Here is a 54767-nt window from a genome sequence, read left to right as displayed (position 1 = left end):
CAGACCGAGGAGCAGGAGTACAGCCTGGCGTCCGGGACCGGGGAGGCGCTGCTGAAGTACTTCACCGAACTTCCCAAGGGGCCCGCCTTCGGTAACGGCCGCACGGCCCGCCAGACGTTCGAGTCGATGGTCGAACGGCACGCGGGCCGGGTCGCCCAACTCGCCGAGACGAGCACGGACGACCTCACTCTGCTGTTTCCGGAAGACCTTCCGGAACTCCCCTGACCGCTCTGCCGGACTGGCCCGCCTGGTGGGGCAGGACGGGGACGAGCCGTTCCAGGAGTGCGGCCCGCTCCTCGGCGAACACGGGGTCCGCCTGGTAGTCGGAGTGCCCCAGCACCGGCTCGGGGAGCGGGTGTTCGGGGGTGCGCCCGTAGACCAGCGGGTCCTTCAAGGGGCCCCGGTCCACTTCGGGCCCGGACTCCTCGCCGAGCCGGACCTCGCCGCCGATGGGGTCGGTGGCCCGCCACAGATTGCGCCAGCAGTGCACCGACCGGTGCAGCCCGTGCAGTTGGACGGGACCGAAGTAGGCCGGGAACCAGCGCCCGTAGAGGCGTTCGATCGGTGAGCCGTAGGTGAGCAGCGCGACCCGGCCGCGGGTCTCGGCCGGCAGCTGCCAGACGGCCGAGGCGGCGAGGACGCTGCCCTGGGAGTGGCCTGAGATGACGAGCCGACCGCGGGTGCGCGCGGTCCAGCCGGACATGCGTGAGGCCAGGTCGGGGACGGCCCGCTCGGCGTAGCACGGCGGGGCGAAGGGGTGTGCGGCGCGCGGCCAGAAGGTCCCCACGTCCCAGAGGATGCCGATGGTGCGGCGGGCCGAGGCGTCCCGGTAGGCGCGGCGCCCGCAGGCGACGAACACCAGGAAGCCGAAGCCGATCAGCCAGGAGCCGGTGGACTGTGCCGCCTCGGCCACCGATTCGACGAAGGGACTGCTGCCGTCCATCGCGAGGCCGGGTACCTGGCCGCTCGCCCAGGCGCCGCCGACCGCACCCGCACCGAGCAGCAACGTGGCCCCGGAGAGCAGGCCCAGCATGCCGGACGCCGAGTCGGTGAGCGCGGCCGTGGCCCGGATCCGGGCGATCTGCCTGGTCCGCGCGGGGTCGGTCCGCTCCTGTCCGTACTCCGCGTCGACCAGCGGCTCCAGCCGGCGGGCCGCACGGTACGTCCGCAGGCCGAGCACGAGGCCCGGGATCACCAGGAGCACCAGCAGCACCGGGATGACGGAGGCCTGCCAGCTGAGGAGCACCGGCGGTCCCTCTATGAGGGCGCTGCGGCCCATCCCGGGGCTGCCGGGGCCGTCGAGCCAGTCCGCGACACGCTGGGCCACACCACCGGTCATCACACCGCCGAGCGCACAGGCCAGCATCGCGACGGCGGGGCCGCCGAGCCCGCCCATCACGGTGCGCGGCTCGGGGCTGCGCCGGTACAGGTCCAGCGCCACGACGGCGAGAAGCACGACGAGCGCTCCCTGGGCGAGGGTGACGACGCGGAACATGACGTCGCCGGGAAGCGCTCCGGCGGAGACCCAGCCGGGGCGCGACCATGCGGCGTGCAGCGCGGCCAGCACGAGCAGAACGAGGGCGGTCGCGGGCAGGTACCTGACGATGGCGCGGTCGATCCGGTTGTCGAGGCGCCGTTCGCTCCGGCCGCGGCGGCAGACCACCCCGACCACCACGAGCGCGCCCGCCACGAGGGCCGCCTCGATCAGCAGGCCGAACACCTCGGGCACCGGCCCGGCTGCCGACCGGTCCCGGCGGATCGCCGCGCCCGTGACGAACGCGGTGACGGTGAGGAAGCCCGCGGCGGTGTGAGCGGCACGCAGGCGCGCGACGAGCCGGCGTCCGTACCAGAACCCGGGCCGTCCGAGCGCGGGCCGCACCACGGGGGCCGAGTCCGCTCCGGGAGCCGGCGGCGGTGCGTCGTCGTCCGGGTCGGTGCCGGTGAGCGGGCGCTGGGACTCGTACGCGCTCCAGGTCCGGTTGGACAGGTACCAGAGCAGCACCACCAGCGCCGTCGGCGCCAGGGCGGCGAGGGCGAGGCGGCGGCCCGGCTGGGACCACCAGCCGCCCTGCGCGGCGGAGAGGAACCCCAGCCACGACCGCTGGTCGGAGCATTCCGCTACGCCCGCGCACTGCCAGGCGGTCAGATCGAGCGCGACCTCGCAGACGGCGGCGGTCAGCAGGACGGTGAGGCTCAGCGCGACCAGCCGGACGAGCACGCCGTACAGCCGGATCGCCCGGGGGCGGCGCGTGGCGGCCGGGCGCATCCAGTGGGCGAGGTTGATCACCATGAACGGCAGGAGCAGGAGCCACAGCGCGCGGGAGCCGTTGCCGGACGTCAGGTTGGACCAGCAGTAGGCCTCGGGGATGGGCCGGTCCGCATAGCGCTCGGGGTGCGCCTCCGCGTCGACGTCGCCGGGGCGCCGGTAGATGGCGGCGGTGGCGTCACCGGTGACGCGGACCGTGCGCGGATCGACGAGCATCTCCTGGGGAGTGGCTCCGCCCACGCCGTGGACCAGCAGCTCCAGTGCGGGTCCTTCGCTCTGTGGGGCCTGGGGGGCAGGTGGCACGGGGGTGACTCGCTCTCGCAGGGGGACGCGGCTGACGGCCGGTCACCAGAGTGCTGGATGGGTCCGGGTGTCCGCACCGCTCTTACGGAATCTCCCCAGTGCGGCGGCCCGCGACACCGCGTGGCAGGATGAGCCGTCGACATGGACTGCCGCACGGCCAGAGGAAAGGACCGGGCACAGCGTTGAGCGAGAATCAGAATCTGCTCGCGGAGCAGCGGCGTGCGCTGATCCTCGACGAGGTGCGCAGACGCGGCGGGGTCAGGGTCAATGAGCTGACCCGGAAGCTGAATGTCTCCGACATGACCGTCCGCCGGGACCTGGACGCGCTGGCCCGCCAGGGAGTCATCGAGAAGGTGCACGGCGGCGCGGTGCCCGTGGTCGAGGCGAGTACGCACGAGCCCGGCTTCGAGGCGAAGTCGGCGCTGGAGCTGTCCGCCAAGGAGGACATCGCGCGGGCCGCCGCGGCGATGGCCGTGCCCGGCAGCGCCATCGCGCTCTCCGGCGGTACCACCACGTACGCCCTCGCCCAGCATCTGCTGGACGTACCGGACTTGACGGTGGTGACCAACTCGGTGCGGGTCGCCGACGTGTTCCATGCGGCGCAGCGTCCGGGCTCGCCCGGCTCGCGGCCGGGTGCCGCGACGGTGGTGCTCACCGGCGGGGTCCGGACCCCGTCCGACTCACTGGTCGGCCCCGTCGCCGACCGGGCTATCGCCTCGCTCCACTTCGATGTGCTCTTCCTCGGTGTGCACGGGATCTCGGTGGAGGGCGGACTGTCCACACCGAATCTGGCGGAGGCAGAGACCAACCGCCGCTTCGTCCAGTCGGCCCGGCGGGTGGTGGTGGTCGCGGACCACACCAAGTGGGGCACGGTGGGCCTGAGTTCCTTCGCCACACTGGAGCAGGTGCACACGTTCGTCACCGACGCGGGTCTGTCCGACGGCGCCCGTGAGGAGATCGAGGAGCATCTGCCGGGCCTCGTGGTGGCGGGCCGGGCGGCGGGCGGCGAACCGGCAGCGGACTGAGCACCGGATTCCGCTCCGCTCGCGCCGGGTCCGTGACGTCCTAGGATCGACGTGTGGCCGTCTTCCGGATCGAGCGTTTCACCCCTCTGCCCGCAGCCGAGTCCTGGCGCCGGGTGACGGACTGGGAGCGGCACGCCGCGCAGGTCCCACTGACGGCGATCACGGTTCCGACCGGGCTGCCGACCCGTATCGGGACGGTCTTCGTGGCCCGGACGGGGATCGGTCCGCTGGCCTTCGACGACCCGATGGAAGTGGTGCGGTGGTCGCCGCCGGCCGGCAGCCGGGCGGGAATGTGCCGACTGGAGAAGCGCGGCCGGGTGGTGCGGGGCCGGGCCTCGATCGATGTATATCCCACCCATGCCGGCTCCCATGTGGTGTGGGTGGAGGAACTCTGCCTCCGGCTGCTGCCGAGCTGGGGCGACCCCCTGATCGCCGGCGCGGGCCGGCGGATCTTCGGACGGGTCCTGGACTCCATGCTCGACCGGCCGGCACAGCCGAACGGCTGACCCCATGCGCCGCGCCCGCCCGGTCCGGGCACAGGCGTCATGGGCAGGTGATGTGACCGTCACACGATCGAGTCGTTTGTCGGTGTGACGGTTTCCGCCTACGGCTCAGAAGGCACCGAATCATGCCGATCCACCCACCGCGGCAGCGGTCCACCGGCAACAGCGAGCGCCCCGGCGTGCAGCAGGCCGAGTCCGCGCTCATGGAGCACTACCCCCGTCTCGTCCGGCTCGCCTATCTGGTGCTGCCGCCGTCCCTCGGCCGGCACCGCCGGGTGCTCGCCGCGCACGCGGCGGTGCAGCGCGCGCTGCCCGGCGTGCGTACGGTGCCCGAGGCCCCGGCCCTGTCGCGGGTCCCGGCCCAGACCCGTGGTGCCGGCCGCAGCCCGGCCCCGGACGGCACGGGCTCGGCGTACGCCTGGATGCGGCTGCGGGTGCTGCGCGCCGCGCTGGCGCACGAGCGGCGGCCGCGCTGGTGGCCGGGACGGCTCCCGGCACCCGCGGCCCTGCGCCCCTCGCTCCCGGCCGTCTGGGGTCTGCGGCTCTTCCCACAGGCCGGCGGTGCGGCCGAACTGGCTCTGGACCAGGCACTGTCGGCGGTTCCCGGAGCCGTACGGGCCGCGTTCGCGCTGCGGCTGCTGGAGGCGCTGGACGGCCCCGAGGCGCAGGCCCTGCTCACCCGGGCGGGCTCGCCGGACCCGGCGGGGGCGGTGCGGGCCGCGAGGCTGCTGGAGGACGCCGACCGGGCGGGGGCCGAGGAACTGCTGCGCTCCGGGGAGTTCGACCCGTGTGTGCTGCAGACGCGTCCCAGCGATCTGCTGCGGCGCAGGCACCGTATGCGGGCGGTGGCGGCGGTCGCGGCGCTCTGTGTGGTGGCCGGCGGTCTGGTCGCGCTGACGGAGCGGGGGGCGTCGGCCCCGGCGCCCGGCGGCGGCGCGCGGAGCACGTTCGCTCCCGCACTCGACCCGGCGGCGCTGCTGACTACCGCGGCCGAGGAGTGGGCGGACACCTCCCGCATCGACTTCACCGCCTGGCCGGCCCGCGGTGACCGGACCGAGGACCGGCCCCTGCTGAGCCGGGCACTGCGGGCCTGGGGGCACACCCCGGACAGCGTCGCCGTCTCGGCCACCCCCGGCACACTCGCGGTGCCGCCCGCACAGCCGCCGCAGCTGCTGTACGCGGGTGAGGTGGACGGCGCCGCCGTGGTGCTGTTGCACGACCGCGGTGTACGGGTGGTGCGTTACGCGGAACCACTGACCGGGTCCGCGCCGCCCGCACTGGACTTCGCGCGGACGGACGGCGCGGATGTGACGACGGGAGCCGCCCTGGTCGTCAGCCGCGGCGGGGACCGGGCCCGGTTCCTGATGGCTCCCTGGATCTCGCGGACCACGACGCGCGACCTGCTGGCGCCGGACAGCCCGGCGCGCACGCTGGAGGTGAACGGGGACGGGGTCACCGCGGCCGTGCCGCGACCGTCGCCCGGCGGACGCTGCGATTCCTGGCCGGTGCTCCAGTTGCGCTCCTCCGGACGCATCGTGGAGAACCACGCGTTCCTCCTCACCGACCTGGGCGACCTCGCCCCGGTCCACCTGACGTTCACGCCGGGTCCGGCCGCCGGTGCCGGGGCGCGGCAGCCGAGGGAGGCCACGAGCACCCCCGCACTGCTGGCCTGGGCCCGCACCGCATGTTCGCTGACGGCGCTGCGGGGCACCGGTGTCCGCGCGGTCAACAACTGGAACTTCGCCGAGCAGCGGCTTCCGGAGTCCGGAACCCCGGCCCAGTGGCTCTGCACCCGCGCCGACACCTGGCAGGGTCCCGGGCGGGTGCTGGTGCAGTTCCTGCCGCCCAGCTCCTCGCTCACCGGGCCGGGGACGGTGGTGGCGGACGAGCGCGACACGGCACGGTGCAGCCGGTTCGGACAGCACATTCTGGCGGGTACGCACTGGAAGGCGCCGTCCGGGCGTTGGTACGTGCTGGCGGCAGGAAGCCGTGCGGTGAGCCGGATCGAGGCCACTGGTGCCGTGCGGGACGCGGCGGCCGGGACGACGCTCGCGGTCCGGGCGCCGCGGGACGCGTCGGTGGAGCTGACGGCCCGGCTGAGGGAGGGCGGTTCGCTCGCCGCGGTGCGCTGACCTCGTCCTCGTGCCACGGCCCGATCCGGTTCCGTTGCACCTGGCGACTTCTGGCGGTCTGCCGGTTAGGGTGTGCGCGGCTCCATCCGCCGCCGATCGCACGGGAGGTGCGTTCCATGGCACGCCGACTCCGCTCCGTGGACCTCGACTTCGTGGAGTCCGCTCCGGTCAGACTGGTCTTCGCAGCCGAGGTGTCCGCACCGCCCGATGCCGTGTACCGGGCACTGGCCGACGACGTCGAGGGCTGGCCCTGCTGGTTCACCCAGGTCACCGCGGCGCTGCCGCTCGACGGCGGGGCGGGCCGCGAGGTGCGGTTGCGGGGCGGGATCGCGTTCCGGGAGACGGTCGTGGCGACCGACCCGGGTGAGCGGTACGCCTACCGGATCGACCAGTCCAACGCCCCAGGCCTGCAAGCCCTGTTGGAGGAGTGGCGGCTGACCCCGGCCGGGACCGGCACCCGAGTTCAGTGGACCTTCGCCGCCGACGGTTCGGCGCTGTTCCGGTTCACGTTGCGGCGGGCGCGGGGTGCGGTCGGCAGGTCGTTCCGGGACGCGGTGCGCAACCTGGACCGGCGGCTCTCGGCGGCTGCCGCCTAAGGGCTGTCCCGCAATTCCTGGTGGATCAGCGCGCGGCGTCAGATGCGGTGCATCGCAAGGCGGAGAGGCGCCCGCATACTGGATGTATTCGGGCGTTTCGACAACGGAGGGGGTCCCCCCGTGCCGTTGAGGCTACGGGGGAGAGGTGCCGTAGCTGTCGTCGTGCGCCCGCCAGGAATTGCGGGACAGCCCTTAGGGTTGCCGACCGGGTGCGGTGCGGGCCGGATCCTCCTCCTGTCGCGGCCAGTCGCCGGTGGCCAGGAAGTGGTCGATCGTCCGCGTGTACGGGGCGATGTCCAGGCCCTGGGCGGCCAGCCAGGTGTCGGAGTAGTACTTGTCTAGGTAGCGGTCGCCGGGGTCGCAGATCAGGGTGACGATGCTGCCGGTCCTGCCCTGCGCGACCATCTCGGCGACCAGCTTGAAGGCGCTCCACAGACCGGTACCGGTGGAGCCGCCCGCCTTGCGACCGATGGACCGCTCCAGGGCGCGCACGGCCGCGACGGTGGCCGCGTCCGGGACCTTCATCATGCGGTCGATGGCGCCCGGGACGAAGCTCGGCTCCATCCGCGGTCTGCCGATCCCCTCGATGCGGGAGCCGCAGTCGCTGGTGGCGTGCGGGTCGTGGTGCGTCCAGCCGTCGAAGAAGCAGGAGTTCTCCGGATCGGGGACGCAGATCCGGGTGTCGTGCTGCATGTAGTGCACGTACCGCGCGATGGTCGCGGAGGTGCCGCCCGTGCCCGCCGTGGCGACGATCCAGGCGGGCTCGGGGTACCGCTCCATCCTCAGCTGCTGGTAGATGGACTCCGCGATGTTGTTGTTGCCCCGCCAGTCCGTGGCCCGCTCGGCGTAGGTGAACTGGTCCATGTAGTGACCGCCGGTCTCCTCGGCGAGCCCGGCAGACTCCTCGTAGAGCTTGCGCGAGTCGTCCACGAAGTGGCAGCGGCCGCCGTGGAATTCGATGAGCCGGCACTTCTCGGGGCTGGTGGTGCGGGGCATCACGGCGATGAACGGGACGCCGATCAGCTTGGCGAAGTACGCCTCCGAGACGGCGGTCGAACCGCTCGACGCCTCGATCACGGGCTTGCCGGGGCGGATCCAGCCGTTGCAGAGCCCGTAGAGGAACAGCGACCGGGCCAGCCGGTGCTTGAGGCTGCCGGTGGGGTGGGTCGACTCGTCCTTGAGGTAGAGGTCGATGCCCCAGCTCTCGGGAAGCGGAAAGCGCAGCAGATGGGTGTCGGCGGAGCGGTTGGCGTCGGCCTGGACCTTGCGGACGGCCTCCTTGAGCCAGGCGCGGTACGCCAGGTCGGTGCGGTCGATGTCCACGGTCGCCACAGCGTCCGCGTCGTCTCTGTGCTCACTCGTGCCCATCAGTGCGCTTCTCCTCGTACGACCGGTCCCGGCGATCCCCACGATATGCCCCCCACCTGGGCAAACGTTGACTTTGATACTCCATAGCACTGCCTTGGCGACGCGGGCGGTCCCCGGCGGGCCAACGCGTCGGGAATGGGCCTTTGCGTCCCGTTCCGCCCTGGTGCACACGCCCCCGGATGTGCACACTCCTTGCAGGGGTGCGATGAAGGGGGCGAAGGGGCCGTGCGCGAAACGGAGTTCAGTGAGACGGGCGTGCGTATCGACCGGTGGGCGCGCTCGCTCACCCGGGCGGGACAGGTCACCGTCAAGGACGGCCGGGTGGCGCTGCTCACCAGCTACGGCCGGGAGATCGACAGTGCGCCGGTGGGCACGGTGAGCGCGGGCAGACCGTGGTTCGCCGGGGCGGACGCCACGGTGGCGCGGGTGAACGGGACGCGGTACCGGCTGACCATGCGGCGGCGCCCCGACAAGCCCGACGACGCCGCGCCCGCCCGCCGTTTCCTGGAGGCCGTACACCGGGCGGGCGGACGGCGGGGCTGACGGAACGGGGCCGCGAGGACACCGCGAGTTGCGGAGCCGTGGCCGCTGGGTGACATTGGAGACACATCACTCATGGTTCACCGGCGGTGACAATGTGATCCAGGCCGCCGGACCAGAACCAGCAGCCAGCCATCTGCTGGATCCGTTCCTTCGTCTTCTTCCGGACCTACTTCGGGGAGTCGCAGCCGTGATCAGCGAGCCAAGCAGGCACTGCACGGTGGAGCTCCAGGCCCTGCCGTCGCGGATCGGTCAGGTCCGCAGAATCATCTCGGCGCAGTTGCGCTACTGGCATCTCGATCCTCTGGTCGACCAGGCAGCACTCGGCGTCACTGAACTGCTGACCAATGTCCACCGGCATGCACAGCCGGACAAATCATGCACCGTCGAGGTCGAGTTGCTGCTCGAACGGCTGACGGTGTCCGTCCACGACCACGACCCACGGCTGCCGACCGTGCGCGAGGCCTGCGACTCCAGTACGTCGGGGCGCGGACTCGCACTGATTGCCGCGGTCAGCGAGAGCTGGGGCGTCCGTCCCCGGGGCGGTGCGGGAAAGGTGGTCTGGTTCACCCTCCCCACCCCCTCCCTGTTCGCCACGCAGCCACGGCACGCCCTGTACGGGGCGACGACCGACGGGCCGTTCGACCTGAGCGGTGTCAGCGCGCCGGAGGGCGTAACGCCCTCGGCGGCACGATCGGTGGTCGTCGGCTGACGCCGCAGGAGCGGGGCGCCTCTCGGGGCGCCCCGCTCCTGCCGTTCACCTGTGCCTAGTCGGTGGCGATGGCGCGGAGCACATCCAGCCGAGCCGCCCGCCCGGCCGGCCGCCAGCCGGCCAGGACACCCGCCGTGATGCCCACGAGGGCGAAGGCGAACGCGGTGCCGCCCGCGCCTTCGGACGCCTTGACCAGCACCCAGCCGAGGAAGCCGCCCAGCAGGAGACCGCCTGCCGTGCCGAAGGCGGCGACCAGGACGGATTCCCAGCGGACCATTCAGCGGACCATGGCCCGCACCTGCTTCCTGGTCTGTCCGACGGCCCGCAACAGGCCCAGTTCCCTGGTGCGTTCGTGGATGACCAGGGTGAGGGTGTTCGCGATGCCGAGCAGGGCGATCAGGACCGCCAGTGCCAGCCGTGCGTAGACCGGGGTGAGCATCATGTCGATGCCGCCGGCCGAGGACTGCGCGTACTCGCCGCGCGACTGCACCTCCGGGTTCCCGTACGCGGCGGCGGCCTTCTCGACCGCGGCCCTGCCGTCCGCCGTTGACACCCCGTCCTTGAAGGACACGGCGACCAGCGAGTCGGAGTCCTGGCCGCGGTGCGGGGCCCAGGCCTGCCGGGTGATGACGTAGTCGCCCGCCAGTCGGTGACGGACGGTGCGGCCGAGCAGCCGGAGCACCTCCTGGCCGGCGCGCGAGTCGAGGTTGCCGGTGGGTTCGTCGGCGAAGACCACGTCGGGGTCCCCTGCGAAGGCCCGGGCGACGGCGACGCGCTGTTGTCGGCCGCCGGAGAGTTCGCCGGGCCGGTGGTGCAGCCGGCCGCGCAGTCCGACGGTGTCGATGATCGCGTCCAGCCGGGCCCGGTCGGGGCGTTCCCCGCCAGGTCCATGGGGAGCGTGATGTTCTCGGCGACGGTGAGCGTCGGCAGGAGGTTGAAGGCCTGGAAGACGAAGCCGATGCGGCGCCAGCGCAGCAGGGTGAGCCTGCGGTCGTCGAGCGCGCCGAGGTCGGTGTCGCCGATGAAGGCCGTGCCGGAGGTGAGGGAGTCGAGTCCGGCGGCGCAGTGCATCAGCGTGGACTCGCCGGACCCGGAGGGCCCCATGATCACGGTGAAACGGCCGGCCGGGAAGCCGACGCTCACCCCGTCCGGGGCCCTGACCTGGGTGTCGCCCGTGCCGTAGACCTTCACCGCGTCGACGACACGGGCGGCGTTCGTGGTGACGGTGGCGGGAGCGGCGGTGCTCACGCCGCACCGCCCTTGCCGAGGGTGCCGAACTGCTCGTCGAGGACGGAGAGGCGGCGCCAGTACTCGTCCTCGTCGATCTCCCCGGCGGCGAAGCGCCGGCCGAGCAGGGTGATCGGTGAGGTCTCTGCGGGGCCGTTCCGCTCCGCGCGGACCTGCCAGGGGCCCCGCCGGCCGCGCCATACGGTGCGCCGCAGAACGGTGACGACGGTGATGACGACGGCTGCCCAGACGAGCTGGAACAGGAGGACCCACGGTCCGGGTCCGCCGTCGAAGGCCAGGGTGTTCATCTCGGTCAGCTCCTCGGTTCACGGTTCGGATGCACGCTTTCCGTCACCACCGAGCCTGTCTCCGCAGGGGGGTCCGCGTCGTCGTACGGCCAGCGGCAGTGCGCGTACCCCGCCGGGAGTAGACGGCGGTCCTGCGGCTGCTCCCGGCGGGCCGGGCACCGGACCTGGATTCTGTACCTACTGGTATGTACAGTGGGTTCATGAGCACTTCGGACCGTCTGATCGAAGCCACCAGGGAGCTCCTGTGGGAGCGCGGCTATGTGGGCACCAGCCCGAAGGCCATCCAGCAACACGCGGGCGCGGGCCAGGGCAGCATGTACCACCACTTCGCCGGCAAGCCGGATCTGGCACTGGCGGCCATCCGCCGCACGGCGCAGGAGCTGCGCGGGACCGCGGGCCGGGTGCTCGACGCACCCGGGTCGGCATACGAGCGGATCTCGGGCTATCTGCTGCGTGAGCGCGATGTGCTGCGCGGCTGCCCGGTCGGGCGGCTGACGATGGACCCGGAGGTCATCGCGAGCGACGAGTTGCGGGCGCCCGTGGACGAGACGATCGCCTGGCTCCGTGGCCGGCTCACCGAGATCGTCCAGGAGGGCCTGGACCGCGGCGAGTTCGACCGCCGCCTGGTGCCCGGGGACATCGCGGCGTCGATCGTCGCGACCGTGCAGGGCGGCTATGTGCTGGCCCGCGCCTCCGGCTCGACGGAGGCCTTCGACGCGGCCGCCCGAGGGCTGCTGTCGCTGCTCGCCCCTCGTACGGACGCCACCTGACGCCCCGTCGCACGCTACCCACCTCCGAGGAGCACCTCACCCATGCGCATCACCAGGAACCGGCCCGGCACACAGTCCGGGCCGGCCGGGCAGTTCAACGGATCCGTCTGGATCGACGAGATCGCCGCTCCCGGACCACCGTCCCGGCTGCGGCTGTTCAGCGTGCACTTCGCGCCGGGCGGACACACCGGCTGGCACACCCATCCGCACGGCCAGGTCCTCCACGTCACCGAGGGCGAAGGCCTGGTGCAGCACCGGGGCGGTCCGGTGGAGGCGATCCGGGCGGGCGACACGGTGTGGATCGAACCGGACGAGTGGCACTGGCACGGGGCCGCGCCACGCACCTTCATGACCCATCTCGCCCTCGTCGAGGCGGCCGAGGACGGCTCCACCATCCACTGGCACACCGATCCCGGCGTCCCCGAGTACCCGGCAGTCTGAGGAGCGCCCGATGCATGCGATGCAGTACGAGATCACTCTGCCCGCCGATTACGACATGGGCCTCATCCGCGACCGGGTGGCGACGCGGGGCCACCTCCTGGACGACTTCCCCGGGCTCGGCATCAAGGCGTACCTGATGCGGGAGCGCGGCGAGGACTCCCTCGTCAGCCAGTACGCGCCGCTCTACCTCTGGACCACGCCCGAAGGCATGAACTCCTTCCTCTGGGGGCCCGGGTTCCAGGGCATCGTGCAGGACTTCGGGCGCCCCGAGGTTCAGCACTGGACGGGCCTGTCGTACGAGGAGGGCCCGGCATCGGCCGCGCTCCCCCGTTCGGCCACCCGGCTCCGCTCGCCGATGCCACCGTCGGCCGCCCCGGCGGACGCGGTCGGCGCCGCCCTTGAGGAGAGCCGGCGGCTCGCGAAGGCGCCCGGCGCGGTCGCCACGGCGCTGGCAGCCGACCCCCGTCACTGGGAGCTGCTCCACTTCACGCTCTGGGAGCACCCCGCGCCGCAGGAGGCCGGCGACCGCTACGAGGTGCTCCATCTCAGCGGGCCGGAGCGCGAACGGCTCGGGACGGGACGCCAGTGGTAGCCGCCGTCCGCACCGTCCTCGGCGACATCCCCGCCGGCGAACTCGGCGTGTGCGACGCTCACGACCATCTCTTCCTGCGCAGCCCCGTGCTGCCGGGCCAGGAACTCGACGACCCCGCGGCGGCGGCCGACCGGCTGCGGGCCTTCGCCGGGTTCGGCGGGCGGTCCGTGGTGCAGTGGACGCCGTACGGCATGGGGCGCCGGGCCGACGTGCTGGCGCAGCTGTCCCGTTCGACGGGCACCCATGTGGTGGCGGCGACGGGTCTGCACCAGGCCGTGCACTACCCGGCCGCGCTGCTCGGCCGGGTCCGGGACGATCTCGCGACGCTGTTCGTCTCGGAGCTGACCGACGGGATCGGCACGACATCGGTGCGGGCGGGTCTGATCAAGGTCGCCGGCGCCTTCCACACGGTCGACGCCCACGCCCGGCTCACCATGACGGCGGCCGCCGAGGCACATCACCGTACGGGCGCGCCGATCGCCGTCCATCTGGAGCTGGGAACGGCCGCGCCGGACGTACTCGACCTGCTGTGCGGTGCGTTGGGCGTCCCGCCGCACCGCGTGATCCTCGGCCACCTCGGGCGGTCGCCCGACGGCGCGGCGCAGCGGGAGGTGGCGCGGGCCGGGGCGTTCCTCGCGTTCGACGGCCCGTCGCGGGCCCATCACGCGACGGACTGGCGGCTGCCCGAGGAGCTCGCGGCGCTCGCCGGGGCCGGGTTCGGCGGGCAGTTGCTGCTGGGCGGCGACACCACCGTGCCGGAGACCCCGGGCATGCCGCATCTGCTGCGGCGGCTGCGCCCCCGGCTGACCGAGGTGCTGGGAGCCGGGACCGTGGCGGACATGCTGGTCGCCAACCCGGCCCGGGCGTTCGCGTTCGAGGCGCCGGCAAAGGCCACCTGAGGGCGCGGGCCCGCGGCGGCCCTCGGCCCGTCCCGCCCTCAGGCGAGCGCGCCCAGCGGGTCGTCCAGCACCGGCTGCCAGGCCAGCTCCGCCGCGCCGACCAGGCTGTTGTGGTCGAGGGTGCAGGGCAGGATCGGCACACTGCCGCTGCGTCCCCACAGGCTGCGGTCGGCGACCACCGCGCGCAGCCGTTCCGGGTCGGCGTCCAGCAGGGCGCGGTGCAGACCGCCGAGGATGATGCGGTCCGGGTTGAGGATGTTGACGAGTCCGGCGAGCCCGAGGCCCAGGCGGTCGATCAGTTCCTCCGCGGCGTTGCGTACCGCCGTGTCCCCGTACTCGTTGCGCAGCAGGTCCCCGGACTGCTTGAGCAGCGACTCCTCGGGGCCGGGTGCGCGGCCGGCCGCGGTGAGGAAGGCGAGCGGGTCGGTCTCGACGTCGAGGCAGCCGCGGCCGCCGCAGTGGCAGGGGCGGCCCTCGGGGTTGACGGTGAGATGGCCCACCTCCAGGGCGAGCCCCGAACTTCCGGTGTGCAGGCGGCCGTCCAGGACGAGCGCACCGCCGACCCCGCGGTGGCCGGTGGCGACACACAGCAGATGCTGGGCCCCGCGTCCGGCTCCGTGTCGGTGCTCGGCGAGCGCCGCGAGGTTGACGTCGTTGCCGGTGAACGCCGGTCCGGTGATGCCCGCTTCGCGGACGCATGTGGCGAAGATCTCGCGGACCGGGGCACCGGCGGGCCAGGCGATGTGGAGCGGGTTGAGGGCGGTGCCCTCCGGCTCGGCGACGGCGGACGGCACCGCGAGGCCCGCCCCGACGCATCGCAGGCCACTGTCGCGCAGCAACCGTGCGCAGTCGTCCACGACTTCGCCGATGACCTGGGCGGGATCGGCGGTGATGGTGACGCAGCCGGGCGCGGTCGCGACGAGCCGGCCGCCGAGCCCGACCAGCGCGGCCCGGAATCCGTCCGAGTGCACCTGGGCGGCGAGGGCCACCGGCCCCGACTCGCGCACGGCCAGCCGGTGCGAGGGCCGGCCCTGCGAGCCCGCGGCCGAGCCGGGGCTGGAGTCGACCCGGATCAGGCCGAGCGCCTCCAGCTCCGCTGCGACCGCACCTGCGGTGGCACGGGTGACGCCCAGCTCGGAGGTGAGGACGGCTCGGGTGGGCGCGCGTCCGGTGTGGACCAGTTCCAGCGCGGGTCCGAGCGCGCTGCGGCCCCTCTCCAACTTCGTCCGGGTGGTGGTCACCTTGCCGTTCATGGGGGCGAGTCTCCCATGATCCGGAGGTGCCGCGGACGCCGCGGCACCCGTCTTCTCCACCGCGCCGCCCCGCTCCACGGCCCGGAGCCGCCGCGCCCGGCACGCCGCCCGGACCCGGTGGGCAACCGTCTTGCGCCCGCCGTCCGCGGGCCCCTATGCTGAGTTTGTGCCGCAACTAAACAAACTGCGGACGGCCTTGCCGGGGGGACCGGGCGGAAACACCGCCCCACCTCCGTCGACACGCCTCCGTACCGCGCTGACCGTGTTCTTCGCCCTCGACGGGTTCCTCTTCGCCGGCTGGGTGGTCCGCATCCCGGCCATCAAGCAGCAGACCGGCGCCTCGGCCTCCACCCTCGGCCTCGCACTTCTCGGCGTATCCGCCGGTGCCGTGATCACCATGATGCTCACCGGCCGGCTCTGCCGCCGTTTCGGCAGCCACCCGGTGGCCGTGGTCTGCGGCGTCCTGCTGCCGCTCAGCATCGCCCTGCCGGCCCAGACCCATTCGGCGCTCTCGCTCGGACTGGTCCTGCTGGTGTTCGGCGCCGCGTACGGCGGCATGAACGTGGCGATGAACAGCGCCGCGGTCGACCTGGTCGCCACTCTGCGGCGCCCCGTGATGCCCAGCTTCCACGCCGCCTTCAGCCTCGGCGGCATGATCGGGGCCGGACTGGGCGGTCTGGTCGCCGGAGGCCTCTCACCCTCCGCGCACCTGCTCTGCCTGACCGGAATCGGTCTGCTCGTCACCGCGTACTGGGGCCCGGTCCTGATGCGGTACCCCTCGCTGAAGCCCGCCCCCGCGGCGGCCGACGACGAGGAGGTCGGCCACCGTCCGACCGGACGGGTGCGCCGGGCGGTGCTCCTGTTCGGCGTGATCGCGCTCTGCACCGCGTACGGCGAGGGCGCCCTGGCCGACTGGGGCGCCCTCCACCTGGAGCAGGACCTGCACGCCCACCCCGGGGTGGCGGCAGCCGGATACTCGCTCTTCGCGCTCGCCATGACCGCGGGCCGGCTCACCGGTACGGCACTGCTCGAACGTCTCGGGCAGACCCGCACGCTGGTCGCGGGCGGTGGCACGGCGGCGGCCGGAATGGTGGTCGGCGCGCTCGCTCCGAACGCCTGGCTCGCCCTGCTCGGCTTCGCCATCACCGGACTCGGCCTGGCGAACATCTTCCCGGTGGCGGTCGGCAGGGCCGGCGAGCTGGCCGGCCCCGGCGGAGTGGCCGCGGCCTCGACGCTCGGCTACGGCGGCATGCTGCTCGGGCCGCCCTCGATCGGCTTCCTGGCCGACTGGTTCTCGCTGCCCGTGGCCCTGACCACGGTGGCGCTGCTGGCCCTGGCGGCGGCGGCACTGGGCTACGCCGCACGCAACGCGGCCACGCACGAGTGAGTAGGCGTACTCAGGCAGGAACGGTTCTCCCGCCGCAGGATGGAGGGGTAACGACCGCTCCCGCCGGCTGTCGCGGGTGAGGCCGGAAGCCATCGACGGGGAGCACGCCATGAACAAGCCGGTCCTGACCAAGCAGCACGTCCACACGCTCGCACGCCTCACGTTCGGCAACGCCGCGTCGCTGGTCTACCTGGGCGTGGTGGCGGCGACCGCGGTGTTCGTCACGGTGGACACGCTGTTCGTCACCCACGAGGACGCGTCGTTCGCCGGCGTGTGGCTCTTCTTCCTGGCGGCGCCGACCGTCTTCGTCTTCTTCGCCGGCGGTGCGATGCTGGGCGCGGATTCGGCCGCGCCCGACTGGTTGTTCTACCTGGCGCTGGTGGTGTCCGTGCTGGTGCAGTCGCTGGCGCTGGGATGGTTCACACGGCTGCTGCGCGGCGGTCGCGGCCGGGCCCGCCAGGGCCGTCCCCGGAGCACCTGAGCCCCTGGCACAATCCCTGCCATGAAGATCGCGGAGCACATACGATCCCTGGACGCCGAGGGCCGGTTGCTGGCGGAAGCGGCCCAGGAGGCGGGTACCGGCGCAGCGGTGCCGACCTGTCCCGGCTGGCAGGTGCGCGACCTGCTCAGGCACACCACGATGGTGCACACCTGGGCGGCCGCCTTCGTGACCGAGGGCCACACCTCGTACGTCCCCGATGCCGGGGAGCCCGACCTGGACGGCCCGGAGCTGCTCGACCGGTTCCGTGCGGGGCACCGCTCCCTGGTGGACGCGCTGGAGCGCGCGCCGCAGGACCTGGAGTGCTGGGCCTTCTTCGCCGCACCGTCACCCCTCGCCTTCTGGGCGAGGCGGCAGGCCCACGAGACGGCGATCCACCGGGTGGACGCCGAGTCCGCACGCGGCGGGCCCCTCTCCCCGGTGGCGCCGGACCACGCGGTCGACGGCGTCGACGAGCTGCTGCGCGGTTTCCACGCCCGTCCGAAGAGCAGGGTGCGCACCGAGACCCCGCGCACGCTGCGGCTACGGGCGACGGACACCGGCTCCGTATGGACCGTACGACTCTCCACCGAGCCACCGGCCACCGTGCGCGAGGAGGACGAGTCGCGCGTACTGCCGCCCGCGGACTGCGAGTTGAGCGCCACCGCCCAGGAGCTCTACCTCACCCTCTGGAACCGGCGGCCGCTCACCGCTCTCACGGTGACGGGCGACCCGGACCTCGCCCGGCTGTGGCGCGACAACTCCTCGGTCACCTGATCCTGAACCGGCGGGGACACGCAGCGGCGGGCTTGTCCGCCCGCGTCCGCACCTGTGACACTTCGGGCATGGGACACCGAAGCCAGGCGGAACGCGACGCCGTGACCGTCGAGACCGGCTTCGCCGTGCTGACCGGAGCCCTGCTGGCGGGGGCCGCGTTCGTCGTGGTCTGCGCCCCCGCACTCCTGATGGCCTCGGGTGGCGGCGTGGGCCCCGGGCTGCTCGTGACCGCGGCCGTCGTGGCGGGGCTGGTCTTCGTCGGACGCGTCGTCGACGTGCTGTGGCGGTTCGGCCGCCGCGCCACGGAGCGCGAGGTCGGCGGGCGCGTCCCGGTGCTGCCGGATCAGCCGAGCCAGCCCGGGCGCACCAGCCCCGACTCGTAGGCGAGTACGACGAGTTGGGCACGGTCACGGGCGCCGAGCTTCACCATGGTCCGGCTGACATGGGTCTTGGCGGTGAGCGGGCTGACAACGAGACGGCGGGCGATCTCGTCGTTGGACAGGCCGATGCCGACCAACGCCATCACCTCCCGCTCCCGGTCGGTGAGTTCGTTCAGAGCGGTCGCCGCGGCGGGTTCCTTGGAACGGGCCGCGAACTCGGCGATCAGGCGGCGTGTGACACCCGGCGACAGCAGCGCGTCCCCGCCGACCACCGCCCGGACCGCCCGCAGCAGCTCTTCCGGTTCGGTGTCCTTGACCAGGAAACCCGAGGCTCCGGAGCGGATCGCCTCGAAGACGTACTCGTCGAGTTCGAAGGTGGTGAGCATGACCACCTTCACCGCGTCGAACCCGGGGTCCCCGGTGATGGCGCGGGTCGCCGCGAGGCCGTCGAGGCGTGGCATCCGAATGTCCATCAGCACGGCGTCCGGCCGCAGTTCGCGCACCAGGCGGACGGCCTCCTCACCGTCGGCCGCCTCGCCCGCCACCTCGATGTCCGGCTGGGCGTCCAGCAGGGCCCGGAATCCCGCCCGGACCAGCAACTGGTCGTCGGCGAGCAGTACGCGAATCACGGTGTCTCCTTCTGGTGCGCCGGCCCGCCGGCCGGCAGCAGGAGTTCGGCCCGCACCCGGAAGCCGCCGTCGGGCCGGGTTCCGGCCTCGATCGTGCCACCCAGGGCCGCAGCCCGCTCCCGCATTCCGGCCAGCCCGTTGCCGCTGCCCCCGGCGTCCGTACCGGTGGCCGGACCCTCGTCGTCGACGCGGAGCGTGATGCGGCCCGGTCCATAGCCGACCCGGACCTCCGCGGTACGAGAACCGGAGTGCCGCACCACGTTGGTCAGTGCCTCCTGCACGATCCGGAACGCGGCGAGGTCCGCGCCGGGCGGTACGGCCCCGCGCTCACCGTCCGTCCCGACGGTGACGGTCAGCCCGGCGCTCGCGGCCTGTTCCACCAGTTCGGGTAGCCGGTCGAGTCCTGGGGCGGGGGCCCTGGGCGCGTCGCCGGGCGTGCGGAGGGTGTCCAGGACCTGTCGCACCTCGCCGAGCGCCTCCTTGCTGGCGTCCTTGATGGTGGTGAGCGCGGTGCGGGCCTGCTCGGGGTCGGTGTCGAGCAGGGCGAGACCGACACCCGCCTGGACGTTGATGACGGAGATGCTGTGCGCGAGGACGTCATGCAGTTCCCGGGCCATCCGCAGCCGCTCCTCGTCGGCCCGCCGCTTCGCCGCGCGCTCCCGCTCGGCCCGCTGCGCCGCCCACTGCTCACGGCGTACGCGGACGAACTCGGCGGCGGCGACGATGGCCACCACCCAGGCGGCGACGCCCAGCTCCTGCCCCCAGGGCGGCGCGGAGTCGTCCTCCGGAGGCAGCCAGCGGTAGAGCCAGTGCGCCACGACGAGGTGCCCCACCCACACCATGGCGACCGCCGACCACGCGGCCCGCCGGTGGCCGGCGACAACGGCGCTGAAGCAGCCCACGGCGACGGCCAGGAAGACCGGGCCGTACGGGTAGCCGGCGCCGAGATAGACCGTCGCCGCGGCCGACGCCCCGAAGACGGCCACGACGGGGTGGCGGTGGCGCAGCAGCAGTACCGCCACCGCGGCGAGGAGGAGCAGCCGGGCGAAGAGGTCGAGCGGGGCCTTGTCGTCCAGTTGGCCGCGGGCCGCGAACGTCGAGCCGGCCATGACGAAGACGCCGAGCAGGATCGTGGACGCCCAGGGCAGCCGGCCGGCGGACCGGCCCTGGGGGCCCGTCAGCCAGCGCGGTGGCTCTCCGTTGCTCCAGAAGTTCCACGGACCCGGGGAGCGGGTTGTCCGTTCGCGCGGGGAGCGGGTCGTCCGTCCGCCCGGGGTGCCGGTTGTCCGTTCGCCCGGCCCGCCGCGCGCCCAGGGCGGTCGACGCGGCGGCCCGCCTTGCCTCCCGGGGGGCCCGCCGCCTGTCTGTGCGCGCTGCTCTTCCATGCCGGCCACGCTAGACCGCGCGCCTGCGCCCCGGCGTCCGCCGGGCGTGGTGATCACCCGTACTCCCCCGGGAGTACGACGAACGGGGCCGGAGGTGACTGGGCGGGTGTGACTCTGCGGACGAGAGTGTGCGGACGAGACTCCGCGGATGCGGCCTAGGGCCGGCCGAGGAGCCCGACAGTGCGGGCCAGCTCCGTCACGGCCTGCCGGAAGAAGGCCTCGCGGGCTTCCACCACGCGATCGAACTGGCCGAAGATCTCGAAGGACAGCAGCCCGAAGAGCTGTGACCAGGCGGCGACGAGCGGCGCGGCGACCGCCGGGGGAAGCCCGGGGGCGAGGTCGGCGGCGATCCGCTCGGCCTCGGGACGCAGCTCCTCGGCGAGCGGCGGCAGCCCGACCCCCGCCTCGCGGTGCGCGTCCTCGACGATGGCGATGAGGACGAGGCCGACCCTGGACGCGGGACCGATGGTGGCCTGCGGCGCGGTGTAGCCGGGCACGGGCGAGCCGTAGATCAGCGCGTACTCGTGAGGGTGGGCGATAGCCCAGTCCCGTACGGCGCACGCGACGGCGACCCAGCGGGCGAGGTGGACGCCGGCCCGGGCGGGCGCCGGAGTCTCCGCGACGGCGGTCCGGTGGGCACGCTCGGCGGCCTGGCCCACGGAGTCGTACGCATCGACGATCAAGGCGGTGAGCAGTTCGTCACGGCTGGGGAAGTAGCGGTAGAGCGCCGAGGACACCATGCCGAGTTCACGTGCCACGGCACGCAGGGAGAGTTTCGCCGCCCCCTCGGCCGCGAGCTGTTTTCTCGCCTCGTCCTTGATGGCGGCGGTGACCTCGATGCGGGCCCGTTCCCTGGCTCCCCGAATAGCACTCATGACGGCCAGTCTGCCACAAAACGGAGCATCGCCCAATAACGAGAGCACCGCTCTTGCTTTTGGGCGCAAGTTCCGTGCACACTGATCTCAAGCGAGAGCACCGCTCTCTCAAACTGTGGGGGTCCTCATGTCGCAGCCGTACTACCTTCAGGGCAGCCCGTTCACCGTCCGGATGAACGGCCTCATCGGCTGGCTGGCACGACACGGGGTGAGCCTGCTCGGTTCGCAGGAACTGTCGGTGCGGGGGCGCAAGAGCGGGCAGTTGCAGCGCATCCCCGTGAACCTGCACACCCACGAGGGCGTGCAGTACCTCGTCTCCGCGCGGGGGCATTCGCAGTGGGTGCGCAACATGCGGGCCGCGGGCGGCGGCGAGCTGCGGGTAGGCCGCAGGACCCGCCCCTTCACCGCGGTGGAGATCGCGGACGACGAGCAGAAGATGACCGTCGTCCGCGCCTACCTGGAGCGCTGGGGCTGGGAGGTCAACCAGTACTTCCAGGGCATCACGGCCAAGTCCGCGGACAGCGAACTGCTGGCGGCCTGCCCGGACCACCCCGTCTTCCGGATCACCGTCGAGAACTGACCCGGGGCTGTGCGGCGACGGGTGACGGGCCGTGGCGGCCCACCGGGCCCCCTGGCGCGCACGTGCCACGGCCGGATCGCCGTATCCGCCCGATCCGGCCGGAGCACCGACCCGGCCGGGCCCCGGTGCGGCAGCGGTGCCTAACGGTCCATCGCCGACAGCGCGCGCTGCGCCAGCGGGTGCGAACGGACCAGTTCGGCCAGCGAGGTCGTCCCGCGGGTGATGCCCGCGAACGCGTTCCACGCCGGGCGGAAGCCCGTCAGCACCGCGTGCAGCAGGCCCGGGCGACGCTCGAAGAGCTTCAGCATGCGACGTCCCACGCTCATCTCGACGCCGAGCCCGGCCTTGATGGCGAACGCGTAGTTGAGCGCCTGGCGGCGCGCGTCCACCGCGTCGTGCGACTCCGCCACCCGCACCGCCCATTCACCGGCCAGGCGTCCCGAACGCAGCGCGAACGAGATGCCCTCACGGGTCCACGGCTCCAGCAGGCCTGCTGCGTCCCCGCACACGAGCACCCGGCCGCGCGAGAGCGGCGAGTCGTCGCTGCGGCAGCGCGTCAGATGGCCGGAGGAGATCTTCGGCTCGAACCCGGCCAGGCCGAGTCGCGCGATGAAGTCCTCCAGGTACCGCTTGGTGCCTCCGCCGTCACCGCGCGCCGAGATCACACCCACCGTCAGGGTGTCCCCCTTGGGGAAGACCCAGCCGTAACTCCCCGGCATGGGGCCCCAGTCGATCAGGACCCGGCCCGCCCAGTCCTCCGCGACCGTCTCCGGCACGGGGATCTCGGCCTCGAGTCCGAGGTCCACCTGGTCGAGCTTCACCCCGACATGTGCTCCTATCCGCCCGGCGCTGCCGTCCGCGCCCACGACCGCACGGGCCAGGACGGTCTCGCCGCCGGACAGTACGACCGCGACCGTACGCCGGTCGGGCACGGCGGCACCGTGCTGCTCGACCCGGGACACCGTTGCCCCGGTACGGAGCTCGGCACCGGCCTTCTGTGCCTCCTCGACCAGTCCCGCGTCGAACTCGGGGCGGTTGATGAGGCCGAAGAGCATGCGCCTGGAGCGGCGGGTGCGTGCCAGCCTGCCGTTCAGCGAGAACGTGACCGCGTGGATCCGGTCCCGCAGCGGCAGTTCGAAACCGGGCGGCAGCGAATCGCGTGAATACCCGATGATGCCGCCGCCGCACGTCTTGTAGCGGGGCAGTTCCGCCTTCTCCAGGAGCAGTACCCGACGGCCGGCGACCGCCGCCGCGTATGCCGCGGAGGCTCCCGCCGGTCCGGCGCCGACTACGACGACGTCCCACACGGACGACTCTTCGTGCTCATGTCCGGCGTCTGCGTTCTCGCTGCTCACGATGTGCTTCTGCTCCCGATCCGACCAGTGGCCCCAACTGCTTCCGGCATCCTACGGCGCGCTGCGGCCGGACCCTGCTGTGGGAGGATCTGCCGAGCCTCCGTCGTAGCTGCAATGCCGCACTCCTGGCCTTGCGGCTACCCGGATACGTACACATAACGTCGCACCTACGAGGAGCGTGCCCATGACCGCCCATCCGATTTCCGAGACCGTCGCCTCACTGATGCCCCGTGCCAAGGCGGAGCTGACCGAGCTGGTGGCCTTCCAGTCGGTGGCGGATCCCGCGGTGTTCCCGAAGAGCGAGTGCGAGGCGGCCGCCGCCTGGGTCGCCGACGCGCTGCACGCCGAGGGATTCCAGGACGTCGACCTGCTCGACACCCCGGACGGCACCCAGTCCGTCTACGGCTTCCTGCCCGGCCCGGCCGGAGCACCGACCGTGCTGCTCTACGCGCACTACGACGTGCAGCCGCCGCTCGACGAGTCCGCCTGGATCTCCCCGCCCTTCGAGCTGACGGAACGTGACGGGCGCTGGTTCGGCCGGGGCGCGGCCGACTGCAAGGGCGGCTTCGTCATGCACCTCCTCGCGTTGCGCGCCCTGAAGGCGAACGGCGGAGTCCCGGTCTCGGTCAAGGTGATCGCGGAGGGCTCGGAGGAGCAGGGCACCGGGGGCCTGGAACAGTACGCGCAGGCGCACCCGGAGTTGCTCGCCGCGGACACCGTGGTGATCGGCGATACCGGGAACTTCCGCGTCGGGCTGCCGACCGTCACCTCGACGCTGCGCGGGATGACGATGCTGCGGGTGCGGCTCGACACGCTTGAGGGGAACCTGCACTCCGGCCAGTTCGGCGGCGCCGCGCCCGACGCCCTGGCCGCGATGATCCAGCTGCTCGCGTCGCTGCGCGCCGAGGACGGCACGACGACCGTCGACGGACTCACGACGGACGCGGAGTGGGACGGTCTGCAGTACCCGGAGAAGGAGTTCCGCCAGGACGCCAAGGTTCTCGACGGGGTCGAACTGATCAGCACGGGTACGGTCGCCGACCGGATCTGGGCGCGGCCCGCGGTCACGGTCATCGGGATCGACTGCCCCGCCGTGGTCGGGGCGACGCCCTCGGTCCAGGCGAGCGCGCGTGCGCAGATCAGTCTGCGGGTTCCGCCGGGCACGGACGCCGGTGAGGCGACGAAGCTGCTGACCGCACACCTGCGGGCACACGCCCCGTGGGGGGCGAGGGTGTCGGTCGAGCAGGTCGGCCAGGGACAGCCGTTCCGCGCGGACATCACGAGCCCGGCGTACACCGCGATGGCCGAGGCCATGCGGATCGCGTACCCCGGCCAGGAGATGCAGTCCTCGGGCATGGGCGGCTCGATCCCGCTCTGCAACGCGCTGTCGGAGCTGTACCCGGAGGCGGAGATCCTGCTGATCGGGCTGAGCGAGCCCGAGGCACAGATCCACGCGGTGAACGAGAGCGTGTCCCCCGAGGAGCTGGAGCGGCTCTCGGTCGCCGAGGCGCTGTTCCTGCAGAACTACGCCGCCTCCAAGAAGGCCTGAACCGCCCGGTGGCGGCCGGCCGGAGCGGGCGGGCCCCGTTCCGGCCGGCCGCCGCGCGCAGGGCGGAGCCCGCTCGGCCGCTACGCGCTGAGCGAAGCTCGCCCAGAGCGTAGATCCGCACGGCAGGCGCCCGCTCCTGCGTACGTTCGGGGGCATGGACATCGTCGAGGTGCTTCCCCAGTTGCATATGTTCCGGTTCCCGATCGGCCAGGCGTACCTCTGGCGCGACGGGACGGAACTGACCCTGATCGACGCGGGTGATGTGAACGCCGCATCCGCCGTCGAGGACGGGGTGCGTGGGCTCGGTCACGACCCCGCCCGCATCGCCCGGATCGTGATCACGCACGGCCATCGCGACCACTTCGGCGCGGCCCAGGAGCTCGCCGACCGCCACGGCGCCGAGATCCTGGCCCACCGGCTCGACGCGCCGGTGATCCGGGGCGAGGAGGAGATCGGCGATCCCGTGCTGCTCGACTGGGAACGCCCGCTGTACGAGCACGGGCTGACCGTGCCCGTCGCTCCGCCGACCCGGGTCGACACCGAGGTGTCCGACGGCGCGGTGCTGCCGTTCGGCGGCGGAGCACGGGTAATCCACTCCCCCGGCCACACCCCGGGATCGATCGGCCTCCATCTGCCGGAACACGAGGTGCTGTTCACGGGCGACTGCGTGGCCGGCGTGGAGCGGGTGATGCTCGGCGTTTTCAACATCGACCGCGAGCAGGCCATGGCCTCGTTCCGGCGGCTGGCCGCGCTCGAGTCGGCCACGGTCTGCTTCGGTCACGGCGGGCCCCTCACCAAGGACGCCGTCGCGGTCATGCGTGCCTCAGCCGACCGGGACTCCGGCCTCCAGATTGAGCACGGCTGAGCGCTCGCGGGCGCGCAGTGCCCAGCGCAGCCGTTCGAACCGGGTGGGGGGCAGCAAGGTGGCCGCCTCCTCCTCGGTGACGAACCGCCAGCCACGCAGTTCGGATCCGGGAAGCAGCAGCCGCTGGGCGTCCGCGCCCAGCAGCGTTCCCCCGTCGAAGAGCAGCCGCAGTCCTCCGTAGCCGGGCGGCTGGGGCGCCTCCCAGTCGACGACGAGAAGCTTGGGCGTCCGTGCGAGGTGAATCCCTATCTCCTCGGCCACCTCTCTGATCCCTGCCTGCGCCGGTGCCTCGCCCGCCTCCACCACGCCCCCGGGGAACTCCCAGCCGGGCTTGTACGTGGGGTCGACGAGCAGCACCCGGTCGTGTTCGTCGAAGAGCAGTACGCCCGCCGCGACGGTCTCCGCCGTGGGGTCGGGTGTCTGGACGATCTCGCAGGCCGGGGCCGCCCCGGTGCGCACCGCCTCGGCGATGTGCTCGGCCGTCTCACGGGGTGTCAGTGCGCTGTTGTCGATGATGTGGGCGTCCCGCGTGATCCAGTCGAGCGCCGAACGGTAGGTCTCGATGCGGTCGTACGCCCATTGTCCGGTCCCGTCGGTCCTCACCGGATCTTCTGGGAACTCCGCCCGGTGGGCGATCCGTTGACGCAGGATCGTTTCCTCAGGTGAGAGCAGTACATGACGCACGGCGATGCGTCTGGAAGCGAGCCCTCCGAATATCTCGTCGCGATACTCCTGTCTCAGCAGCGTCATCGGCACCACCAGGACCCCACCGACCTCGGCGATCAGCGCTGCCGCTGTGTCCACCACCAGACGCCGCCAGATCGGCAGGTCCTGGAAGTCGCTCACTTCGGCGAACTTCTTCTGCGGCAGCAGGGATCCCAGCCCCGTGCCGGTCAGTTCCGGATCGTAGAAGGTGCTGTTCGGGATCAGATCGATCAGTTCACGCGCGGCGCTGGTCTTGCCCGCGCCGAACGCACCGTTGATCCAGACGATCACGGTTCCCCCTCTTCCGTAGCCCCCAGTGGCTTGCCCGCAACACCCTGCCGTGAAAACACGACTGTGGCGATGACGATGCGCGAACGCAACAGTGCGGGCCCACCGTCGTCGCCGTGACGGCCGGGCGCCGTCCGGCCGTAACGGCGATGACGGGACCGTCGTTGGAGCGGTCAGCAGAACGAACGACAGGGGGCGGACCGTGCGTCGCACCGTACTTGAGCAGTTTCCCGCCGGGGGCCCGCGGGGCAGCTGGCCCGCGGAGGAGTTCGCCGCGGCCCGTCGTGGCGAGGGCGTGGCGGCGGAGGTCGTCATGGATCTGGAACAGGACGCGTTCCTGGTGGTCGTGCCGCAGCAGTCCTCGGACCGGGGCCGCTGACCGCCGGCGGCCCCGGGAGGAAGCGGCCCGGCTCAGGCCGGTCCGACCGGTCGGCGGGTGGCACTCCGCGCCGGTTCCGCACCGCCCTCGGCCCGTCGGGACCACTCCTCGCCACAGAGCCATCGCGGGATGCTAAGGCGTGTCACCCCGCCAGTCCCACTTGCCCGGATCCTCCGCCCGCGGCCCGTACTCGGCCCGGCCGCCCGCCCCATAGGCACCGATCTCGGTGATCAGGGCGGAGCCGTCCGCCAGTGCCACCTTCGTCCAGCCGGTCACGTCCAGCAGCAGGCCGTCGAGCGGGCCGCCCACCAGCTCCCGGTAGATCCGCCCCGGCCGGGGGCCCGGATCCGGGTCGTCGTGATCGGCGCCGTACACCCGTCGCCGCATGATCTCGTCCATACCCGCAGGATCGCATCGACCACTGACAACGTGCTCGGCCTGTGGGCCCCTGTGACTCGATCGGAGGCACGCGCGCCCGTCCGGACCTTGATCCGTCGACGCCGTACCGGTTCGGCCGGCGGAGGTCCGAAACCGATGACGACCGAACCGGTGGGCGGCGCTTTCCGCAGGCACCGGGCCGTGCGGGCCTACGGCCGTGGACTGGTTGCGAGGAGTACCCGTGCCACGGCAACCGCATCGGGGCGCCCCTCATCCGCCCGGTGGAGTCGTCTTCCCGCCGCCACTCCGGCTTCGGCGCGTCGCGACTTTCCGGCCGATGTCCCCGCATCTGCGCCGATGAGCTCGCTCGTACGCGGTGGAGTGGATCGCGACCCTCCACGCCGACGACCGTCATCGCGTGGAGCGGGGACCGGGCTTCGCGGCGCCGGAAACTCTGATGCGTGAGCCGCACGGTCGCTCCTAGGATGCGGCCGCGAGAACGTCGAGGCGCCATGGCGTCCATCAGAGAATCGGAGATACCCGGGATATGACCAGCCAGTTGTTCGCGCTCTGCTTCAACGCGACCCGGCCGTCCGGCCTGGCGCGGTTCTGGTCCGGGGTTCTGGGCTGGGAGTTGGCTGCCGGTCCGGATGACGGGGTCGCGCTGCTGCCCCCTGATCCCGCCGGGTTCCGCATCCGCTTCCTGCCGGGCCAGGAACCGAAGACCGGCCAGAACCGGGCGCACTTCGACCTGACGAGTGCCACCCCGGAGGATCAACGGCAGACGGTGGACCGGGCGCTGGAACTCGGCGCCGAGCACATCGACGTGGGGCAGCTCCCGGAGGACGGACATGTGGTGCTCGCCGATCCGGACGGCAACGAGTTCTGCGTGATCGAGGCCGGCAACAAGTTCCTCGCCGGCACCGGTGTCATCGGAGCGCTGGCCTGTGACGGAACGCAGGAGGTCGGCTACTTCTGGAGCAAGGCCCTGCGGTGGCCGCTGGTCTGGGACCAGGACCAGGAGACCGCGATCCAGTCACCGCACGGCGGCACGAAGCTCACCTGGGGTGGCCCGCCGGTGGCGCCGAAGGCGGGCACGAACAGGCTGTACTTCGAGCTGGCGCTTCCCGCGGACGCCGACGGGGATGCGGAGATCGACCGTCTGATCTCGCTCGGCGCGACGCGCGACGCCGTCGGCGAAGGCGCGGATGAAGGCGGCAGGGTGCTGATGCTCGATCCCGACGGCAACGAGTTCGCCGTACGAAGGCCTTGTTAGCGGAGGCTGTTGCCGCACGGTCGGTGCCGCATGGGCGTTCGCCCCGAATCGCGCGGTCCGGCTCAGCCGTCCGCCACGTACCGGCTCAACCGGTACGTGGTCGGGTGCGTCAGGCGCCCGCACAGCGTGTCGATCCGGATCGTCGCCTCGTCGACCCGCGCCTGCCGCAGGCTGTGCAACCGAGCGCGAAGCTCGGCCGGGTCCCGGGTCTCGAAGACCACTTCCCACTGCCCCAGGTCCGGCGCCGTGCGAGCGGCGATCCGCTGCCTCTCGGCTTCCTGCCGCCGCCTCCTCTTCCCCTGTCCCGGCACCGGCCCAGAATCGCAGGCCGGTGCCGGCGACAGCAAGAGCAGGCTGAAGAGCGAGCGCACGTCCCCGCGAGGTGACGGCCCGGAAGGAACGGCACACAGAAGACGGACTCCACTCCATCCCCACATCTTGGTCACAACTTCATCACCACCGGAACATCACGCTCCCCCGCCGCACACGGCACGGCTAGCGTCGCCTCTCCACGCACTCTCAGGGGGACGTATGTCGCACAACCCGCCACCCAGTCAGCCGCCATGGGGTCAGCCACCACGGCCCACCGGCCCCGACCCGTTCACGGGTCCGACGCCACCCGCGCGCCGACCTGGCTGGACCAGGAAGCGGATCATCATCCCCGCGGCGATCGTCCTGCTCTTCATAGGCGTCGGGATCGGCGCGGCGGACGACGGCGCCGAGACCGAGAAGGCCGTCACGGCCACGGCCACCGCGGCCCCCACGGTGACCGTCACAGCGACTGCGACCGCACCGGCCGAACCCGGGCCCGCGGTCACGGAGACCGTCACGGCCAAGCCCAAGCCGGTACCCACCGTCACGAAAACTGTGACGGTCGAGGTAACCGCCGCAGCCGGTTCCGGCACCTCCGGCGGCTCCGGGTCGGACGACGACAGCGGCGGGGCGACGTACTACGCCAACTGTTCGGCCGTCCGGGCCGCCGGTGCCGCGCCCATTCGCACGGGAGACCCCGGCTACGGGTCGCATCTCGACCGCGACGGTGACGGCGTCGCCTGCGAATAGGGCAGGGCCAGGTGCCGTCGGGGCTCACGGCACGGTCAGAACGATCTTTCCGAAAGCCTGGTGACTGCGCATCCGGTTCGCGGCCTCGTGGGCCCGGTCGAACGCGTGGACACTGTCGACGACCGGTCGGATGCGGTGGTCCGCGACGGCGGGCATCACCGCTTCGACCGCGGCGGCGACGACGCGTCCGAGAGCTTCGGGCCGGCTGAAACCGAAGGAGACACCCCGTACATGGAGGTGCCGGTAGGACAGGGCGTCGAGGTCGATGGTGGCCTGCGGCCCGTCCAAGCGGCCGATGTTCACGACGTGGCCGTCCACGCGCGTGGCGGGCAGGCAACCGGCGAAGATCTGCCCGCCGACGTGGTCCAGGACCACGTCGGCGCCTTCGCCACCGGTGGCATCCAGGACTGCCTGCGTCAGGTCATGGCCGTCCGTGACGACGACCGAGTCGGCTCCTGACTGCCTCAGAAGGGCTTCCTTGGCCGGTGACCGGGTGGTGGCGATGACGTGTGCGGCTCCCGTCGCCTTCGCCATCTGGACGCCGATCAGCCCGATGCCGGACGTGGCACCCGTGATCAGGACGCTCCGACCGCTGCGGAAGCGGGCGCGGGTGAGCGCGCCGTGTTCGGTGAGCAGGCCGGTGGGCAGGGCGCTCGCCTCGTCGTAGCCGAGGCTTTCGGGGATCGGCATGATGTGCCGGTGGTCGGCCAGGACGTACTGGGCGAAGGCGCCCTGGGTGGTGCCCATGACGCGGTCCCCGATGTGGACGCCGTCGGCGCCGGGGCCGGTGGCGGCGATGTCACCGGCGAACTCGTAGCCGGCCAGGTACTCCTGCCGACGGACGGTGCCCGGGGCCGGGGAACCGTCCAGCTGCTGCACGTCGGCGTTGTTGAGGGCCACGGCGCGGGCGCGTACCAGGACCTGGCCGGGGCCGGGCTCCGGCACGGGGACCTCACGGGACTGCCACTGGGGTGCGGTACCGCCGAAGAGCGCGGTCATCATCGCAGACATGTCTCGTCCTCCGGATACGAGGCGGCACGCCCTTCCCAGGTGCACGTGGCGTGCGAGAGGGGCGGGCCGGGTCGGTCAGTTGTCGGCGAGGGCGGTTTCGTACTGCTCGTCCGTGACGGGCTCCAGCCAGGTGGTGCCGTCGCCGTTGCCGTCCCCGACCACCAGGGCGATGTGGGCCATGAGGTGGGTGTCGGTCGCACCGTGCCAGTGCTCCTCGCCGGCCGGGCACTTGAGGATCTCGCCGGCGCTGACGCGCGCGACGCTGCCGTCACGGGTGCCGACCAGGCCGACTCCGTCGGTGATGTACAGGACTTGGCCGTTGGCGTGGGAGTGCCAGTTGGTGCGTGCGCCGGGGGTGAAGCGCACCAGGCCCGCCGCCAGGCGGGCGGGCTCGGCCGGGCCCTCGATCATGTTGAGGTAGACGTCGCCGGTGAACCGCGCGGCGGGGCCCTTCATGGTGGGGGTGGACGTGATGTGTTCCATGGCTCTTTTCCTTGATCGTCTCTGATCGTCTCCGGTGGGGGTAACCCCTGGCCCGTCAGGGCCGCTGCTCAGGCGGCGGTGTCGTGGGCCAGGTCGCCACCCAGTTCGCGCGAGGCCTCGGCCTCCGCGAGGAGGTCCTTCGCCTTGGCGGCGACCGTTTCGATGGCGTCTGCGCCGGCGACGAAGCGGGCCGGGGGCTGTGCCTGGCCGGCGAGCGTCAGCAGGGCGTCGGCGAGCTTCGCGGGGTCGCCGGCCTGCTGTCCGTTCATGGACTCCCAGACCTTCCTGGTGGCCGCCGTGCGCTCGGCGTAGTCGTCGACCGACAGCTCCGCCCAGGTGGTGGAGGTGTCCACCAGCAGTTCGGTGCGGAAGAAGCCCGGCTCGACGATCGTCGTACGGATGCCGAACGGCTCCACATCATGGCGCAGCGACTCCATGAAGCCCTCGACGCCGAACTTCGCGGCCGCGTAGGCGACGCAGAACTCCAGGCCGACCACGCCGGCCAGGGAGGAGATCGTGATGATGTGGCCGTCGCGCCGGGCCCTCATGACGGGCAGCACGGCACGGGTGACGTTCATCGGGCCGAACAGGTTCGTCTCGATCTGGGCGCGCATCTGCGCGGGCGAGATCTCCTCGAAGTATCCGGCGTAGAAGTTGGCGGCGTTGTTGATCAGGACGTCGATGCGGCCGAAGCGCTCGACGGCGGCCTCCGCGGCACGCCGGGCGGCAGCCGGGTCGGTGATGTCCAGCGGGGCGGCGAGCAGGCTGTCCCGCTCGCCACCGAGGGCGTCCAGGACGCCCTCGGGGTCGCGGCCGGTGGCCACGACCCGGTGGCCGGCGGCGAGGGCGCGCCGGGCGATGTCCGCGCCGAGACCGCGCCCGGCACCGGTGATCAGGAATACCTTGCTCACGAGGGGATGCTCCGTTCGGAAAATGAGGGGTTTCGGAGATACGGGGGTCAGCCGGCGTTGCGTGCGTCGGCGATCTTCTTGAGCTGGTTGACCGCGGTCATGGCGTTGGGCCAGCCCGCGTAGAAGGCGAGGTGGGTGATCGCCTCGGACAGCTCCTCCACGCTCAGGCCGTTGTCCAGGGCGACTTCGAGGTGGTAGCCGAGCTGCTCGCTCCGGTAGAGCGCGGCGAGCACGCTCACGGTGACCAGGCTGCGGTCGCGCGGAGACAGGCCCGGCCGCTCCCACACGTCCGCGAAGAGGACCTCGTCGGTGACCTCGACGAGCTTCGGCGCGATGGCGGCCAGCTCCTGGGGCGCGGACTGCTTCGGCATGGGGAACGACTCCTCGATCTGAACGGGATGAATACGCATGAACCAGTCTCCGAGGGAGACGGTCCTGCTGGACGGCTCCGCGTGGGCACCCCTTCGGGTGCCGCAGTCCGCAGTCGCTGCCGATATCGAGGAAACCGCAGATCACAGGGGTTGGGGAGGGCCTGGCGTCACAGGTACTGACAGGACCCCCCACGTGTGCGCCGTCCGGCTTAGCCTGGAATGCGTGAGTACCGAGAGCGACATCCGCGCATTCCTGGCCTCCCGCCGCGCCAAGATCACGCCCCAGCAGGCCGGACTGCCCGCCTACGGCGGCAACCGCCGGGTGCCGGGTCTGCGCCGCGAAGAAGTCGCCCTGCTCGCCGGCGTCAGCATCGACTACTACGTCCGCCTGGAACGCGGCCACATCGCCGGCGCCTCCGAAGAAGTCCTCGACGCCCTCGCGAACGCCCTGCAACTGGACGACGCCGAACGCGCCCATCTCTACGACCTGGCCCGCGCCGCCGCCAAACGCCCGGCCCGCCGCACCAAGCGCGCCCGCGGACCCCTCCCGGACAGCGTTCTGCGCGTGCTGGAATCCATGACCGACTCACCGGCCTTCATTCGCAACGGCCGCCTGGACATCCTCGCCACCAACCCGTTGGGCCGGGCCCTGTACGCACCCCTGTACGCCGACGACGCCCCGGAGCCCGTCAACATCGCCCGCTACCAGTTTCTGCACCCCCGGGGCCGCGACTTCTTCCCCGACTGGGACGAGTCCCTGAACACCACCGTCTCCCTGCTGCGCACCGAGGCCGGACGCGCCCCTCACGACAGCGACCTCACCGGACTGATCGGCGAACTCGTCACCCGCAGCGACGAGTTCCGCACCGCCTGGGCCAAGCACAACGTGCGCCTGCACCACAGCGGCCGCAAGTCCTTCCACCACCCCCACGTCGGCAGGATCACCCTCGACTTCGACGCCATGGACCTGCCCGCCCGGCCCGGCCTCACCCTCACGGCCTACACGGCCGCCCCCGGCACCCGCGACCACGATGCCCTGCGCCTCCTCGCCAGCTGGGCCGTCACCGAGAGCCACGACGTGGTCACCGGCACAGACCCCTCCGGTCGCCGGCAGAAGCGGTAACCCGGATCCGGACCGCCACGCCGTGAGGCCGGAGACGGACCCACATCATCTCCATGATTTGGTCACAACTCCGTCACCAGCGGAACGTATCGCTCCTCCTGCCCTGTTCGCGCCGCTACGGTCGGGCCTCCACGAACGACACCTAGGGGGACATATGTCGAATCAGCAACCGCAACAGCCCGGCTGGGGTCAGCAACCGCAACAGCCGGGGTGGGGCCAGCAGCCGCCCGCCCCGAAGAAGAAGACCGGCAAGATGATCGGGCTCGGATGCCTCGGCATCATCGTGCTCCTCGTCATCATCGGCATCATCGCCGCGATCGCTTCTTCAGGCGGGGACGATGAGACCTCGTCACCCTCTGGGACGCCCACCGTCACCGAGAGTTCCGCCAAGACGGGGAAAGCGAAGGAGCCCGCCGATTCCGGTCCCGTGGTCGTCACTGCCGAGAAGGCCACCTTCAAGAAGAGCGTCCTCGCAGACACCGACAACTACACGAGTGTCCAGGTGACCATCAAGAACAACGGGGACGAGGACATCGACGTCAATCCACTGTACTTCACGATCACCGACACGGCCGGCAGCAAGCACACCTCGGAACTCGGCGTCGACGAGGACCAGATGGGCACGGTGAAGCTCGCGCCCGGAGAGAACGTGACCGGGACCATCACGGGGAAGGGCAAGTTCGACGCCAAGTACGTGACCTACACCGAGGGCCTGATCGGCGACAGCGTCCGCGGCGACGTCTCCTGACACACGCACACGCCCGGGCAGCCAACCCGCTTCCCGCTCTTCCCGCCCGCATGAGGGAAGAGGAGGTCGCCCCCTGTCCCTCGCTCGACCCCAGCGTGAGCCCCGCGATGAAGTGCCGCTGGAGCAGCAGGAAAAAGGCCGACAAGGCCGGGGGGTGTGGCGCGGTGACTCCCCCGCCCGAGGTGAGCGGTCGGGGGCTCCCCGGCCACGTGGGTCGCCGCCGACGTCACTCGGCGCCCTGGCTGCCGCCTTCCGCTTCCTCCCACCAGCGGACGGCGGCGCGCCGGGACACGACGGTGTAGATGAAGTCGGCTCCGTGCACCCGCTCCATGTCCAACGCCAGCCGTTCCAAAGCCTCGGCGGCACCGGCCGCGTCCCCCGCCCTGCCGCGCAGGTTGGCCAGGTTGTGCCGAGTGGTGAGGACCTGGGGGTGGTCCTCACCCAGCGCCCGCACCCGCTCGGCGAGCAGCTGCTCGGAGATCTCTACCGCGCCCGCCAGGTCCCCGGTCTCGCTCAGGTAGTGGGCCCGGTGCCGGAGCGCCACGGTATCGGGGTGTTCTTCGCGCAGCGCCCGGTCCCGCTTGTCCAGTTCCCTCTCCGCCTGCCTGAAGGGGTTATCCAGCACTCTCTTCACCGGCACCGCGACAAGCACGGCCCCCACCGCCGCGACCGCACCCGTGATCATCCATCTCCACGACACGTCAGGCACGCCTCCTTCGCTCCACGCCGTCCGGCACCCATCGCGCGGTCTCAGCAGTGATGGAGCCGCCACCTCCAGGGACGCCCCAACAGCCCGCGTCAGTTGCGCCGGGCCCACCGCGGAGGCCGGCCAAGCCGCCCCGAGTCCCACCCGGCCAGGCCTCGGAGCAGGAACTACCTGCCGTCAACTTCGGTGGCAACGGTCAAGGTTCAGGAGCGCTGGACATCGGTCATGCAGATCCTCCTCCACTCGGCGCATGTCCCGTCTCGTGGTGGTCGGCGCCGGAAGTCATTCGGAGGTTGATCAGGCGGCCAGGACAGCGGAGGACTCTTGTTGTCGGTCGGTGAGCGTGTGTCGGTCGAGCCGGGCCGGCAGATCGTCCAGGTCGGAGGTGGTGGACTTCCACTGGAACGGCTGAGCCGTGGCGTTATAGCGGTCTTCGAATCCTCGGAGCCGGTCCCTGACCTGGTCGAGGTCGGTGAAGTCGCTGGGTGCCACGACTTTGCGTTGCACAATGGAGAAGAAGATCTCGATCTGGTTCACCCAGGAGGCGTGGACCGGGGTGTGGACCAGGACGGGGTTGGGGAACCTGGAAGCCAGTCGGTCGATGGCCTTCTTGCCGTGGTGCGAGGAGCCGTTGTCGACGATCCAGAAGACACGTTTCGCGCTGACGTAGGGCTCCTGCGTCATGACCTGTTCGACCAGGGCCATGAACGGCACGATGCCGGTGGTGGCCTCGCAGCGGCCGAAGACTCTCGCCTGGTGGACGTCGTAGGCGGCCAAGTAGGCCACGGCACCGCCGCAGCCGTACTCGTGGTTGACGCGCATCGCCCTGGTCCGGCCTGGGGCCCGGGGCCAGGGTCGGGCGGCATCGGCAGCGGGCCTGGATCGAGGTCTTCTCGTCGCTGGACAGGGCGTACTCGTTGCTTCGACCTCTGCACGACTCGGACGCTCCGGAGGACACCGACGAGGGGAGTTCGGATGGGTGCGAGGGGGTCAGGAGGCCGGCGTGGCCAGGTAGTCGCCGTGCTCCAGGTCATCGAGAAGCGTCGGATGGGTGGGAGACCAGCCGAGCAGATCCTGTGTGTGAGCGCTGGAGACGGGCGCGTCGAAGCCGTAGACCCTGGCCATGAACGGGCTGGCGTAGTGCCCGGCGGCCTCGTCGGGGGTCAGCGAGACGGTCGGCAGGCCCAGGCCCCGGGCGATGGTCTGCGCGATGCTCCTCATGGTGACGCCGCTTTCGGCGACTCCGTGCAGCACGCTGCCCGCGGGGGCCTGCTCCAGGGCCAGGCGAAACAGGACCGCGGCGTCGAGCCGGTGCACGGCGGGCCACCGGTTGCCGCCGTCGCCGACGTAGGCCGAGACGCCGGTCTTTCGTGCCGTGGCAATGAGCATGGGGATGAAGCCGTGGTCTTCGGGACCGTGGACGGTGGGAGCGAGCCGGATCACGCTCGCGCGTACCCCCCGGGCGGCGATGTCCAGACATGCTCGCTCGCCCGCGATGCGGAAGGCGGCGATCCCGGCCGCGTCGGGTTCGTCCCGCTCGGTGGTCTCCCGGCCGGCGGGCATGACCAGTGTGCCCGAGGTGACCACGAGCGGCTTGCCCGAGTGTTCCAACGGCTGGCCGAGGGCCTCGATCGCGGTCCGGTCGCGCCTCATCATGTCGTCGAGGTCGGAGAAGTCCCCGCCGTAGGCCATGTGCAGGACGCCGTCGGCGGCTTCGGCACCACGGCGCAGGCTGTCGTGGTCGTCCAGGGAGCCGCGGTGCGGCGCGGCGCCCAGCGACTCCAGTCGGGCGGCGGCGGCATCCGAGCGCGCCAGAGCAGTGACGTCGTGGCCGGCCGCGACTAGCTCGGCGACCACGGCAGGGCCGGTCTGGCCGGAACCACCAGTGACGAAGATATGCATGGAACGCTCTCTCTGTGGGTGTGTGCGCCGGGACCGATGCGGGCCGGGCGGAATGGCTTGCCTTCGAGGGCGGAGACCTTGATCGCCTCAACGGCGGTCGGACCGAAAGGTCGCAGTCAACGACAGCCGGCGCCACGTAGTGCCAGTCACTGACTTTAAGTAGCGCCAGTCACTGGCGTCAAGGAGTGTCAGTCACTGGCGTATGCGGTATCTTCGAGGGGTGCCACGAAGCGGAGTAGAAGCGCGCCGCCGCCTTGGGCAGGCGGCTCTGGAGCTGTACCGCGAGCGCGGGTTCGATCAGACCACCACGGCTGAGATCGCCGCCCGGGCCGGCGTCAACGAGCGCACGTTCTTCCGGCACTTCCCGGACAAGCGCGAGGTCCTCTTCGACGGCGAAGCCGACCTGCACCTCGCACTGATCCAGGAGGTCGCCGACGCCCCCGACGGTCTGCAGCCACTCGGCATCCTGCTGTGCGCCTTCCGGAAGGCCGGACGCATCCTTGAGGACAACCGCCCGTTCTCCGAGCCACGGCTAGCGGTCATCGCCGCAACCCCAACCCTCCGAGAACGCGACCTGGCCAAGGCAGCAGCCCTCACCGAAGCCCTCGCGGAAGCCCTACGCCAGCGCCATGTCCCTGACCGGCTGGCCGGCCTGGCCGCACAAACCGGCTGGGCCACCTTCCACCACGCCGCCCAAGCCTGGATCGACGACCCCTCGCAGAGCTTGGACACACATCTCCTCCAAGCCTTCGACGACCTCTACGCCCTCTGCGCGACCGTCCCACCAGAGCAGGCACGACCTGAAAGCTGATGCCGCTCCGCCTGCGACCACCTATCGCCACGAGCAAGCGGGTTCCCAGCCCTCGACGAAAGCGGCAACCCCCGGGCTTCACCCTCTACCTCGCCAGCAACTACAGGTACGACGACACCGTCCCCCGCGGGCAGCTTCTCCGGTGGCCCGAAGAAAGCATTGGAGTGCGCCCGCAGCCTCTACTCGCCATCCCCGGAATCCGGCCAACCCCATGCCAACCCCGGCTCCAAGGTCAACCCCGAAGGACTTCCGGTGCCGACCACCAAGGAACTGATCCCCCTTGAAGGGATCTGGTCCGATTCACCTTGGGTCTCAGGTGAATCGGACCGCCCCTGTCAATCCGGCTTTCATCCCCTGGCGCCGGCGACTGCCGAGCTGTCCATGTAGTCGCGGGCCCGCGCGATCAGTCCGCTGTGGATGTGGAGTATCAAGAGACCGGGGACGGTGAAGTCAATGCGCCTGGTCGGCAGCGTCCCCACCACGACGTGCTCGGCGATGATCACTTCCGGATCGGCGGTCTCGTAGGCCGCGATCTTCCTGACCTCCTTCGGACGAGAGCGTGGAGGGGCAGGGGACGCGGGAGCTGACGCTGGACGCGCCAGGTCGAGCCGGCTGAGACGGCAGCGGGTACGGCGTTCGCGGAGCGCGGTCGGGAAGTCCACAGCCCTGTGGTAACGGCCGGGGCGGAAGTCTGGCTATTCCCTGAAGGGAATTGTGGGCACCATCGCCGACCGGGAGCCTCTGAGGCATGGACATCGGCGTACTCCTCCCGACCGGAAAAGCCCAGTGGGGCGCGGGCGACGACCCCCGGGATCTGATCGCCTTCGGCATCCGGGCCGAACGGTCGGGCTTCTCTTCGCTCTTCGTCAACGACTCCCTGATCAGCCCGCGTATCGAGGCGCTCACGATGCTGGCAGCGCTCGCCCCGGCGACGGAGCGCGTGACGCTGGGAACCGGTGCGCTGCTGGCGTTCCTACGCCGTCCGATCCAGGTCGCGCAGTCGCTGGCGTCGATCGACCTGCTGTCCGGCGGCCGACTCACGGTGGCGGTGGGCGCCGGTTTCCCCGGTCGTTTCGGACGGCCCTTCTACACGCTGTCCGAGGTACCGTGGGAGCGCCGCTTCGCCCGGCTTGATGAGACCGTCGCGCTCTGGCGCGGCCTGTGGACCGGCGCCACCTCCTTCCACGGCGAGATCCTCCAGTTCGACGACATCCCGCCCGCGACCCTGCCCTTCCGCGCAGGCGGACCACCGATCTGGCTCGGCGGGGCATACCCGGCCGCGCTGGCCCGCACCGGCCGACTGTACGACGGCTGGCTCCCCTACCCGCCCGACCCGGCCGACTACGAGTCCGGTCTGCTGGACGTACGGAAGGCGACGGCCGAGGCTGGGCGCCCTGCCGACGACGTCACCCCGGCCCTGTTCGTGTCCGTACGGGTCGACGACTGCGTCGAGAACGGCCGCAGGGCGCTCGACGACTACGCACGGGCCGCGTACGGCATGCCGCTGGAGGAACTGGAGAAGATCCAGGCAGTCGTCACCGGCTCCGCCGAGCAGGTTCTCGACGGCCTCGGCCGGTACGTCGCCGCCGGCGCCCGCCACCTCGTCATCCGCCTCGCCGCGCTCGACCTCCGCTCACAGTACGACCAACTCGAGCGCACCGCCGCCCTGATCCCCGATCTCCAGGCATCGGCGGTTCACGCCTCGTCGGCATTCACTGCCCTGAGCGCGGGCGTGCCGTCCCGGCCGAGCAACGTCGGCCTACTCGATGACCAGAAGTCGATCACTGGGGAAGGTACGCCCTTCGCCTCCGACCCGAGGCCGATCCACGAGTCCTGAGCGTTGCTCCCGCTTCGACGAGCCAACTTGAGCGCTCAGAAGCCAACTGGAACGTTCAGTCGAACCACGTCGACCGGAGCGGCCGGCCACACACCCGGCAGGACACCGGCCCTCTCGTCGCGGCCTTCACGCCGCCTCCTGCCCGTATGCGTCGAATTCCCGGTTCGTCGACCGGACGTGGCCGCAGCCGGCGCACGGATACAGGTGGCCGATCCGGTTGTCACGGACGTGCTCGGCGACCGGGTTCACCTGCTGCTCGGGGCAGTTGGGGCCGTCGCCGTTCACCTGCCGCTCCCTTCCCAGAGGCGGTACTGGGCGGGGAGGCCGGTGTCGCGGAAGTATTCGCAGGTCATACGTCACCCCTTGCTGGACCCCAGCGTGAGCCCCGCGATGAAGTGCCGCTGGAGCAGCAGGAAAACCACTAGGGTCGGGAGCGCGACGATCACCGAGCCGGCGGCAAGCAGGTTGTAGTCGGTGAAGAACTGGCCGCGCAGGTTGTTCAGCGCCGAGGTGACCGGAAGTTTGTCGCCGTCGGAGATGAAGACCAGCGCCCAGAGGAAGTCGTTGTACATCCAGGTGAACTGGAGCGTCCCCAGGGCGGCGAGTGCGGGACGGCACAGGGGCAGGGTGATCCGCCAGTACTGGGTCCAGACGCCGGCGCCGTCCACGACGGCCGCCTCCAGGATCTCCTGCGGGAGGGTCCGCATGAAGTTGGCGAGGACGAAGACGCAGAAGCCGAGCTGGAATCCGACCTGCACCAGGATGACGGCCCAGTAGGAGTCGAACATCGTCATCGAGTCGGACATCCAGTAGGGCAGCGGGATGCGGTTGAAGACGACGTACAGCGGTGTGACGATCACCTGTTGCGGAAGGAGGTTCCCCGCGGTGAAGAGCATCAGCAGGACGAGCCCGCCGCGCATCTTCAGCCGGGCGAGCGCGAACGCCACGAACGAGGCGAGGAACAGGGTGATCAGGACCCCGGGCACTGCGATGATCATGGTGTTGACGAAGTACTTCGTCATGCCGGAGTCGGTGAACGCCTGCCGGTAGTAGTCCAGCGAGAGATGGCGGGGCAGCGAGAAGTAGCCGTGCTCCGAGGTCTCGTCGTAGGGCCTGAGCGAGGCGTACACGGCGAGCAGCAGTGGGGCGAGGAAGGCGAGCGAGACCGTCATCAGGAAGGCGTGCACGCCGAGCCGGCCGGGGCGGATCCGGCGCCGGGACGTGGCGGGGACGGGCTGCGCCGGGCGGGCGTCGGCTGCTTGCGTGGTCATCGGTGCTTCTCCCCTCGGATCTCCTGGACCAGATACGTCACGACGAATCCCAGGGAGACGACCAGCAGGACGACGGCGATGGCGGAGCCGAACCCGATCCGGCTGGCCTCGCCGATGATGTTGTCGGTGACGAGCACCGAGAGCAGCTCCAGGCCGTTGCGGCCGTGGTTGACCGCGTAGACGATGTCGAAGGCGCGCAGCGACTCGATGACGGTGATGACACCGACGATGATGTTGACCGGGCGCAGTGTCGGAAAGACGATGCGGAAGAAGGTCTGGGTCTCGCTCGCCCCGTCGATCGCGGCGGCCTCCTTGAGAGAGGTGTCCACGGCCTTGAGTCCGGCGAGGTAGAGGATCATCACATAGCCGGTGTGCCGCCAGGCGGCCGCGAGCAGGACCATCCAGATGTTGAGGTCGGGATCGCCCAGCCAGTCGGTCGGTGAGGCGGTGTCGCCGACGATCGCGTTGAGCGCTCCCTGGTCGCGGGAGAAGACCAGTTGCGCGATAAACCCGACCACGGCGAGGGAGAGCACGACGGGCATGTACAGGGTCGACTGGTAGAAGCGGCTGAAGCGCACGCCCTTGTCGATGAGCACGGCGAGGAGCAGCCCGAACGGCGTGGCGACCAGGCCGAGGAAGGCGAGCCAGAGCAGGTTGTGGCGGGCGGCGGGCCAGAACTGCGGGTAGTTCGTGAACAGGTTCGTGTAGTTGCGGGTGCCGACCCACTCGATGTCGCCGATGCCGTCCCAGCTCGTGAAGGAGAGGACGACGGAGGCGAGGGTCGGCCCCCACACGATGGCGATGTCGAGCAGGACGGGTATGCCGAGCAGGGCGCCGAGCACGACGAGGTCGCGACGGGTGAACCGTCGCGAGCCCCGTCGTCCGGTGCGCCGCCCCGAGATGAACGACACGGTCGGTACTCCCGGTTCAGTCCGAGGCGAAGATGGTCTTCTTCTGCCGTTCGATGTCGTTGACCAGGCCGTCCACGTCGTTCGGACTGCTGATGAACTTCTGGATCGCCTGGATCATGACCGTGGAGGCGAAGTCCGGACGGGTGTCACGGTCCAGGAACTGGGAGATCTGCTTCGCCCCCGACACCATGTCGACGGCCTTCTTCTGGATGGCGGAGTACTGGGAGGTGTCCGCCCGGTCGTTGACCGCGATGTTGTTCGGGTCGCTCTTGAGGTAGATGTCCTCGGCCTTGCCGGTGGCGAGCCACTTGAGCAGGTCCTTGGCGCTCTCCAGGCTCTTCTCGTTCTTGAGGCTCTTCGACTTCTTCGCCAGCAGGAACCCGTCGATCGGAGCCTCGACGGCGTCCTGCCCGTGCTCCGGATTGATGACGGGGAAGGGGAAGAAGTCGAGGTCGTCCTGCTCCGCCTTGGGGAACTGGGCGCCGGGGTGCGGCAGTCCGAAGACCGCCATGCCCGCGTCCCGCTTCTGGAGGCTGGTGGCCGCCTCCTGCCAGGTGCGGCCGTTGGCGCCCTGCTGGCAGTACGGGAGCAGTCGCCGCCAGGTGTCGAAGACCTCCCTGACGCGCTTGTCCGTCCAGGCTTCCTCGCCGGCCATCAGGCTCTTGTGGAATTCGTATCCGTTGGTCCGCATGTTGATGTAGTCGAAGGTGCCCATCGCGGGCCAGCCGTCCTTGTCGCAGAACGCGATGGGGTCGAGCTTGTCCCTCTTCATCTGCTTGGCCAGGGCCACGTACTCGTCGAGCGTCTTGGGCGCCTGGTAGCCCCGTTCGGTGAAGAGGCTCTTCCGGTGGAACACGGCCCACGGGTAGTAGTAGTACGGCGTGAGGTACTGCTTGCCGTCCTCACCGGTGGACTGGGCCTTCAGAGCGTCCGAGAATCCCTCGTAGCCCTCCCAGTTGTCGCTGATGTCGTACAGCAGCCCCTTCTTGGCGAAGAACTGCATGCGGTATCCGGCGAACCACATGAAGACGTCGTCGGGCTTTCCCTGCAGATAGCGGTTGATGTTCTCCTGAAAGGTGTTGTGATCAACGGTGTTGACGTTCACCTTTCGGCCGTCCGACTGGCCGGCGTAGGCCTTGAAGGCGTCGGCGAAGGCCTTCTTCGGAATGGGGTCGGACGCATTCGAGCCCAGGGTGATGGTCTTGCCGTCACCGCCGGGCCCGCCTCCGCACGCGGTGAGCAGTGCGGGAAGCGCGACCGCGCCGGCACCGACTGCGGCGCCGCGTAGCAGAGTTCGCCGGGACATCCGATGTCCCATGACACTGCCGGGCAGATCTGACCTGTCGTACGAGTGCGCCATGACCCCCTCCTCCGGAAGGCAACCCAACACAACCGAACGTGCGCTTGGATCTCACCCCCAACGAGCAGTGGCGTCAAGGGTTTTGACGAGATACCGAACAACCGGCACCACCCCTCTTCCAACAGACTTCAACACGCTCTAACGTAATCGCTCGTCTTGGCGTGCACATGCCGCCACTCGATTCGGCACGAGTACGGAGGAACGTAACGATGCGTCATCTTCCAAGCCGTACAACCCGCACGAGCCGCCACAGAGTCATCGGAGCGCTGACCGCGGGCCTCCTGTGTGCGGCGGGAGTCACCGTTCCCGCCGCCGCACAGTCTCCGGAACCCGCCCCGGCGCCGACGGCCGGCGCACGGTCCGGGGGCGGCCTCGCGCTCACTCCGCCCATGGGTTTCAACAATTGGAACTCGACCCATTGCAGGGCCGAGTTCAACGAGGAGATGGTCAAAGGGATCGCCGACATCTTCGTCGAGAAGGGGCTCAAGGAGGCGGGCTACGAGTTCGTCAACCTGGACGACTGCTGGGCGAAGCCGCAGCGTAATGCGGACGGCAAGCTGGAAGCGGATCCGGTGCGGTTCCCGAACGGCATCGCGGCCGTTGCGGACTACGTCCACTCGAAGGGGCTCAAGCTCGGCATCTACACCAGCGCGGGCACCAAGACCTGCGACAGCGTCGGCCTTCCCGGCGCGCTGGGTCACGAGTACAGCGACGCGCGGCAGTTCGCGGACTGGGGCGTCGACTACCTCAAGTACGACAACTGCAACAACCAGGGCGTGGACGCGAAAGAGCGCTATACGACGATGCGGGACGCGCTGGCCGCCACCGGTCGCCCGATCGTCTACAGCATTTGCGAATGGGGCCAGAACAAGCCCTGGGAATGGGCCGCCGAACTCGGCAACCTCTGGCGCACCACGGGCGACATCAACGACAGCTGGAGCAGCATGCTGTCGATCATGAAGCAGAACCTGCCGCTCGCCGCGGCCGCGGGTCCCGGCCACTGGAACGACCCCGACATGCTGGAGGTCGGCAACGGCGGGATGACCGACACGGAGTACCGCACCCACTTCTCCATGTGGTCGGTGATGGCCGCGCCGCTGCTGATCGGTTCCGACCTGCGCACGGCGACGCCCGAGACGTACCGGATCCTCTCCAACCAGGAGGTCATCGCCGTCGACCAGGACCCGCTGGGCAAGCAGGGCGTCGTGCTCTCCTCCGAAGGCGGCCGGTGGGTCGTCGCCAAGGAGATGCGGGACGGCAGCCGGGCGGTGGCGCTGTTCAACGAGACCGGGAGCGCGCAGCGGATCTCGACCACGGCCGCGGCGGCGGGGCTTCCGCGGGCCGACGCGTACACCGTGCGCGATCTGTGGGCGCACACCACGCGCAACACCGCGGGCGGCCTCTCCGCCACGGTGCCGGCCCACGGCACGGTGATGCTGCGCGTGGCCGCCGACCGCCACTGGGCGGCGTACCCGCCCGCGGTGGAACTGGCCCTGGACGGAAGCCCGCTGGTGGAGGCGGGTCGCACGGCACGGCTGACGACGACGGTCACCGATCTGGGCCGGACCCCCGCCGTGCAGGCGTCGGCCGCGCTCAACGGGCCGTCCGGCTGGCGGATCGCGGCCGACTCCGCTACCACCGCGCCGGCCCTGCCGACGGGAGGGGCACTGACCACCCGCTGGCGGGTGACGGCTCCGCCGGGCACGGCCACCGGGACCTACGATCTGACGCTCACCGCACGGTACCGCTCGCCCACCGGGCAGCGGGTACGGTCCGCCGTGCCGTTCCAGGCACATGTGGTGGTGGCGCCACCGGCCGGCGGCGGCTACCTCAGCGATCTGCCGCAGCTCACCGCGTCCAACGGCTACGGACCGGTGGAGAAGGACGCCAGCAACGGCGAGAGCGCGACGGGTGACGGGCATCCGCTGACCCTCGGCGGTGAGGTGTACGCCAAGGGGCTGGGGGTGCATGCGGCCAGTGCCGTCGAGTACTACACCGGCGGCGCGTGCGCCACGGTGACGGCGCACGTCGGGGTCGACGACGAGAAGGGCGCCAAGGGAAGCGTGGCCTTCGAGATCTGGGCGGACGGCACGAAGGCGGCATCGACCGGGGTCCTGACCAACGCCATGGCGGCGCAGCCCGTCTCGGCGGACGTCAGCGGTGCCCAGGTCGTCCGTCTGGTGGTCACCGACGGGGGCGACGGCGTCGACTCCGACCACGGAGACTGGGCGGACCTCCGCATCACCTGCTGAGGCCGCCGGGGAGCAGAGCGATTCCGAGGACCGGGTGGCGACGTTCTGCGCCGCCACCCGGAGACCGCCCTGGGGGGCCTTTGGTCCGGATCACGCCGGGCTCGCGGGGTCCGGCCTGATCCAAAGACGAAAGGCGCCTACACCGATACCGCCCCGTCCGCGCCCACGCGCGCGGCGAAGGCCGCTGCCGCCGCACCCACCAGGCCCGCGTCGTTGCCCATGACCGCCGGCGCCACGGTCAGCTTCTGCACGAACGACAGCGTCGCGTACCGCCGCAGGGCGCTGCGCAGCGGGGCGAACAGCACCTCGCCGGCACCGGCCACGCCGCCGCCGATCACCGCGATGTCGATCTCGACCAGGGTGGCCGTCGCGGCGATGCCCGCGGCCAGCGCCTGTGCGGCCCGCTCGAACGAGGCCACCGCGACCGGGTCCCCCGCCCTGGCCGCAGCCGCGACCGCGGCAGCGGTCGCGTCACCGTCGGGGCCGGGCCGCCAGCCGCCTTCCAGGGCGCGGCGGGCGATGTTGGGGCCGCTCGCGATGCGCTCGACGCAGCCGCGCGCCCCGCACGGGCACGGGTCGCCGTCGAGGTCGACGCTGATGTGCCCGATGTGGCCCGCGTTGCCGCTCGGGCCGGGGTGGAGGGCGCCGCCGAGGACGAGCCCGCCGCCGACGCCGGTCGACACGACCATGCACAGCGCGTTGTCGTGGCCACGGGCCGCGCCAAGCCAGTGTTCGGCCGCGGCGATCGCCACGCCGTCGCAGACCAGCTCGACGGGGAGACCTCCGGTCTCCGCCCTCACCCGTTCCACCAGCGCAAAGTCCCGCCACCCGGGTACGTTCACCGGACTGACCGTGCCTGCGGCGGCGTCCACCGGACCGGCGCTGCCGATGCCCAGAGCGGTTACCCGGCCCCACAGGGGCGACGCGGACAGCTCGGCCAGCACCTCGGCCACCGCCGCCATCACCGTCTCGCTGTCCTCGCGGGCGGGCGTCGGACGCTGCACCCGGACGCGGAGCGTGCCGTCGCCGTCCACCAACGCCCCGGCGATCTTGGTGCCGCCGATGTCCAGCGCGGCGACGAGGTCGGTATGCATCGGTGTGGGCTCCGTGGGTGAGGTGGTGGGACCTGCGACTTCAGTAAATAGTCTGCATAGTCTCCATTCCTCTGACAACGTTGTCCAGGGCCTATGCTCGACGCCACAGCCTCCGGCCTCCTCCGCGGCACCCGCCGCGGCGCTTCCGGACAGCCCGTACCCGACGACAGGACAGCGCATCGTGGCCGAGACCACCCGTCACCCCGAGCCCCGCTACGGCAATCGGCCGACCATGAAGGACGTGGCGGCCCGTGCCGGAGTGGGCCTCAAGACGGTCTCGCGCGTGGTCAACAGCGAGCCGGGGGTCACGCCCGACACCGAGCGCCGGGTCCAGGAGGCCATCGACGCGCTGGGCTTCCGCCGCAACGACAGCGCGCGGGTGCTGCGCAAGGGCCGCACCGCGTCGATCGGCCTGGTCCTGGAGGACCTGGCGGACCCGTTCTACGGCCCGCTGAGCCGCGCCGTGGAAGAGGTGGCCCGGGCGCACGGCGCCCTGCTCATCAACGGCTCCAGCGCCGAGGACCCGGAGCGTGAGGAGGAGCTCGTGCTCGCGCTGTGCGCGCGACGGGTCGACGGACTCATCGTGATTCCGGCCGGGGACGACCACCGCTACCTGGAGCCGGAGATCAAGGCGGGCATAGCGACGGTCTTCGTGGACCGTCCGGCGGGCCGGATCGAGGCCGACATGGTGCTCTCGGACAGTTTCGGGGGCGCCCGTGAGGGTGTCGCCCATCTGATCGCGCACGGCCACCGCCGCATCGGGTTCATCGGTGACCAGCCGCGGATCCACACGGCCACCGAGCGCCTGCGCGGCTACCACACCGCCATGGCCGATGCCGGGATAACGGTCGAGGACTCCTGGGTCTCGCTCGGCTCCACGGAGCCCGAACGGGTCCGGCCGGCCGCCGAGACCATGCTCTCCGGCCCCGAACCCGTCACCGCGCTCTTCGCGGGCAACAACCGCGTGACGGTGACGGCGGTACGCGTCCTGGCCGGCCGGGAACGACCGGTCGCCCTGGTCGGGTTCGACGACATCGAGCTCGCGGACCTGCTCGGCATCACCGTGATCTCCCAGGACGCGGCGGCCGTCGGGCGCACCGCGGCCGAGCACCTCTTCCGGAGGCTCGACGGCGCCGACCACAGCCCGGCACGCGTCGAGCTCCCGACGAGGCTGATCCCGCGCGGTTCGGGGGAGCTGCGCCCGGCCTGAGAGGCTGCCGCGCGGACTACGGCGTGGTCACCGTCAGTCCGCCACGCCGCGGGGAGGCGAAGGCGTCCAGGTCCGCGCGGGTCAGTCCGGTCAGCCGGGCCACCTCCGCGGTGTCCAGGGCGCCGCAGTCGATGCCCCGCAGCAGGTAGCCGCTGAGCGCCTTGGCGGTGGCGGGTTCGTCCATCACGTCGCCGCCCGCCTTCGCGACGTAGGCGGCGAGCCGGGCCGCGGCCTGCTCCAGGCCTTCGCGGTAGAAGGTGTAGACGGCCGCGTAACGGGTCGGGAGGTGACCCGGGTGCATGTCCCAGCCCTGGTAGTAGGCGCGGGCCAGGGCGCGCCGGGTGAGCCCGTAGTGGAGCCGCCAGGCCTCGTGGACCTGAGGGGTGGGGCCGACGGGCAGGACGTTGGTGGAGCCGTCGGAGACGCGCACTCCGGTGCCCGCGGCGGCCACCTGCATCACGGCCTTCGCGTGGTCGGCCGCGGGATGGTCGCTCGCCTGGTAGGCCGCGCTCACCCCGACGCAGGCGCTGTAGTCGAACGTGCCGTAGTGCAGGCCCGTCGCCCGGCCCTGCGCGGCATCGATCATGCGGGCGACGGCGGCGGTGCCGTCGGCGGCGAGGATCGACTGGCTGGTCTCGATCTGGATCTCGAAGCCGAGCCGCCCGGAGGGCAGGGCGTGCGCCTTCTCGAAGGCTTCGAGAAGCTGGACGAAGGCGGTGACCTGTTCGGGGTACGTCACCTTCGGCAGCGTCAGCACGAGCCCTTCGGGGAGGCCGCCCGCCTCCATCAGGCCCGTGAGGAAGACGTCCGTGGTGCGGATGCCGCGGCCGCGCACACCGGCTTCCATGCACTTCATCCGGATGCCCATGTACGGCGCCGCCGTGTCCTTCGCGTACGCCTCGGAGATCAGCCGGGCCGCGCGCGCCGCGGCCTCGTCCTCCTCGGTGTCGGACCGGGGGCCGTAGCCGTCCTCGAAGTCGATGCGCAGGTCCTCGACGGGCTCGCGGGTCAGCTTGGCACGTACGCGGTCGTGGACCGGCCCGGCGAGCGCCTCCGGGATGCCGAGCACCGCGGCGAACGAGGCGGCGTCGGGGGCGTGCTCGTCGAGCGCCTCCAGCGCCCGGTCGCCCCAGGAACGGATGGTGTCCGCGGTGAAGGTGTCCCCGGGTACGTAGACCGTGTGGACGGGCTGGCGCGTTCCGGGATCGCCCGGGTAGCGGCGGGCGAGTTCGGCGTCGACCGCCGTGAGGGAGGCGCTGATCCCGTCGCTGACCGCACCGGCGAGGCTCGTCGCCACCTTCTCCTGCTGACCCATTTTCGCACCCTCCACGCTCTCGTCGTTTCCGCTTCCCGGAATCAACAATCCGTATAGTGAAGTTATAAGGCTGTCGTACCTGCGTCAATGGTGATCGGAAACGGCCCGGGGCCGCGCGGTGGGTTTCACCGTGCGGCCCCGGGCCGTTGTCCGTGCGTGCCGGTCGGGGGCTCAGCCCTTGCGGGCGGTGATCTCGTCGGTGAGCTGCGGGACGACGTTGAAGAGGTCGCCGACGACGCCGTAGTCGACGAGGTCGAAGATCGGGGCCTCGGCGTCCTTGTTGATCGCGACGATGGTCTTGGAGGTCTGCATGCCGGCCCGGTGCTGGATCGCGCCGGAGATGCCCGAGGCGATGTAGAGCTGCGGGGAGACGGACTTGCCGGTCTGGCCGACCTGGTTGGTGTGCGGGTACCAGCCCGCGTCGACCGCGGCGCGCGAGGCACCGACCGCGGCACCCAGCGAGTCGGCGAGTGCCTCGATGACGTGGAAGTTCTCCGCGCCGTTGACACCGCGCCCGCCGGAGACGACGATCGCGGCCTCGGTCAGCTCCGGGCGGCCGGTCGACTCGCGCGGGGTGCGGGAGACGACCTTGGTGCCGGTGGCCTGCGCCGAGAAGGACACCGCGAGGGCCTCGACGGCACCGGCTGCCGGAGCCGGCTCGACGGGGGCCGAGTTCGGCTTGACCGTGACGACCGGGATGCCCCTGGAGACACGGGACTTGGTGGTGTACGAGGCGGCGAACGCGGACTGGGTGGCCACCGGGCCCTGGTCGCCGGCTTCCAGGTCGACGGCGTCGGTGATGATGCCGGAGCCGATCCGGACCGCGAGACGGGCCGCGATCTCCTTGGCCTCCGCGGAGGAGGGCAGCAGCACCGCGGCCGGCGACACCGCGTCGAAGGCGGCCTGCAGCGCGTCGACCTTCGGGACGACGAGGTAGTCGGCGAACTCGGAGGCGTCCGCGGTCAGGACCCTGACCGCACCGTGCTCGGCGAGCGTGGCGGCGGTGTCCGCGGCACCGCTGCCCAGGGCCACGGCGACGGGCTCGCCGATGCGGCGGGCGAGCGTCAGCAGCTCCAGGGTGGGCTTGCGGACGGCACCGTCCACGTGGTCGACATAGACGAGAACTTCAGCCATGGGACTTCAATCTCCTGCGTGTACGAGGGAGTGCGGGGGCGGTGGGACAACAGCCGGGGCTCAGATGAACTTCTGGCCCGCCAGGAACCCGGCCAGGGCCTTGCCGCCCTCGCCCTCGTCCTTGACGATCGTGCCCGCGGTGCGGGCCGGACGCGCGGCCGCGGAATCCACCGCGGTCCAGGAACCGCCCAGACCCACCTCGTCCGCGTCGATCCCCAGATCATCCAGATCCAGCGACTCGACCGGCTTCTTCTTCGCCGCCATGATCCCCTTGAACGACGGGTAACGGGCCTCACCCGACTGGTCGGTCACCGACACCACCGCGGGCAACGACGCCTCCAGCTGCTCGGACGCCGTGTCACCGTCCCGGCGGCCGCGCACGACACCACCCTCCACGGAAACCTCGGACAGCAGCGTCACCTGCGGCACACCCAGCCGCTCGGCCAGCAGCGCCGGAACCACACCCATCGTGCCGTCCGTCGACGCCATCCCCGAGATCACCAGGTCGTAACCCGTCTTCTCGACCGCCTTCGCCAGCACCAACGACGTACCGATCGCGTCCGTACCGTGCAGATCGTCGTCCTCGACGTGAACGGCCTTGTCCGCACCCATCGACAACGCCTTGCGCAACGCGTCCTTGGCATCCTCCGGACCCACCGTCAACACGGTGACCTCCGCATCGTCCGCCGCGTCCGCGATCTGCAACGCCTGCTCGACCGCGTACTCATCCAGCTCCGACAGCAGACCGTCGACATCCTCACGATCCAACGTCAGGTCATCGGCGAAATGCCGGTCACCGGTCGCGTCGGGCACGTACTTCACACAGACAACGATCCTCAAGCTCACGCCGGCTCTCCTACTGCATCGTCATTTCCGGGCTGCCTTGTTGCACGCAGCATAGGCGCCTGATGGGGCGATTTCCGGTCGGGGCGACCGGCGCTCCGACCGTAATATTACTCGTCAGTACACCCATTGGGCGCCCATTAAGCAAGCGCTTGGCACTGTGATCTGGCCTACGCCGGCCAGTCCGGCGCCACCGGATGATCTCAGTCTCGCAGAGCCGTGAACCTGCCCTGGTGATAGACGAGCGGCCTGCCGCCCCCCGCCGGATCCCCGACGACCGCCTGGGCGATCACGATCCGGTGGTCCCCCGCCGGGATCCGTGCCACGACCCGGCAGACGAGCCAGGCGAGCACGCCGTCCAGCACCGGGACGCCTTCCGGTCCGCTGCGCCAATCGGTGGACGGGCCGAACCGGTCGGCGCCGCTGCGCGCGAAGGTGGCGGCCAGCTCCCGTTGATGCTCGCCGAGTATGTGCACGCCGATGTGGTCGGCTTCCGCGACGACCGGCCAGCTGGAGGACGAGGTGCCGACACCGAAGGAGATGAGCGGCGGGTCGGCGGCAACGGAGTTGAGCGAGGTGGCGGTGAAACCGACCGGCCGTTCTCCGGCCGCGGTGATCACCGCGACTCCGGCGGCGTGCTGCCGGAACACGGAACGCAGGAGGTCCGGGGATGCCGTCCGGTGGGTGCCGGTCTCGGGAGATGCCGTCATGGAGATGTCCTTCTGCGCGTCGGGTGTGCGGGGCCGTGGATGCTCAGGCATCCGGACAGCGCGCACTCGCGTTGCGGGCGAGGTCGACATGGACCCGGCCGTAGAGAAGGAGTTCTGGCGGCATAACGTCAGACTGACGATGCGCGGCGGGTGGAGTCAAGGCCGTCCCACAAGGTGGGAGAAGCATCACGGTCCGTCACATCGCCTGCCCCAGGGCGGCGACGACATCGGCGGTGCGCGGCTGCCCGACGGCCCGGCGGACCACCAGTCCGGAGGCGTCGAGGACCAGGACGGTCGGGGTCCGGCTGATGCCGAGCGCGCGTACGAGAGTGAGATGCGCCTCGGCATCGATCTCCACATGCGCGACGCCCTCGACCATGCCCGCCACCTCCGCGAGAGTGCGGCGGGTGGCCCGGCATGGCTGACAGAACGCGCTGGAGAACTGGACGAGCGTGGCCCTCTCCCCCAATTCCACGCCGAGTTGGGCGGCATCGAGCCGCTCCTCACGCGTCCGCACATCCACCTTCGGCCTCCTGTCAGAGCTCTACGCAAAGGGTCAGCACCCGCAGCCGCCGGGACATTCCCCGACGTTCCACGTGACGAGAATCTCGCGCCCCGCGCCCGACGGGACTGGCCACCACGACGCGCATGGGGCACGATCGGCCCAATGCCGAAAACCTACGGCTGCGTAACTTCCGCCGGGAGAACCCTCCCCAGGCGCTGAAGAAGGGTCTTCTCCAGATGGCAGAACTCGTCTATCGGCCGGTCATCGGCGCCGCTCGTACGTTTTTCAAGGCGCTCGACCTGAAGATCGACACTCAGGGTTCGGAGCACATCCCGAAGACCGGCGGCGCGGTTCTGGTGAGCAACCACATCAGCTATCTGGACTTCATCTTCACCGGGCTCGCGGCGCTGCCGCAGAAGCGGCTGGTGCGGTTCATGGCCAAGGAATCGGTGTTCCGGCACAAGGTCTCGGGCCCCCTGATGCGCGGCATGAAGCACATTCCCGTCGACCGCAAGCAGGGCGAGGACGCGTATGCGCACGCGCTGGCCTCGCTGCGTTCCGGCGAGATCGTCGGGGTGTTCCCCGAGGCGACGATCTCGGAGTCCTTCACACTGAAGAGCTTCAAGTCGGGCGCTGCGCGCCTGGCCCAGGAGGCCGGCGTTCCCCTCATCCCGATGGCACTGTGGGGCACCCAGCGCCTGTGGACCAAGGGGCGTCCGCGCAACTTCAGGCGCAGCCACATCCCGGTGACGATCCGGGTCGGTGAGCCACTGGAGGCCCCGACCGACCAGTACGCGGGTGCGATCACCCGGCGGCTGCGGGAGCGCGTGCAGGAGCTGCTCGAGGCCGCCCAGCGCGCCTACCCGGTGCGCCCGAAGGACGCGAGCGACACCTGGTGGGTGCCCTCGCACCTCGGGGGTACGGCTCCGACGGCGGCCGAGGTCCGCGAGCGCAGCTGAATCACTCGCTGGGGCCCGGCGGCGGAAACGTCACTCCCGAGCACGGACGGCGGTCCCCGCTCCCGGCCGGGGCCGCACCGGGCATCCGGTGGGGCCGGCGGTCAGAGCGCCGTCGGCAGCGCACGCCAGAGTTCGGAGCGGTCGGCGGAGGTGCGCAGACCGCGCAGCACGGCCGGGTGCGGCGCCGCGTAGAGCGTCGGGTAGTCGACTTCGCCGAGCTCGGGCCGGACGGGCCAGGCCAGCCTCTCCTCTTCCAGCGAGAACTGCGCGTCCACGCCGGGCTTGTTGCCCCGCGGATCCTGCCGGTACCAGCGGTTTTGGCCGGGGAGCCGGAGTGCGATCAGCCCGTGCACCACCCCGGGCTCCCCGTCGTCGTCGGCGAGTCCCTGGTAGCAGAGCGCGGCCGGGATGCCCTCGGCGCGCAGCAGGGCGGCCAGGGCGTGCGCTTTGGCGTGGCAGATGCCGTTGCGGGTGGCGAGGACGTCCGAGGCGCGCCAGGTGACGCGCGTGTCGCCCGAGTCGACGGAGTGCGGGACGGTGTCACGTACCAAACAGTACGCCGCCTCCGCGTATGAGTATGCGCCCGTGGTCGCGGAGCGCAGCCGTGCGGCCGTGTCGCGGACCAGCGGGTGTTCATGGTCGATCGCGTCATCGGCGACGAGGTAGGCAGAGATGTCGGGAACCTGCTGGGTGAGCTCCATGGCCGCCGAGCGTAGGGAAGCGGCCGACCGGAGTCAATAGATTTCCGATCGACCGCATATCCATACAGCCGCTATCGTGCAGCCATCTCTTCCTTGAGGGCGAGGACGAACGCGTCGACATCGTCCTCCGTGGTGTCGAAGGCGCACATCCAGCGCACATCGCCCGCCTTCTCGTCCCAGAAGTAGAAACGGAAGCGCTTCTGCAGCCGCTCGCTCACCTCGTGCGGCAGCCGCGCGAAGACGGCGTTGGCCTGGACGGGATAGAGGATCTCCACGCCGTCCACGGCCCGGACGCCCTCGGCGAGCCGCTGGGCCATGCTGTTGGCGTGCCGGGCGTTGCGCAGCCACAGATCGCCGGCGAGCAGCGCCTCCAGCTGGACGGACACGAAGCGCATCTTGGAGGCGAGCTGCATCGACAGCTTGCGCAGATGCTTCATCGCCCGGACGGCGTCGGGGTTCAGCACCACGACGGCCTCGCCGAAGATGGCCCCGTTCTTCGTCCCTCCGAAGGAGAGCACGTCGACGCCGACGGTATTGGTGAACGTACGCATCGGTACGTCCAGGGAGGCCGCGGCGTTGGCTATGCGGGCGCCGTCGAGGTGGACCTTCATGCCGTGCCCGTGGGCGTGCTCGCAGATCGCCCGGATCTCGTCGGGTGTGTAGACCGTGCCCAGCTCGGTGTTCTGGGTGATCGAGACGACCTGCGGCATGGCACGGTGCTCGTCGTCCCAGCCGTACGCCTGCCGGTCGATGAGCTCCGGCGTGAGCTTGCCGTCCTCGGTGGGGACGGTGAGCAGCTTGAGGCCGCCGACCCGCTCCGGCGCGCCGCCCTCGTCCACGTTGATGTGGGCGGACTCGGCGCAGATGACCGCGCCCCAGCGATCGGTCATGGCCTGGAGCGAGACCACGTTGGCGCCGGTTCCGTTGAAGACCGGAAAGGCCTCGGCGGTGGGGCCGAAGTGGCTGTGCATCACGCGCTGGAGGTGACCGGTGTAGTCGTCCTCGCCGTAGGCGATCTGATGGCCGCCGTTGGCGAGGGCGAGGGCCGCGAGGATCTCCGGGTGGGTCCCCGCGTAGTTGTCACTGGCGAATCCGCGTACCTGCGGGTCGTGATGACGACGCGCGTCGGTCCTTACGGTTGCGGGGTCAGCCACAGGCGCTTTCCGTTCACTTCCGGGGCGGGCCGGTCCCAGACGCCGGCGATGGCATCGGCCAGCTCCTTGACGTCGGTGAAGCCCGCGAACTTCGCATTCGGGCGCTCGGCGCGCATCGCGTCGTGCACCAGTGCCTTCACGACCAGGATCGCAGCAGCGCTC

Annotated in this window: 59 protein-coding genes and 3 pseudogenes (2 of these 62 only partly in view); 28 read left to right on the top strand and 34 right to left on the bottom strand. The window is 71.1% G+C overall.

Annotated elements, in window-relative coordinates; genetic code table 11:
* Positions 1-225, top strand: the end of a protein-coding gene (locus tag OG959_RS36280; RefSeq protein WP_326665392.1) for a right-handed parallel beta-helix repeat-containing protein. 2211 nt of this gene lie to the left of the window's left edge; 225 of the gene's 2436 nt are visible here — the last part of the coding sequence; its start codon lies beyond the left edge, outside the window; it ends in the stop codon at positions 223-225.
* Here OG959_RS36280 and OG959_RS36275 read toward each other — a convergent pair.
* Positions 198-2482 (bottom strand): annotated as a pseudogene (locus OG959_RS36275) (hypothetical protein); the annotation flags it as partial. The gene OG959_RS36280 and the pseudogene OG959_RS36275 sit on opposite strands and share 28 nt — an antisense overlap.
* A gap of 269 nt (positions 2483-2751) precedes the next feature.
* Between OG959_RS36275 and OG959_RS36270 the strand changes: the two are divergent.
* The 4 genes from OG959_RS36270 to OG959_RS36255 all read left to right on the top strand — a co-directional run bounded on the left by OG959_RS36270 (position 2752) and on the right by OG959_RS36255 (position 6825).
* On the top strand, positions 2752-3594 hold the full coding sequence (locus OG959_RS36270; RefSeq protein WP_326665390.1) for a DeoR/GlpR family DNA-binding transcription regulator: 843 nt from the start codon (positions 2752-2754) through the stop codon (positions 3592-3594).
* Between the two features lie 53 nt (positions 3595-3647).
* Entirely contained in the window at positions 3648-4100 is a 453-nt protein-coding gene (locus tag OG959_RS36265) for an SRPBCC family protein (RefSeq protein ID WP_326665389.1), read from the top strand.
* A gap of 122 nt (positions 4101-4222) precedes the next feature.
* Positions 4223-6229 carry a hypothetical protein gene (locus tag OG959_RS36260; protein WP_326665388.1) on the top strand — a complete coding sequence of 669 codons (2007 nt, stop codon included), beginning with the start codon at positions 4223-4225 and terminating at the stop codon, positions 6227-6229.
* Between the two features lie 116 nt (positions 6230-6345).
* Entirely contained in the window at positions 6346-6825 is a 480-nt protein-coding gene (locus OG959_RS36255; protein ID WP_326665387.1) for an SRPBCC family protein, read from the top strand.
* Between the two features lie 192 nt (positions 6826-7017).
* Here OG959_RS36255 and OG959_RS36250 read toward each other — a convergent pair whose 3' ends face one another.
* Complete coding sequence (locus tag OG959_RS36250) at positions 7018-8193, bottom strand: PLP-dependent cysteine synthase family protein (protein WP_326665386.1); 1176 nt, start codon at positions 8191-8193, stop codon at positions 7018-7020.
* 225 nt (positions 8194-8418) lie between these two features.
* Between OG959_RS36250 and OG959_RS36245 the strand changes: the two genes are divergently transcribed.
* Complete coding sequence (locus tag OG959_RS36245) at positions 8419-8736, top strand: hypothetical protein (protein WP_326665384.1); 318 nt, start codon at positions 8419-8421, stop codon at positions 8734-8736.
* A 187-nt stretch (positions 8737-8923) separates the two neighbouring features.
* Entirely contained in the window at positions 8924-9445 is a 522-nt protein-coding gene (locus tag OG959_RS36240) for an ATP-binding protein (protein ID WP_326665382.1), read from the top strand.
* Between the two features lie 55 nt (positions 9446-9500).
* On the opposite strand, the pseudogene OG959_RS36235 reads toward OG959_RS36240, so the two are convergent.
* The 3 genes and pseudogenes from OG959_RS36235 to OG959_RS36225 all read right to left on the bottom strand — a co-directional run.
* Positions 9501-10100, bottom strand: a pseudogene (locus tag OG959_RS36235) (FtsX-like permease family protein); the annotation flags it as partial.
* A pseudogene (locus tag OG959_RS36230) lies at positions 10094-10693 on the bottom strand (ABC transporter ATP-binding protein); the annotation flags it as partial. The pseudogenes OG959_RS36230 and OG959_RS36235, both read right to left, overlap by 7 nt.
* Positions 10690-10980, bottom strand: a complete 291-nt coding sequence (locus OG959_RS36225; protein ID WP_326665380.1) for an SHOCT domain-containing protein — start codon at positions 10978-10980, stop codon at positions 10690-10692. The pseudogene OG959_RS36230 and the gene OG959_RS36225, both read right to left, overlap by 4 nt.
* Positions 10981-11180: 200 nt before the next feature.
* Here OG959_RS36225 and OG959_RS36220 point away from each other — a divergent pair, with 200 nt between their 5' ends.
* From OG959_RS36220 to OG959_RS36205, 4 genes are read left to right on the top strand one after another with little or no spacing between them, the layout of a single operon-like run.
* Positions 11181-11750, top strand: coding sequence for a TetR/AcrR family transcriptional regulator (locus OG959_RS36220; RefSeq protein ID WP_326665378.1), 570 nt, complete (start codon positions 11181-11183; stop codon positions 11748-11750).
* 42 nt (positions 11751-11792) lie between these two features.
* The gene (locus OG959_RS36215; RefSeq protein ID WP_326665377.1) at positions 11793-12191 is read left to right on the top strand and encodes a (R)-mandelonitrile lyase; all 399 of its coding nucleotides are present in this window, start codon (positions 11793-11795) and stop codon (positions 12189-12191) included.
* Between the two features lie 10 nt (positions 12192-12201).
* Positions 12202-12783, top strand: coding sequence for a DUF4865 family protein (locus tag OG959_RS36210; protein WP_326665376.1), 582 nt, complete (start codon positions 12202-12204; stop codon positions 12781-12783).
* Positions 12777-13682, top strand: a complete 906-nt coding sequence (locus OG959_RS36205) for a phosphotriesterase family protein (protein ID WP_326665374.1) — start codon at positions 12777-12779, stop codon at positions 13680-13682. The genes OG959_RS36210 and OG959_RS36205 overlap by 7 nt, the downstream gene beginning before the upstream one ends.
* Before the next feature lie 38 nt (positions 13683-13720).
* Here OG959_RS36205 and OG959_RS36200 read toward each other — a convergent pair whose 3' ends face one another.
* Positions 13721-14935, bottom strand: a complete 1215-nt coding sequence (locus OG959_RS36200) for an ROK family protein (RefSeq protein ID WP_326665372.1) — start codon at positions 14933-14935, stop codon at positions 13721-13723.
* A 166-nt stretch (positions 14936-15101) separates the two neighbouring features.
* On the opposite strand from OG959_RS36200, the gene OG959_RS36195 reads away from it, so the two are divergent.
* From OG959_RS36195 to OG959_RS36180, 4 genes are all read left to right on the top strand, one after another.
* A complete protein-coding gene (locus OG959_RS36195; protein ID WP_326665370.1) occupies positions 15102-16322 on the top strand; it encodes an MFS transporter in 1221 nt (406 codons plus the stop codon).
* Between the two features lie 109 nt (positions 16323-16431).
* Positions 16432-16803 carry an SCO4225 family membrane protein gene (locus OG959_RS36190; RefSeq protein ID WP_326665368.1) on the top strand — a complete coding sequence of 124 codons (372 nt, stop codon included), beginning with the start codon at positions 16432-16434 and terminating at the stop codon, positions 16801-16803.
* 21 nt (positions 16804-16824) lie between these two features.
* On the top strand, positions 16825-17577 hold the full coding sequence (locus OG959_RS36185; protein ID WP_326665366.1) for a maleylpyruvate isomerase family mycothiol-dependent enzyme: 753 nt from the start codon (positions 16825-16827) through the stop codon (positions 17575-17577).
* A gap of 68 nt (positions 17578-17645) precedes the next feature.
* A complete protein-coding gene (locus OG959_RS36180; protein WP_326665364.1) occupies positions 17646-17960 on the top strand; it encodes a DUF6332 family protein in 315 nt (104 codons plus the stop codon).
* Here the strand turns inward: OG959_RS36180 and OG959_RS36175 are convergent.
* The 3 genes from OG959_RS36175 to OG959_RS36165 form a co-directional block, all read right to left on the bottom strand.
* Positions 17921-18586, bottom strand: a complete 666-nt coding sequence (locus tag OG959_RS36175) for a response regulator transcription factor (RefSeq protein ID WP_326665362.1) — start codon at positions 18584-18586, stop codon at positions 17921-17923. The two genes, OG959_RS36180 and OG959_RS36175, sit on opposite strands and share 40 nt — an antisense overlap.
* Entirely contained in the window at positions 18583-19971 is a 1389-nt protein-coding gene (locus tag OG959_RS36170) for a sensor histidine kinase (RefSeq protein ID WP_326665360.1), read from the bottom strand. Before OG959_RS36170 ends, OG959_RS36175 begins: the two co-directional genes overlap by 4 nt.
* A gap of 155 nt (positions 19972-20126) precedes the next feature.
* A complete protein-coding gene (locus tag OG959_RS36165) occupies positions 20127-20846 on the bottom strand; it encodes a TetR/AcrR family transcriptional regulator (protein WP_326665358.1) in 720 nt (239 codons plus the stop codon).
* Positions 20847-20973: 127 nt separating this feature from the next.
* On the opposite strand from OG959_RS36165, the gene OG959_RS36160 reads away from it, so the two are divergent.
* Entirely contained in the window at positions 20974-21426 is a 453-nt protein-coding gene (locus OG959_RS36160) for a nitroreductase family deazaflavin-dependent oxidoreductase (RefSeq protein ID WP_326665356.1), read from the top strand.
* Positions 21427-21566: 140 nt separating this feature from the next.
* Here OG959_RS36160 and OG959_RS36155 read toward each other — a convergent pair whose 3' ends face one another.
* Positions 21567-22781: a geranylgeranyl reductase family protein gene (locus tag OG959_RS36155; protein WP_148015434.1), complete on the bottom strand. Its 1215-nt coding sequence runs from the start codon at positions 22779-22781 to the stop codon at positions 21567-21569.
* Between the two features lie 184 nt (positions 22782-22965).
* Here OG959_RS36155 and OG959_RS36150 point away from each other — a divergent pair, with 184 nt between their 5' ends.
* Complete coding sequence (locus tag OG959_RS36150; protein WP_326665353.1) at positions 22966-24330, top strand: dipeptidase; 1365 nt, start codon at positions 22966-22968, stop codon at positions 24328-24330.
* 154 nt (positions 24331-24484) lie between these two features.
* Complete coding sequence (locus tag OG959_RS36145) at positions 24485-25195, top strand: MBL fold metallo-hydrolase (protein WP_326665352.1); 711 nt, start codon at positions 24485-24487, stop codon at positions 25193-25195.
* On the opposite strand, the gene OG959_RS36140 is transcribed toward OG959_RS36145, so the two are convergent.
* Entirely contained in the window at positions 25154-26191 is a 1038-nt protein-coding gene (locus OG959_RS36140; protein ID WP_326665351.1) for an NUDIX hydrolase, read from the bottom strand. The genes OG959_RS36145 and OG959_RS36140 overlap by 42 nt on opposite strands.
* Positions 26192-26390: 199 nt before the next feature.
* Between OG959_RS36140 and OG959_RS36135 the strand changes: the two genes are divergently transcribed.
* Entirely contained in the window at positions 26391-26567 is a 177-nt protein-coding gene (locus OG959_RS36135) for a hypothetical protein (RefSeq protein WP_187284892.1), read from the top strand.
* Between the two features lie 132 nt (positions 26568-26699).
* Here OG959_RS36135 and OG959_RS36130 read toward each other — a convergent pair whose 3' ends face one another.
* Positions 26700-26966 (bottom strand): hypothetical protein, encoded by a 267-nt coding sequence (locus OG959_RS36130; RefSeq protein ID WP_326665349.1) that lies wholly within the window; start codon positions 26964-26966, stop codon positions 26700-26702.
* A gap of 526 nt (positions 26967-27492) precedes the next feature.
* Between OG959_RS36130 and OG959_RS36125 the strand changes: the two genes are divergently transcribed.
* On the top strand, positions 27493-28221 hold the full coding sequence (locus OG959_RS36125) for a VOC family protein (protein ID WP_326665347.1): 729 nt from the start codon (positions 27493-27495) through the stop codon (positions 28219-28221).
* Between the two features lie 62 nt (positions 28222-28283).
* On the opposite strand, the gene OG959_RS36120 is transcribed toward OG959_RS36125, so the two are convergent.
* Positions 28284-28532 (bottom strand): hypothetical protein, encoded by a 249-nt coding sequence (locus OG959_RS36120; RefSeq protein WP_326665345.1) that lies wholly within the window; start codon positions 28530-28532, stop codon positions 28284-28286.
* 220 nt (positions 28533-28752) lie between these two features.
* On the opposite strand from OG959_RS36120, the gene OG959_RS36115 reads away from it, so the two are divergent.
* A complete protein-coding gene (locus OG959_RS36115; protein WP_326665343.1) occupies positions 28753-29283 on the top strand; it encodes an excalibur calcium-binding domain-containing protein in 531 nt (176 codons plus the stop codon).
* Positions 29284-29307: 24 nt separating this feature from the next.
* Here OG959_RS36115 and OG959_RS36110 read toward each other — a convergent pair whose 3' ends face one another.
* The 4 genes from OG959_RS36110 to OG959_RS36095 form a co-directional block, all read right to left on the bottom strand.
* Entirely contained in the window at positions 29308-30294 is a 987-nt protein-coding gene (locus OG959_RS36110; protein ID WP_326665342.1) for a quinone oxidoreductase family protein, read from the bottom strand.
* 75 nt (positions 30295-30369) lie between these two features.
* Positions 30370-30777 (bottom strand): (R)-mandelonitrile lyase, encoded by a 408-nt coding sequence (locus OG959_RS36105; RefSeq protein ID WP_326665340.1) that lies wholly within the window; start codon positions 30775-30777, stop codon positions 30370-30372.
* A gap of 68 nt (positions 30778-30845) precedes the next feature.
* Positions 30846-31688 (bottom strand): SDR family NAD(P)-dependent oxidoreductase, encoded by an 843-nt coding sequence (locus OG959_RS36100; RefSeq protein WP_326665338.1) that lies wholly within the window; start codon positions 31686-31688, stop codon positions 30846-30848.
* A 47-nt stretch (positions 31689-31735) separates the two neighbouring features.
* A complete protein-coding gene (locus OG959_RS36095; RefSeq protein ID WP_326666814.1) occupies positions 31736-32059 on the bottom strand; it encodes a carboxymuconolactone decarboxylase family protein in 324 nt (107 codons plus the stop codon).
* Positions 32060-32282: 223 nt separating this feature from the next.
* Here OG959_RS36095 and OG959_RS36090 point away from each other — a divergent pair, with 223 nt between their 5' ends.
* Together OG959_RS36090 and OG959_RS36085 are read left to right on the top strand one after the other, a co-directional pair.
* Positions 32283-33182, top strand: coding sequence for a helix-turn-helix transcriptional regulator (locus OG959_RS36090; protein WP_326665336.1), 900 nt, complete (start codon positions 32283-32285; stop codon positions 33180-33182).
* 154 nt (positions 33183-33336) lie between these two features.
* The gene (locus tag OG959_RS36085) at positions 33337-33930 is read left to right on the top strand and encodes a DUF4352 domain-containing protein (RefSeq protein WP_326665335.1); all 594 of its coding nucleotides are present in this window, start codon (positions 33337-33339) and stop codon (positions 33928-33930) included.
* A 226-nt stretch (positions 33931-34156) separates the two neighbouring features.
* Here the strand turns inward: OG959_RS36085 and OG959_RS36080 are convergent, their stop codons facing one another.
* The 3 genes from OG959_RS36080 to OG959_RS36070 all read right to left on the bottom strand — a co-directional run bounded on the left by OG959_RS36080 (position 34157) and on the right by OG959_RS36070 (position 36538).
* The gene (locus OG959_RS36080) at positions 34157-34630 is read right to left on the bottom strand and encodes a tetratricopeptide repeat protein (RefSeq protein WP_326665334.1); all 474 of its coding nucleotides are present in this window, start codon (positions 34628-34630) and stop codon (positions 34157-34159) included.
* A 303-nt stretch (positions 34631-34933) separates the two neighbouring features.
* A complete protein-coding gene (locus OG959_RS36075; RefSeq protein WP_326665333.1) occupies positions 34934-35458 on the bottom strand; it encodes a transposase in 525 nt (174 codons plus the stop codon).
* A 168-nt stretch (positions 35459-35626) separates the two neighbouring features.
* Positions 35627-36538: an SDR family oxidoreductase gene (locus OG959_RS36070; protein WP_326665332.1), complete on the bottom strand. Its 912-nt coding sequence runs from the start codon at positions 36536-36538 to the stop codon at positions 35627-35629.
* 220 nt (positions 36539-36758) lie between these two features.
* Here OG959_RS36070 and OG959_RS36065 point away from each other — a divergent pair, with 220 nt between their 5' ends.
* Positions 36759-37349, top strand: coding sequence for a TetR family transcriptional regulator (locus OG959_RS36065; protein ID WP_326665330.1), 591 nt, complete (start codon positions 36759-36761; stop codon positions 37347-37349).
* 347 nt (positions 37350-37696) lie between these two features.
* Here the strand turns inward: OG959_RS36065 and OG959_RS36060 are convergent, their stop codons facing one another.
* Positions 37697-38011 carry a hypothetical protein gene (locus tag OG959_RS36060; RefSeq protein ID WP_326665327.1) on the bottom strand — a complete coding sequence of 105 codons (315 nt, stop codon included), beginning with the start codon at positions 38009-38011 and terminating at the stop codon, positions 37697-37699.
* A gap of 86 nt (positions 38012-38097) precedes the next feature.
* Between OG959_RS36060 and OG959_RS36055 the strand changes: the two genes are divergently transcribed.
* Complete coding sequence (locus tag OG959_RS36055) at positions 38098-39186, top strand: LLM class flavin-dependent oxidoreductase (protein WP_326665325.1); 1089 nt, start codon at positions 38098-38100, stop codon at positions 39184-39186.
* Between the two features lie 126 nt (positions 39187-39312).
* On the opposite strand, the gene OG959_RS36050 is transcribed toward OG959_RS36055, so the two are convergent.
* The 4 genes from OG959_RS36050 to OG959_RS36035 all read right to left on the bottom strand — a co-directional run bounded on the left by OG959_RS36050 (position 39313) and on the right by OG959_RS36035 (position 42674).
* The gene (locus OG959_RS36050) at positions 39313-39471 is read right to left on the bottom strand and encodes a hypothetical protein (RefSeq protein WP_326665323.1); all 159 of its coding nucleotides are present in this window, start codon (positions 39469-39471) and stop codon (positions 39313-39315) included.
* A 71-nt stretch (positions 39472-39542) separates the two neighbouring features.
* Positions 39543-40457, bottom strand: coding sequence for a carbohydrate ABC transporter permease (locus tag OG959_RS36045; RefSeq protein WP_326665321.1), 915 nt, complete (start codon positions 40455-40457; stop codon positions 39543-39545).
* Positions 40454-41368 (bottom strand): carbohydrate ABC transporter permease, encoded by a 915-nt coding sequence (locus OG959_RS36040; RefSeq protein ID WP_326665319.1) that lies wholly within the window; start codon positions 41366-41368, stop codon positions 40454-40456. Before OG959_RS36040 ends, OG959_RS36045 begins: the two co-directional genes overlap by 4 nt.
* 16 nt (positions 41369-41384) lie before the next feature.
* Positions 41385-42674 (bottom strand): ABC transporter substrate-binding protein, encoded by a 1290-nt coding sequence (locus OG959_RS36035; protein ID WP_326666811.1) that lies wholly within the window; start codon positions 42672-42674, stop codon positions 41385-41387.
* A 263-nt stretch (positions 42675-42937) separates the two neighbouring features.
* Here OG959_RS36035 and OG959_RS36030 point away from each other — a divergent pair, with 263 nt between their 5' ends.
* Positions 42938-44980 carry an NPCBM/NEW2 domain-containing protein gene (locus OG959_RS36030; protein WP_326665317.1) on the top strand — a complete coding sequence of 681 codons (2043 nt, stop codon included), beginning with the start codon at positions 42938-42940 and terminating at the stop codon, positions 44978-44980.
* Positions 44981-45117: 137 nt separating this feature from the next.
* On the opposite strand, the gene OG959_RS36025 is transcribed toward OG959_RS36030, so the two are convergent.
* Positions 45118-46074, bottom strand: coding sequence for an ROK family protein (locus tag OG959_RS36025; protein WP_326665316.1), 957 nt, complete (start codon positions 46072-46074; stop codon positions 45118-45120).
* A 181-nt stretch (positions 46075-46255) separates the two neighbouring features.
* Here OG959_RS36025 and OG959_RS36020 point away from each other — a divergent pair, with 181 nt between their 5' ends.
* Complete coding sequence (locus tag OG959_RS36020; RefSeq protein ID WP_326665314.1) at positions 46256-47284, top strand: LacI family DNA-binding transcriptional regulator; 1029 nt, start codon at positions 46256-46258, stop codon at positions 47282-47284.
* A gap of 16 nt (positions 47285-47300) precedes the next feature.
* On the opposite strand, the gene OG959_RS36015 is transcribed toward OG959_RS36020, so the two are convergent.
* From OG959_RS36015 to OG959_RS35995, 5 genes are all read right to left on the bottom strand, one after another.
* The gene (locus tag OG959_RS36015; RefSeq protein ID WP_326665312.1) at positions 47301-48599 is read right to left on the bottom strand and encodes a DUF6986 family protein; all 1299 of its coding nucleotides are present in this window, start codon (positions 48597-48599) and stop codon (positions 47301-47303) included.
* 171 nt (positions 48600-48770) lie between these two features.
* Complete coding sequence (locus tag OG959_RS36010; RefSeq protein WP_326657295.1) at positions 48771-49733, bottom strand: electron transfer flavoprotein subunit alpha/FixB family protein; 963 nt, start codon at positions 49731-49733, stop codon at positions 48771-48773.
* Positions 49734-49793: 60 nt separating this feature from the next.
* Complete coding sequence (locus OG959_RS36005; protein WP_326657294.1) at positions 49794-50579, bottom strand: electron transfer flavoprotein subunit beta/FixA family protein; 786 nt, start codon at positions 50577-50579, stop codon at positions 49794-49796.
* A 200-nt stretch (positions 50580-50779) separates the two neighbouring features.
* Positions 50780-51286 (bottom strand): flavin reductase family protein, encoded by a 507-nt coding sequence (locus OG959_RS36000; RefSeq protein WP_219573239.1) that lies wholly within the window; start codon positions 51284-51286, stop codon positions 50780-50782.
* Positions 51287-51482: 196 nt separating this feature from the next.
* Positions 51483-51809, bottom strand: coding sequence for a TlpA family protein disulfide reductase (locus tag OG959_RS35995; RefSeq protein ID WP_326665309.1), 327 nt, complete (start codon positions 51807-51809; stop codon positions 51483-51485).
* Between the two features lie 218 nt (positions 51810-52027).
* Here OG959_RS35995 and OG959_RS35990 point away from each other — a divergent pair, with 218 nt between their 5' ends.
* Positions 52028-52750, top strand: coding sequence for a lysophospholipid acyltransferase family protein (locus tag OG959_RS35990; RefSeq protein ID WP_148015412.1), 723 nt, complete (start codon positions 52028-52030; stop codon positions 52748-52750).
* Between the two features lie 101 nt (positions 52751-52851).
* Here the strand turns inward: OG959_RS35990 and OG959_RS35985 are convergent, their stop codons facing one another.
* The 3 genes from OG959_RS35985 to OG959_RS35975 form a co-directional block, all read right to left on the bottom strand.
* A complete protein-coding gene (locus OG959_RS35985; protein ID WP_326665307.1) occupies positions 52852-53451 on the bottom strand; it encodes a transglutaminase family protein in 600 nt (199 codons plus the stop codon).
* A gap of 71 nt (positions 53452-53522) precedes the next feature.
* A complete protein-coding gene (locus tag OG959_RS35980; protein ID WP_326665305.1) occupies positions 53523-54605 on the bottom strand; it encodes a threonine aldolase family protein in 1083 nt (360 codons plus the stop codon).
* A protein-coding gene (locus OG959_RS35975) for an SDR family NAD(P)-dependent oxidoreductase (protein ID WP_326666809.1) crosses the window boundary here: on the bottom strand, positions 54584-54767 show its 3' portion. It continues 584 nt past the right edge of the window; only the last 184 of its 768 coding nucleotides appear in the window; its start codon lies beyond the right edge, outside the window — the gene reads right to left on this strand; its stop codon occupies positions 54584-54586. Before OG959_RS35975 ends, OG959_RS35980 begins: the two co-directional genes overlap by 22 nt.

Origin of the sequence: Streptomyces sp. NBC_00385 (assembly GCF_035917155.1) — a bacterium.
Classification (GTDB): Bacteria; Actinomycetota; Actinomycetes; order Streptomycetales; family Streptomycetaceae; genus Streptomyces; species Streptomyces poriferorum.
This window is presented reverse-complemented; position numbering and strand designations above follow the sequence as displayed.

Coding starts and splice junctions, on each gene's coding strand:
- OG959_RS36115 (WP_326665343.1), top strand. CDS start 28,753: ATGTCGCACAACCCGCCACCCAGTCAGCCGCCATGGGGTCAGCCACCA.
- OG959_RS36025 (WP_326665316.1), bottom strand. CDS start 46,074: ATGCATACCGACCTCGTCGCCGCGCTGGACATCGGCGGCACCAAGATC.
- OG959_RS36170 (WP_326665360.1), bottom strand. CDS start 19,971: ATGGAAGAGCAGCGCGCACAGACAGGCGGCGGGCCCCCCGGGAGGCAA.
- OG959_RS36070 (WP_326665332.1), bottom strand. CDS start 36,538: ATGCATATCTTCGTCACTGGTGGTTCCGGCCAGACCGGCCCTGCCGTG.
- OG959_RS36215 (WP_326665377.1), top strand. CDS start 11,793: ATGCGCATCACCAGGAACCGGCCCGGCACACAGTCCGGGCCGGCCGGG.
- OG959_RS36250 (WP_326665386.1), bottom strand. CDS start 8,193: ATGGGCACGAGTGAGCACAGAGACGACGCGGACGCTGTGGCGACCGTG.
- OG959_RS36145 (WP_326665352.1), top strand. CDS start 24,485: ATGGACATCGTCGAGGTGCTTCCCCAGTTGCATATGTTCCGGTTCCCG.
- OG959_RS36095 (WP_326666814.1), bottom strand. CDS start 32,059: ATGCCGAAGCAGTCCGCGCCCCAGGAGCTGGCCGCCATCGCGCCGAAG.
- OG959_RS36225 (WP_326665380.1), bottom strand. CDS start 10,980: ATGAACACCCTGGCCTTCGACGGCGGACCCGGACCGTGGGTCCTCCTG.
- OG959_RS36030 (WP_326665317.1), top strand. CDS start 42,938: ATGCGTCATCTTCCAAGCCGTACAACCCGCACGAGCCGCCACAGAGTC.
- OG959_RS36165 (WP_326665358.1), bottom strand. CDS start 20,846: ATGAGTGCTATTCGGGGAGCCAGGGAACGGGCCCGCATCGAGGTCACC.
- OG959_RS36180 (WP_326665364.1), top strand. CDS start 17,646: ATGGGACACCGAAGCCAGGCGGAACGCGACGCCGTGACCGTCGAGACC.
- OG959_RS36085 (WP_326665335.1), top strand. CDS start 33,337: ATGTCGAATCAGCAACCGCAACAGCCCGGCTGGGGTCAGCAACCGCAA.
- OG959_RS36260 (WP_326665388.1), top strand. CDS start 4,223: ATGCCGATCCACCCACCGCGGCAGCGGTCCACCGGCAACAGCGAGCGC.
- OG959_RS36130 (WP_326665349.1), bottom strand. CDS start 26,966: ATGGACGAGATCATGCGGCGACGGGTGTACGGCGCCGATCACGACGAC.
- OG959_RS36045 (WP_326665321.1), bottom strand. CDS start 40,457: ATGACCACGCAAGCAGCCGACGCCCGCCCGGCGCAGCCCGTCCCCGCC.
- OG959_RS36035 (WP_326666811.1), bottom strand. CDS start 42,674: ATGTCCCGGCGAACTCTGCTACGCGGCGCCGCAGTCGGTGCCGGCGCG.
- OG959_RS36110 (WP_326665342.1), bottom strand. CDS start 30,294: ATGTCTGCGATGATGACCGCGCTCTTCGGCGGTACCGCACCCCAGTGG.
- OG959_RS36000 (WP_219573239.1), bottom strand. CDS start 51,286: ATGACGGCATCTCCCGAGACCGGCACCCACCGGACGGCATCCCCGGAC.
- OG959_RS35990 (WP_148015412.1), top strand. CDS start 52,028: ATGGCAGAACTCGTCTATCGGCCGGTCATCGGCGCCGCTCGTACGTTT.
- OG959_RS36220 (WP_326665378.1), top strand. CDS start 11,181: ATGAGCACTTCGGACCGTCTGATCGAAGCCACCAGGGAGCTCCTGTGG.
- OG959_RS36150 (WP_326665353.1), top strand. CDS start 22,966: ATGACCGCCCATCCGATTTCCGAGACCGTCGCCTCACTGATGCCCCGT.
- OG959_RS36010 (WP_326657295.1), bottom strand. CDS start 49,733: ATGGCTGAAGTTCTCGTCTATGTCGACCACGTGGACGGTGCCGTCCGC.
- OG959_RS36200 (WP_326665372.1), bottom strand. CDS start 14,935: ATGAACGGCAAGGTGACCACCACCCGGACGAAGTTGGAGAGGGGCCGC.
- OG959_RS36105 (WP_326665340.1), bottom strand. CDS start 30,777: ATGGAACACATCACGTCCACCCCCACCATGAAGGGCCCCGCCGCGCGG.
- OG959_RS36210 (WP_326665376.1), top strand. CDS start 12,202: ATGCATGCGATGCAGTACGAGATCACTCTGCCCGCCGATTACGACATG.
- OG959_RS36055 (WP_326665325.1), top strand. CDS start 38,098: ATGGACATCGGCGTACTCCTCCCGACCGGAAAAGCCCAGTGGGGCGCG.
- OG959_RS36255 (WP_326665387.1), top strand. CDS start 6,346: ATGGCACGCCGACTCCGCTCCGTGGACCTCGACTTCGTGGAGTCCGCT.
- OG959_RS36015 (WP_326665312.1), bottom strand. CDS start 48,599: ATGGGTCAGCAGGAGAAGGTGGCGACGAGCCTCGCCGGTGCGGTCAGC.
- OG959_RS35985 (WP_326665307.1), bottom strand. CDS start 53,451: ATGGAGCTCACCCAGCAGGTTCCCGACATCTCTGCCTACCTCGTCGCC.
- OG959_RS36185 (WP_326665366.1), top strand. CDS start 16,825: ATGAAGATCGCGGAGCACATACGATCCCTGGACGCCGAGGGCCGGTTG.
- OG959_RS36125 (WP_326665347.1), top strand. CDS start 27,493: ATGACCAGCCAGTTGTTCGCGCTCTGCTTCAACGCGACCCGGCCGTCC.
- OG959_RS36190 (WP_326665368.1), top strand. CDS start 16,432: ATGAACAAGCCGGTCCTGACCAAGCAGCACGTCCACACGCTCGCACGC.
- OG959_RS36075 (WP_326665333.1), bottom strand. CDS start 35,458: ATGCGCGTCAACCACGAGTACGGCTGCGGCGGTGCCGTGGCCTACTTG.
- OG959_RS36160 (WP_326665356.1), top strand. CDS start 20,974: ATGTCGCAGCCGTACTACCTTCAGGGCAGCCCGTTCACCGTCCGGATG.